At 64.3% G+C, this 56,313-nt stretch carries 50 protein-coding genes and 2 pseudogenes (2 of these 52 only partly in view); 31 read left to right on the plus strand and 21 right to left on the minus strand.

Annotated features, from left to right (window positions below):
• Window positions 1-229: the 5' end (the start) of a pca operon transcription factor PcaQ gene (pcaQ, locus tag BPNPMPFG_RS30380; protein ID WP_258592241.1), read on the minus strand. It extends 689 nt beyond the left edge of the window; the window shows 229 of its 918 coding nt (coding positions 1-229); the start codon lies at window positions 227-229; its stop codon lies off the left edge, out of view.
• Window positions 230-322: 93 nt separating this feature from the next.
• On the opposite strand from pcaQ, the gene pcaD reads away from it, so the two are divergent.
• From pcaD to pobA, 6 genes are all read left to right on the plus strand, one after another.
• Window positions 323-1,132 (plus strand): 3-oxoadipate enol-lactonase, encoded by an 810-nt coding sequence (pcaD, locus tag BPNPMPFG_RS30385; RefSeq protein WP_258592242.1) that lies wholly within the window; start codon window positions 323-325, stop codon window positions 1,130-1,132.
• A complete protein-coding gene (pcaC, locus tag BPNPMPFG_RS30390) occupies window positions 1,125-1,532 on the plus strand; it encodes a 4-carboxymuconolactone decarboxylase (RefSeq protein WP_258592243.1) in 408 nt (135 codons plus the stop codon). The genes pcaD and pcaC overlap by 8 nt, the downstream gene beginning before the upstream one ends.
• Window positions 1,522-2,277: a protocatechuate 3,4-dioxygenase subunit beta gene (gene pcaH, locus BPNPMPFG_RS30395; protein WP_258592244.1), complete on the plus strand. Its 756-nt coding sequence runs from the start codon at window positions 1,522-1,524 to the stop codon at window positions 2,275-2,277. Before pcaC ends, pcaH begins: the two co-directional genes overlap by 11 nt.
• Complete coding sequence (pcaG, locus tag BPNPMPFG_RS30400) at window positions 2,277-2,891, plus strand: protocatechuate 3,4-dioxygenase subunit alpha (RefSeq protein ID WP_258592245.1); 615 nt, start codon at window positions 2,277-2,279, stop codon at window positions 2,889-2,891. Before pcaH ends, pcaG begins: the two co-directional genes overlap by 1 nt.
• A 113-nt stretch (window positions 2,892-3,004) precedes the next feature.
• Window positions 3,005-4,057: a 3-carboxy-cis,cis-muconate cycloisomerase gene (locus tag BPNPMPFG_RS30405; protein WP_258592246.1), complete on the plus strand. Its 1,053-nt coding sequence runs from the start codon at window positions 3,005-3,007 to the stop codon at window positions 4,055-4,057.
• The gene (gene pobA / locus BPNPMPFG_RS30410) at window positions 4,057-5,229 is read left to right on the plus strand and encodes a 4-hydroxybenzoate 3-monooxygenase (RefSeq protein ID WP_258592247.1); all 1,173 of its coding nucleotides are present in this window, start codon (window positions 4,057-4,059) and stop codon (window positions 5,227-5,229) included. The genes BPNPMPFG_RS30405 and pobA overlap by 1 nt, the downstream gene beginning before the upstream one ends.
• Window positions 5,230-5,238: 9 nt before the next feature.
• Here the strand turns inward: pobA and BPNPMPFG_RS30415 are convergent.
• A pseudogene (locus tag BPNPMPFG_RS30415) lies at window positions 5,239-5,697 on the minus strand (NUDIX hydrolase); the annotation flags it as partial.
• A 192-nt stretch (window positions 5,698-5,889) separates the two neighbouring features.
• Here BPNPMPFG_RS30415 and BPNPMPFG_RS30420 point away from each other — a divergent pair.
• A complete protein-coding gene (locus BPNPMPFG_RS30420) occupies window positions 5,890-6,423 on the plus strand; it encodes a sterol desaturase family protein (RefSeq protein WP_258592248.1) in 534 nt (177 codons plus the stop codon).
• A gap of 18 nt (window positions 6,424-6,441) precedes the next feature.
• Here BPNPMPFG_RS30420 and rsgA read toward each other — a convergent pair whose 3' ends face one another.
• The 4 genes from rsgA to BPNPMPFG_RS30440 all read right to left on the minus strand — a co-directional run bounded on the left by rsgA (window position 6,442) and on the right by BPNPMPFG_RS30440 (window position 10,694).
• Window positions 6,442-7,485, minus strand: a complete 1,044-nt coding sequence (rsgA, locus tag BPNPMPFG_RS30425) for a ribosome small subunit-dependent GTPase A (RefSeq protein ID WP_258596990.1) — start codon at window positions 7,483-7,485, stop codon at window positions 6,442-6,444.
• 144 nt (window positions 7,486-7,629) lie between these two features.
• Window positions 7,630-8,505 carry a carbohydrate ABC transporter permease gene (locus tag BPNPMPFG_RS30430; protein WP_258592249.1) on the minus strand — a complete coding sequence of 292 codons (876 nt, stop codon included), beginning with the start codon at window positions 8,503-8,505 and terminating at the stop codon, window positions 7,630-7,632.
• Entirely contained in the window at window positions 8,502-9,392 is an 891-nt protein-coding gene (locus tag BPNPMPFG_RS30435; protein ID WP_258592250.1) for a carbohydrate ABC transporter permease, read from the minus strand. Before BPNPMPFG_RS30435 ends, BPNPMPFG_RS30430 begins: the two co-directional genes overlap by 4 nt.
• A 9-nt stretch (window positions 9,393-9,401) precedes the next feature.
• A complete protein-coding gene (locus BPNPMPFG_RS30440; protein ID WP_258592251.1) occupies window positions 9,402-10,694 on the minus strand; it encodes an ABC transporter substrate-binding protein in 1,293 nt (430 codons plus the stop codon).
• Between the two features lie 322 nt (window positions 10,695-11,016).
• On the opposite strand from BPNPMPFG_RS30440, the gene BPNPMPFG_RS30445 reads away from it, so the two are divergent.
• Genes BPNPMPFG_RS30445 through BPNPMPFG_RS30475 form a run of 7 tightly spaced genes read left to right on the plus strand, consistent with a single transcriptional unit; the run spans window position 11,017 to window position 17,329 of the window.
• Window positions 11,017-12,288: an extracellular solute-binding protein gene (locus BPNPMPFG_RS30445; protein ID WP_258592252.1), complete on the plus strand. Its 1,272-nt coding sequence runs from the start codon at window positions 11,017-11,019 to the stop codon at window positions 12,286-12,288.
• Window positions 12,289-12,339: 51 nt separating this feature from the next.
• Window positions 12,340-13,272, plus strand: coding sequence for a carbohydrate ABC transporter permease (locus BPNPMPFG_RS30450; protein WP_258592253.1), 933 nt, complete (start codon window positions 12,340-12,342; stop codon window positions 13,270-13,272).
• The gene (locus BPNPMPFG_RS30455; protein ID WP_258592254.1) at window positions 13,269-14,126 is read left to right on the plus strand and encodes a carbohydrate ABC transporter permease; all 858 of its coding nucleotides are present in this window, start codon (window positions 13,269-13,271) and stop codon (window positions 14,124-14,126) included. Before BPNPMPFG_RS30450 ends, BPNPMPFG_RS30455 begins: the two co-directional genes overlap by 4 nt.
• Window positions 14,123-14,863, plus strand: coding sequence for a PIG-L deacetylase family protein (locus BPNPMPFG_RS30460; protein ID WP_258592255.1), 741 nt, complete (start codon window positions 14,123-14,125; stop codon window positions 14,861-14,863). Before BPNPMPFG_RS30455 ends, BPNPMPFG_RS30460 begins: the two co-directional genes overlap by 4 nt.
• Window positions 14,860-15,735, plus strand: a complete 876-nt coding sequence (locus BPNPMPFG_RS30465) for an ROK family protein (RefSeq protein ID WP_258592256.1) — start codon at window positions 14,860-14,862, stop codon at window positions 15,733-15,735. The genes BPNPMPFG_RS30460 and BPNPMPFG_RS30465 overlap by 4 nt, the downstream gene beginning before the upstream one ends.
• Complete coding sequence (locus BPNPMPFG_RS30470; protein ID WP_258592257.1) at window positions 15,732-16,502, plus strand: GntR family transcriptional regulator; 771 nt, start codon at window positions 15,732-15,734, stop codon at window positions 16,500-16,502. Before BPNPMPFG_RS30465 ends, BPNPMPFG_RS30470 begins: the two co-directional genes overlap by 4 nt.
• Window positions 16,503-16,537: 35 nt before the next feature.
• Window positions 16,538-17,329, plus strand: coding sequence for an SIS domain-containing protein (locus tag BPNPMPFG_RS30475; protein ID WP_258592258.1), 792 nt, complete (start codon window positions 16,538-16,540; stop codon window positions 17,327-17,329).
• Between the two features lie 47 nt (window positions 17,330-17,376).
• Here BPNPMPFG_RS30475 and BPNPMPFG_RS30480 read toward each other — a convergent pair whose 3' ends face one another.
• Complete coding sequence (locus BPNPMPFG_RS30480; protein ID WP_258592259.1) at window positions 17,377-18,048, minus strand: FadR/GntR family transcriptional regulator; 672 nt, start codon at window positions 18,046-18,048, stop codon at window positions 17,377-17,379.
• 226 nt (window positions 18,049-18,274) lie between these two features.
• On the opposite strand from BPNPMPFG_RS30480, the gene BPNPMPFG_RS30485 reads away from it, so the two are divergent.
• From BPNPMPFG_RS30485 to BPNPMPFG_RS30535, 11 genes and pseudogenes are all read left to right on the plus strand, one after another.
• Window positions 18,275-19,153: a fumarylacetoacetate hydrolase family protein gene (locus BPNPMPFG_RS30485; protein WP_258592260.1), complete on the plus strand. Its 879-nt coding sequence runs from the start codon at window positions 18,275-18,277 to the stop codon at window positions 19,151-19,153.
• Window positions 19,150-19,929 carry an alpha/beta hydrolase gene (locus BPNPMPFG_RS30490; protein WP_258592261.1) on the plus strand — a complete coding sequence of 260 codons (780 nt, stop codon included), beginning with the start codon at window positions 19,150-19,152 and terminating at the stop codon, window positions 19,927-19,929. Before BPNPMPFG_RS30485 ends, BPNPMPFG_RS30490 begins: the two co-directional genes overlap by 4 nt.
• Before the next feature lie 52 nt (window positions 19,930-19,981).
• Window positions 19,982-21,322 carry a metal-dependent hydrolase family protein gene (locus BPNPMPFG_RS30495; RefSeq protein WP_258592262.1) on the plus strand — a complete coding sequence of 447 codons (1,341 nt, stop codon included), beginning with the start codon at window positions 19,982-19,984 and terminating at the stop codon, window positions 21,320-21,322.
• Window positions 21,319-22,368, plus strand: a complete 1,050-nt coding sequence (locus BPNPMPFG_RS30500; RefSeq protein ID WP_413776817.1) for a branched-chain amino acid ABC transporter permease — start codon at window positions 21,319-21,321, stop codon at window positions 22,366-22,368. Before BPNPMPFG_RS30495 ends, BPNPMPFG_RS30500 begins: the two co-directional genes overlap by 4 nt.
• The gene (locus BPNPMPFG_RS30505) at window positions 22,365-23,393 is read left to right on the plus strand and encodes a branched-chain amino acid ABC transporter permease (RefSeq protein WP_258592263.1); all 1,029 of its coding nucleotides are present in this window, start codon (window positions 22,365-22,367) and stop codon (window positions 23,391-23,393) included. Before BPNPMPFG_RS30500 ends, BPNPMPFG_RS30505 begins: the two co-directional genes overlap by 4 nt.
• A gap of 51 nt (window positions 23,394-23,444) precedes the next feature.
• The gene (locus BPNPMPFG_RS30510; RefSeq protein ID WP_413776818.1) at window positions 23,445-24,692 is read left to right on the plus strand and encodes an ABC transporter substrate-binding protein; all 1,248 of its coding nucleotides are present in this window, start codon (window positions 23,445-23,447) and stop codon (window positions 24,690-24,692) included.
• Between the two features lie 92 nt (window positions 24,693-24,784).
• Complete coding sequence (locus tag BPNPMPFG_RS30515) at window positions 24,785-25,504, plus strand: ABC transporter ATP-binding protein (protein WP_258592265.1); 720 nt, start codon at window positions 24,785-24,787, stop codon at window positions 25,502-25,504.
• Window positions 25,497-27,735: pseudogene (locus tag BPNPMPFG_RS30520) on the plus strand (ABC transporter permease). The gene BPNPMPFG_RS30515 and the pseudogene BPNPMPFG_RS30520 overlap by 8 nt, the downstream one beginning before the upstream one ends.
• A gap of 89 nt (window positions 27,736-27,824) precedes the next feature.
• A complete protein-coding gene (locus tag BPNPMPFG_RS30525; RefSeq protein ID WP_258592266.1) occupies window positions 27,825-30,011 on the plus strand; it encodes a flotillin family protein in 2,187 nt (728 codons plus the stop codon).
• Between the two features lie 216 nt (window positions 30,012-30,227).
• Window positions 30,228-30,665 carry an SRPBCC family protein gene (locus BPNPMPFG_RS30530; RefSeq protein WP_258592267.1) on the plus strand — a complete coding sequence of 146 codons (438 nt, stop codon included), beginning with the start codon at window positions 30,228-30,230 and terminating at the stop codon, window positions 30,663-30,665.
• Between the two features lie 9 nt (window positions 30,666-30,674).
• Window positions 30,675-32,201, plus strand: a complete 1,527-nt coding sequence (locus BPNPMPFG_RS30535) for a zinc-binding dehydrogenase (protein ID WP_258592268.1) — start codon at window positions 30,675-30,677, stop codon at window positions 32,199-32,201.
• Window positions 32,202-32,264: 63 nt separating this feature from the next.
• Here BPNPMPFG_RS30535 and BPNPMPFG_RS30540 read toward each other — a convergent pair whose 3' ends face one another.
• Window positions 32,265-33,593 carry a dicarboxylate/amino acid:cation symporter gene (locus BPNPMPFG_RS30540; RefSeq protein WP_258592269.1) on the minus strand — a complete coding sequence of 443 codons (1,329 nt, stop codon included), beginning with the start codon at window positions 33,591-33,593 and terminating at the stop codon, window positions 32,265-32,267.
• Window positions 33,594-33,744: 151 nt separating this feature from the next.
• On the opposite strand from BPNPMPFG_RS30540, the gene BPNPMPFG_RS30545 reads away from it, so the two are divergent.
• The 3 genes from BPNPMPFG_RS30545 to BPNPMPFG_RS30555 all read left to right on the plus strand — a co-directional run bounded on the left by BPNPMPFG_RS30545 (window position 33,745) and on the right by BPNPMPFG_RS30555 (window position 37,616).
• Complete coding sequence (locus tag BPNPMPFG_RS30545) at window positions 33,745-35,736, plus strand: sensor histidine kinase (RefSeq protein WP_258592270.1); 1,992 nt, start codon at window positions 33,745-33,747, stop codon at window positions 35,734-35,736.
• On the plus strand, window positions 35,733-37,124 hold the full coding sequence (locus tag BPNPMPFG_RS30550; RefSeq protein ID WP_258592271.1) for a sigma-54-dependent transcriptional regulator: 1,392 nt from the start codon (window positions 35,733-35,735) through the stop codon (window positions 37,122-37,124). Before BPNPMPFG_RS30545 ends, BPNPMPFG_RS30550 begins: the two co-directional genes overlap by 4 nt.
• Window positions 37,125-37,190: 66 nt before the next feature.
• Entirely contained in the window at window positions 37,191-37,616 is a 426-nt protein-coding gene (locus tag BPNPMPFG_RS30555) for a GNAT family N-acetyltransferase (protein WP_258592272.1), read from the plus strand.
• On the opposite strand, the gene BPNPMPFG_RS30560 is transcribed toward BPNPMPFG_RS30555, so the two are convergent.
• From BPNPMPFG_RS30560 to murA, 9 genes are all read right to left on the minus strand, one after another.
• Window positions 37,617-38,732, minus strand: coding sequence for an anhydro-N-acetylmuramic acid kinase (locus BPNPMPFG_RS30560; protein ID WP_258596993.1), 1,116 nt, complete (start codon window positions 38,730-38,732; stop codon window positions 37,617-37,619). It lies immediately after the preceding gene.
• 10 nt (window positions 38,733-38,742) lie between these two features.
• The gene (locus BPNPMPFG_RS30565) at window positions 38,743-39,753 is read right to left on the minus strand and encodes a serine hydrolase domain-containing protein (RefSeq protein ID WP_258592273.1); all 1,011 of its coding nucleotides are present in this window, start codon (window positions 39,751-39,753) and stop codon (window positions 38,743-38,745) included.
• 130 nt (window positions 39,754-39,883) lie between these two features.
• Window positions 39,884-41,632 (minus strand): ABC transporter ATP-binding protein, encoded by a 1,749-nt coding sequence (locus tag BPNPMPFG_RS30570; protein ID WP_258592274.1) that lies wholly within the window; start codon window positions 41,630-41,632, stop codon window positions 39,884-39,886.
• Entirely contained in the window at window positions 41,629-42,468 is an 840-nt protein-coding gene (locus BPNPMPFG_RS30575; RefSeq protein ID WP_258596995.1) for an ABC transporter permease, read from the minus strand. The genes BPNPMPFG_RS30570 and BPNPMPFG_RS30575 overlap by 4 nt, the downstream gene beginning before the upstream one ends.
• The gene (locus BPNPMPFG_RS30580) at window positions 42,468-43,427 is read right to left on the minus strand and encodes an ABC transporter permease (protein ID WP_258592275.1); all 960 of its coding nucleotides are present in this window, start codon (window positions 43,425-43,427) and stop codon (window positions 42,468-42,470) included. The genes BPNPMPFG_RS30575 and BPNPMPFG_RS30580 overlap by 1 nt, the downstream gene beginning before the upstream one ends.
• Window positions 43,428-43,461: 34 nt before the next feature.
• Window positions 43,462-44,976: an ABC transporter substrate-binding protein gene (locus BPNPMPFG_RS30585; RefSeq protein ID WP_258592276.1), complete on the minus strand. Its 1,515-nt coding sequence runs from the start codon at window positions 44,974-44,976 to the stop codon at window positions 43,462-43,464.
• A 173-nt stretch (window positions 44,977-45,149) separates the two neighbouring features.
• On the minus strand, window positions 45,150-46,076 hold the full coding sequence (gene murQ, locus BPNPMPFG_RS30590; RefSeq protein WP_258592277.1) for an N-acetylmuramic acid 6-phosphate etherase: 927 nt from the start codon (window positions 46,074-46,076) through the stop codon (window positions 45,150-45,152).
• Window positions 46,077-46,254: 178 nt separating this feature from the next.
• Window positions 46,255-47,136 carry a glucosamine kinase nucleotide-binding domain-containing protein gene (locus BPNPMPFG_RS30595; protein WP_258592278.1) on the minus strand — a complete coding sequence of 294 codons (882 nt, stop codon included), beginning with the start codon at window positions 47,134-47,136 and terminating at the stop codon, window positions 46,255-46,257.
• On the minus strand, window positions 47,133-48,389 hold the full coding sequence (murA, locus tag BPNPMPFG_RS30600; protein WP_258592279.1) for a UDP-N-acetylglucosamine 1-carboxyvinyltransferase: 1,257 nt from the start codon (window positions 48,387-48,389) through the stop codon (window positions 47,133-47,135). Before murA ends, BPNPMPFG_RS30595 begins: the two co-directional genes overlap by 4 nt.
• Before the next feature lie 141 nt (window positions 48,390-48,530).
• Here murA and BPNPMPFG_RS30605 point away from each other — a divergent pair, with 141 nt between their 5' ends.
• Entirely contained in the window at window positions 48,531-49,391 is an 861-nt protein-coding gene (locus BPNPMPFG_RS30605) for a MurR/RpiR family transcriptional regulator (RefSeq protein WP_258592280.1), read from the plus strand.
• A 51-nt stretch (window positions 49,392-49,442) separates the two neighbouring features.
• Here BPNPMPFG_RS30605 and BPNPMPFG_RS30610 read toward each other — a convergent pair whose 3' ends face one another.
• Window positions 49,443-50,798, minus strand: coding sequence for a glutamine synthetase family protein (locus BPNPMPFG_RS30610; RefSeq protein WP_258592281.1), 1,356 nt, complete (start codon window positions 50,796-50,798; stop codon window positions 49,443-49,445).
• Window positions 50,799-51,094: 296 nt separating this feature from the next.
• Between BPNPMPFG_RS30610 and BPNPMPFG_RS30615 the strand changes: the two genes are divergently transcribed.
• Window positions 51,095-51,907, plus strand: a complete 813-nt coding sequence (locus BPNPMPFG_RS30615; protein WP_258592282.1) for a class I SAM-dependent methyltransferase — start codon at window positions 51,095-51,097, stop codon at window positions 51,905-51,907.
• On the opposite strand, the gene BPNPMPFG_RS30620 is transcribed toward BPNPMPFG_RS30615, so the two are convergent.
• Window positions 51,908-52,603 carry a GntR family transcriptional regulator gene (locus BPNPMPFG_RS30620; RefSeq protein ID WP_258592283.1) on the minus strand — a complete coding sequence of 232 codons (696 nt, stop codon included), beginning with the start codon at window positions 52,601-52,603 and terminating at the stop codon, window positions 51,908-51,910.
• A gap of 175 nt (window positions 52,604-52,778) precedes the next feature.
• Window positions 52,779-53,918 carry a C45 family autoproteolytic acyltransferase/hydrolase gene (locus tag BPNPMPFG_RS30625; RefSeq protein ID WP_258592284.1) on the minus strand — a complete coding sequence of 380 codons (1,140 nt, stop codon included), beginning with the start codon at window positions 53,916-53,918 and terminating at the stop codon, window positions 52,779-52,781.
• Window positions 53,919-54,198: 280 nt separating this feature from the next.
• Between BPNPMPFG_RS30625 and ftsZ the strand changes: the two genes are divergently transcribed.
• Window positions 54,199-55,236 (plus strand): cell division protein FtsZ, encoded by a 1,038-nt coding sequence (ftsZ, locus tag BPNPMPFG_RS30630; RefSeq protein WP_258592285.1) that lies wholly within the window; start codon window positions 54,199-54,201, stop codon window positions 55,234-55,236.
• A 72-nt stretch (window positions 55,237-55,308) separates the two neighbouring features.
• Here the strand turns inward: ftsZ and fba are convergent, their stop codons facing one another.
• Window positions 55,309-56,313: the 3' portion of a class II fructose-bisphosphate aldolase gene (fba, locus tag BPNPMPFG_RS30635; protein WP_258592286.1), read on the minus strand. The gene runs 60 nt beyond the window's last position; the window shows 1,005 of its 1,065 coding nt (coding positions 61-1,065); the start codon falls outside the window, past its right edge; its stop codon occupies window positions 55,309-55,311.

Consider the following 56,313-nt stretch of genomic DNA (forward strand, 5'->3'; position numbering starts at 1 on the left):
TCGCCGTACCGGCATGGCGAAGGAAGATTTCGCCGATGCGCGTCAGCCTGATGCCGCGGCCGTCGCGTTCGACCACCACCACACCCAGCGCCTCTTCCAGTTCGCGCAATGTCTTGGTCACCGCCGGCGGGCTGACATGCAGGAAGTCGGCAGCCCGCGCCACGCTTCCCTGCCGCGCAACTTCCAGGAATGCCTGCAGGTGACGGAAGCGGATGCGGCCTTCGGACATGGATTTAATAACCCCTGAGTTAATGAAACGGCGCAAAATATCATTTTACCGAACCAAATGCCTTGTGCAATGTGGGGATGGAGGATCGAAATCGTGCCATTCGTCACCATCGGCGGCATCACGCTGCACCACCGCCACATCAAGGCGAACGGCAGTGCGCGCCCAATCGTGTTCATCAATTCGCTCGGCACCGACTTGCGCATCTGGGACCAGGTCCTATCGATCCTGGACGGGGAAATGCCCCTGCTGGTCTACGACAAGCGCGGCCACGGGCTCTCCGACATCGGCGACATCAGGTCGATCGACGATCACGTCGACGATCTCTGCGCGCTCATCGATCATTTCGGACTGGGCAAGGTTGTGTTGTGCGGCCTGTCGGTCGGTGGTCTGATCGCGCAAGGGTTTTATATCAGGTGCCCCGAAATGGTCGAAGGCCTGATCCTGTGCGACACGGCCCACAAGATCGGCACCGCCGAAAGCTGGAACACGCGCATTTCGGTCGTCGAGCGCCACGGCATCGAGGCCATCGCCAACGCTGTAATGAAAGTATGGTTCACGCCGGATTTCCACGTTGCGCGCGCTGCCGACCTTGCGGGCTGCCGCAACATGCTGATCAGGCAAGCGCAGCCTGGCTATATCAAGACCTGCATGGCGGTTCGCGACGCCGATTTCACCGATAGCGCCAAACGGATAGCTGTGCCGACGCTCTGTGTCGCCGGCGACCAGGATGGCTCGACGCCGCCCGATCTGGTCCGCTCGCTGGCCGCTCTCATCCCCGGTGCGCGCTTCGAGATCATCCGCGACGCCGGGCACATCCCGTGCATCGAACAGCCTGAAGCGCTGACCGCCCTGATCCGCGATTTTGTCGCATCGCTTGCCCCTGGAGCAGAAACCCATGGATGAAGTCCCCGGCAACGCAGCCAGATATCGCACGGGCCTCGCGGTGCGGCGATCCGTGCTCGGCGACCGCCATGTCGACCGGGCGGAAGTTGCCGCCACCGATTTCGACCAGCCTTTCCAGGAGCTGATCACCGAGGCCGCCTGGGGAACGGTGTGGGCACGGCCGGGCTTTACCAAGCGCGAGCGTTCGATCGTCACGCTGGCGCTGCTGGCCGCACTCGGCCATGATGAGGAGGTCGCCATGCATGTGCGTGCCACCGCCAACACCGGGGCTTCGCGCGACGATATCTGCGAAGCGTTCCTGCATGTCGCCATCTATGCCGGGGTGCCGGCCGCCAACCGCGCCTTCAAGATCGCCAAGGACGTGTTTTCGGAAATGGACGGAGCCAGGAATGCCCGCTGAGTCCGGATCGAACCGGAGGCCCGAGACCGCCGCCTTCTTCCAGCGCGACCGGACCTGGCATCCGCCGGCACTGACGCCGAACTACAAGACCTCCGTGCTGCGCTCGCCGCAGAAAGCGCCGCTCGCCTTCGACAACACGCTGTCGGAGATTGCAGGCCCGGTCTTCGGTCACGCCATGCTGGGCGAACTCGACGCCGACCTGATCCACAATTTCGCCAGGCCCGGCAAGAGCGCCATCGGCGAGCGCATCATCGTCTATGGGCGGGTGCTCGACGAACGCGGCGTTGGCGTGCCCGGCGCGCTGCTCGAATTCTGGCAGGCCAATGCCGGCGGCCGCTACCGCCACAAGAAGGATGGCTACCTGGCGCCGCTCGACCCGAATTTCGGCGGCTGCGGCCGCGCCGTCACTGGCGAGGATGGCGGCTACGCCGTTCGCACCGTCAAGCCCGGTCCTTATCCCTGGCCGAACGGGCCGAACGACTGGCGGCCCTCGCACATCCATTTTTCCGTCTTTGGCCATGGTTTCGCACAGCGGCTGATCACGCAGATGTATTTCGAGGGCGATCCGCTGATCTGGCACTGCCCGATCGTGCGCGGCATCCCCGACAAGGCCGCCATCGAAACGCTGATCGCCGCCCTCGACATGCAAGCGACGATCCCGTTCGACGCGCGCGCCTACAAGTTCGACATCGTGCTGCGCGGGCGCCGCTCGTCGCTGTTCGAAAACAGGCTGGAGGGCAATTGATGGCCCAGTCGCTCGACCGGCTCAGGGAAAGCCCTTCGCAGACCGCCGGACCCTACGTCCACATCGGGCTGACGCCCAATTTCTGCGGCATCGTCGGCGTCTATGCGACCGACCTTGGTGCCACCATGGTCAACGACAAGACCAAAGGCGAGCGTATCGGCCTGCGCATCCGGGTGCTCGACGGCACCGACACGCCGCTCAAGGATGCGCTGATCGAGATCTGGCAGGCGGATGCGGACGGGCTTTACAATTCGCCGGCGGAACTGCGCGGCGCCGCCGATCCGAATTTCTTCGGCTGGGGCCGCTGCCCGACCGACATGGACACCGGCCTGTGCGCGTTCGAGACGATCAAGCCTGGCCGCGTACCATCAAGGGATGGCCGCCTGATGGCGCCGCACATCACGCTCTGGATCGTCGCCCGCGGCATCAATCTTGGCCTGCACACGAGGCTCTACTTTTCCGACGAGGAAAAGGCCAATGCGCAGGATCCGATCCTGGCGCGCATCGAGCACCGCATTCGCGTGCCGACGCTGATCGCCGAGCGCACCGGCGATACCTTTGTCTTCGACGTCCATCTCCAGGGGGAGAAGGAAACGGTCTTCTTCGACAGCTAGAGCAATTCCAGGAAAAGTGTGAAACGGTTTTCCGTCCGGAATTGCGTCAAAACAAAGAGTTAGAGCAGTTCGCCGTTTCCGTGAAACGGTGAACTGCTCAGGAGAGCCGAGACATGACCGTATCGCCCTTCGACCATCCATTGCTCTCCGCTCTTCTCGGCGACGAGGAAGCGAGCCGGCATTTTTCCGTCGAGGCGGAAATCGAGGCGATGCTGGCCTTTGAGTGCGCGCTGGCGCAAGCGGAGGCCGAAAACGGGATCATTACCAAGGATGCGGCGGCGACGATCGTGGCAGTGCTTGCGACGTTCCGGCCCGACACCGCCTTGCTGCGCGCCGGCGTCGCCAGGGACGGCGTCATGGTGCCGGAACTGGTGCGCCAGATCAGGGTGGCGGTCGGCGAACCGCACGGCCAGAAAGTGCATTTCGGCGCGACCAGTCAGGATGTCATCGATACGGGCCTGATGCTTCGGCTCAAATCCGTCGCCGAACATCTCGGCCTGCTGTTGACCGAGACCGCCATGCGCCTCGCCTCGCTCGAAGAGCGCTTCGGGGGCAGGGCGCTGACCGGCATGACGCGCATGCAGAAGGCGATCCCAATCACCGTGGCGGATCGCACAATGGCGTGGCGGGCGCCGCTGCAACGGAACAAGGAGAGACTGTCGGAACAGTCGAGGCGTTTGCTGGTGGTGCAATTCGGCGGCGCCGCCGGCACGCTGGAAAGGCTTGACGACAAGGGGCCGGCGGTACGCGCGGTCCTTGCGGCAAGGCTCGGCCTTGCCGATGCGCCGCAATGGCATAGCCAGCGCGATGCGCTCGCCGATTTTGCCGGCTTTCTGTCGCTGGTGACGGGCAGTCTTGGCAAATTCGGCCAGGACATTGCGCTGATGGCGCAGGGTGGAACCGAGATCGAGCTTTCGGGCGGAGGCGGCTCGTCGGCCATGCCGCACAAGCAGAACCCGGTGAAGGCCGAGGCGCTGGTGGCGCTTGCTCGCTTCAACGCCACGCAACTTTCCGGCATGCATCAGACCCTGGTGCATGAGCAGGAACGCTCGGGCGCCGCCTGGACGCTGGAATGGCTGCTGCTGCCGCAGATGGTGGTGGCGACAGCCGCGTCGCTGCGCCTTGCCGCCGAACTGGCTGGGCAGATCGAAAGTCTCGGGCACTGATGCGCGCCCAGATCCTCATTGTCGGGTCCGGACCGTCCGGTCTGCTGCTCGGACAATTGCTGGCCGGCATCGGCATCGAGACGGTCATTCTGGAACGCGCCAGCCGCGAGCATGTGCTCGGCCGTGTGCGCGCCGGCGTGCTCGAACAAGGCACCGTCGAATTGCTGGAGGAGGCGGGTGCCGCCGCACGGCTGCACGCGGAGGGATTGCCGCACACAGGGTTCTCGCTGGCGTTCAACGATCGCCTGCACCGCATCGACCTGAAGGCGCTGACCGGCGGCAGGCATGTCACCGTCTACGGTCAGACTGAAGTGACACATGATTTGATGGACAAGCGCGCTGCGGCGGGACTGACCACGATCTATGAGGCGGCAAATGTCACGTTGCACGATTTCGACGGCGAGGCGCCTTTTGCCACCTATGACAAGGACGGCGTCACGCATCGCATCGACTGCGACTTCATTGCCGGCTGCGATGGCTACCACGGTGTCAGCCGCAAATCGGTGCCTGAGCGTGCGCTGAAGACCTTCGAGCGGCACTATCCATTCGGTTGGCTCGGCGTGCTGGCCGAAGTGCCGCCGGCCGATCGCGAACTGGTCTACGCCAACCATGAGCGAGGTTTTGCGCTGTGCTCGATGCGCTCGACGCACCGCAGCCGCTACTACGTACAGTGCCCCGAGGGCGCCCGCGTCGAGGCTTGGTCGGACGACCGCTTCTGGGACGAGTTGCGCCGCCGCTTGCCGGAGCAGACGGCGGCAAGCGTCGTCACCGGTCCGTCGTTCGAGAAGTCGATCGCGCCGCTGCGCTCCTTCGTCGCCGAGCCGCTGCGGTTCGGCCGGCTTTTCCTGGTCGGCGATGCCGCCCACATCGTGCCGCCGACCGGCGCCAAGGGTCTCAACCTCGCCGCCAGCGACGTGCGCTACCTCTTTGCCGGTCTTCGCGACGTCTATGCCGAGAAATCACACGCTGGAATCGATGCCTATTCGCAAAAGGCGCTGGCACGGGTCTGGAAGGCGGTCCGCTTTTCCTGGTGGATGACGACGATGCTGCACCGCTTTCCCGATACCGGCGACTTCGGCCAGCGCATCCAGGAGGCCGAACTCGACTATCTCGTCCAGTCGCGTGCAGCGTCGACCGCGCTCGCCGAAAACTATGTCGGCCTGCCTTACTGAGGAGGCGATTAGCTGCGTGGCGAAGTCCGACAGCATCGGGCGCTGCCCCACAAGGATTTTTACGTCGGCCTCGGGCAAGGTGAACCAGCCCGCTCGGTCGACTTCCGGGAACGCCTTCATGAATCCCGACCTTGGCGGCCATTCCATGGTGAAACTGTTGCTCCTGATGGCGGTCACATCGATGTCGATACGCGCCTCCACAGACCAGGCGATAACGATCTTTCCGCCCGGTTGCCTGTAGTCGCCGAGCCGCGCGAAGGGGCCATCGACCTTGATGCCGAGCTCTTCCTCGGTCTCGCGTTGCGCTGCCGTCAACTCGTCCTCGTTCTCGCCGACGAGACCCTTCGGTATCGACCACGCGCCATCGTCCTTCTTCGCCCAGAACGGCCCGCCTGGATGAACCAGCAGTACCCGAAGGCCGCCGTCGCCTCGACGATAGATCAGCAACCCCGCACTGCGTTTTGCCATTTTTCTATGTCCGTTTGCGAAGTCGGTTCTGAAGGCGGCAGTCTGGCGATTGTCACCGAACCATTGGATGCGTACCTTGTGCCAAGGGTTGCGACGCTATGTCAGGTGTATCTGCATTGCTCCTGACCCGCGAGTCCGGCAATCTGATACCATCGCTTGTTTGGCGGCTCGAAGGCTAGATGGGGCGTGACGATGCAACTGGGTCTTATCGGCTACTACAGCGACTTCGTGGTCTATCCGCTGGTGATCGCCGTGCTGGCGGTGGCCGGGCTGCTCGAGGCCGGCGAAGAAAACGCGCCGGGCTGGATCGTCACTGTCGTCGCTTGTCTCTTCCTCTGGACGCTGACCGAATACCTGCTGCACAGGTTCGTCCTTCATCATATTCCCTACATCAAGGACCTCCATGATCGTCACCATGTCGAGGAGCGCAGTTCGGTGGGCACGCCGACCTGGCTCAGCCTCGGTGTGCATGCGCTGGTCGCGTTTTTGCCCGTTTGGATGGTTTCAGACTTTGCAACCGCAAGCGCGGTAAGCTGCGGGCTGATGCTGGGATATCTCTGGTACATCAGCATCCACCACATGATCCATCACTGGCATCCCACCCATCCGAGCTATCTCTACACCCTCAAGCGCCGCCACGCGCTGCATCACCATGTCGACGAAATGGTCAATTTCGGCGTGACATCGGCTTTCTGGGATCGCATTTTCGGCACGGCGCGGCTCTGAGGCCAGGGGCGCAGCGGTTCAACGCCTCTTGCCACGGCCGCCGGGAGACTTGGCGCCGCGAGGTCCGCTCTGAACCGGCGTGTTGTGCTGGTTTTCGTCGGACAGTTTTCGCCAGCGGGCAAGGCGCTCCGGGTCGAGCGTTCCAGCCTTCAAGGCAGCCTGCACCGCGCAGCCCGGTTCATGCACATGCGTGCAGTCGCGGAATTTGCAAAGCGGCGCAAGCTCGGTGATTTCGGCAAACAGCGTGTCGATGCCATAGGCGACGTCGCTGACCTGCAGTGTCCGCATTCCCGGCGTATCGATCACCCAGCCGCCGCCGGAAATGGCATGCAGCGATCGCGACGTGGTGGTGTGGCGTCCCTTGGCATCGTGTTCGCGGATATCTCCGGTCTGTTGCGGCAAGTGCTGTGCCGATCCGGCAAGCGTGTTGACCAGTGTCGATTTGCCGACGCCGGAAGAGCCGATCAGCGCGACCGTCTGGCCAGCACCGCACCAGGCGGCGAGCGCGGTTGCCGCGTCCGATGTGCGGGGGTTCAGCGTCACCACGCTCAGCCCGCGCTGCAGCGCGGCCGCCTGCCTTTCATATGCTTCGGCGTCAGCCACGGTATCGGCTTTGGTCAACAGGATCACCGGCGTCGTTCCCGCCTCGTTGGCCAACGCCAGATAGCGCTCGAGGCGGGCCGGATTGAAGTCGGCATTGCACGAGGTGACGATGAACAGCGTGTCGACATTGGCCGCCGCAAGCTGCGGCACCCGGCCGCCCTGGGTGCGGCGTTCCAGCACCGTCCTGCGGGTCAGGCGGCGTTGCACGAGGTTGTCATGCGCGTCGACGAGTACCCAGTCGCCGACGGCATAGTCACCGGTGTTCGCCTGCGCCGGCAGCGTCAGATCGATTGGCCCCGCCTGGGATAGGCCGGCCAGCCGGTCGCGATGGACCGAGGCGATTCGCGCAGGCACGAGCCTGGTTTCGCCGGGCTCGATCTGGTCGCCGAAAAAATCCGTCCAGCCCAGGCTGGCGAGAGATGGCGTGGAGTTATCCGTCACGGCTTTGACCAAGGGCACGGCGTCGCAGACATCGGACAGTATCCCTGGCAGGTGGGGCGCGAACGGGGGTGGGGCGATTGCCCAGCCGTGTATGGGCGGCATGGCGGCATTTGGCAAGCCGGACCCTTGGCTATCGCCGAGCGGCAAGCGTTCGCAACGAGCCTATCCCTTGATCGCCGAGCCAACGATGGAATCGACGAAGAAGCGCTGCAGGAAGACGAACAGCAGCAGCGGCGGCAGCACGGCAAGTGTCGCGCCCGCCATCACCAGCCCGGTGTTGACGGCGCCCCTGTTATAGCTGAGCAGGCGGCTCAGGCTGATCACGATGGGATAGGCGTCGGCATTGCCTTGCAGCACGGTCAGCGGCCACAGATAGCTGTTCCAGTGATAGACGAAGGCAAACAGCGCCAGTGCCGCGATCGCCGGCGCCACGCTCGGTGCCACGATCTTGAACAGGATCAGCAGCTCCGACGCACCGTCCATGCGCGCCGCGTCGATCAAATCGTCGGGCACGCCTGATATGAACTGGCGCATCAGGAAGATGCCGAAGGCATTGGCGAGATTGGGCACGATGATGCCGGCCAGGCTGGCGTTGAGGCCGATCGAGCCGACCAGGCGGTAGAGCGGGATCAGCGTCACGATCGGCGGCAGGAACATGGTGGCGATCAGCACGGAAAACAGCAGCGACCGGGCGGGAAAGTGGTATTTGGCGAAGGCGTAACCGGCCATCATGCTGGTGATGAGAATGCCGGCGGTGGTGATCGAGGCGATGACCAGCGAGTTCCACATCGAACGGCCGACATTGACGACGCCGGAGACCTTCTCATAGGCGTCGAGGCTGGGCGTGCGCGGTATCCAGACCGGCGGCACCTGCATGCTCTCGGCCGGGGTTTTCAGGCTGGACAGCACCATCCACACCAGCGGAAAGGCAGAGGCTACGGCGACCAGCAGCATCAGCGTCGCCAGCAGCGCCTTGCGTCCCGACGGGCGCTTGCGCGGCAACCGGCTCGACGACCCCGAAAGCTCCGGTACGCTCATTCGTCGTCCTTCCGGTTGACCAGCGCGAACAGCGCACAGACCACGACGATCAGCGACAGCATCAGCATGACCGCCATCGCCGAGCCCAGCCCGCCCTGCGCGCGCTCGATGCCGACGCGGCGGATGTGGTATGTCAAGACATTGGTCGAGCCGACCGGCCCGCCCTGGGTGATGAGCGCCACCGGCTCGAACACCTGCACGGCGTTGATGATGGCGATGACGGCGCTGAACAGCAGCGTGCGCCGCATCAGCGGCAAGGTGATGAAGCGGAACTGCTCGCGCCGGTTGGCGCCGTCCAGCTTTGCCGCCTCGTAGAGGCTGCCGGGAATTTGCGTCAGCCCGGCGATCGCCAGCACGGTGAAATAGCCGACCTGTTGCCAGACATTGAGGAAGACGATCGAAATCAGCGCCGAGCGTGGCGACGACAGCCAGGGCTGCGGGCCGATGCCAATCAGGCCAAGCATCTGGTTGAGCGGTCCTTCGCTCGGCGAATAGAGTTTCGACCAGACCAGCGCCACCGCGATCATCGGCACCATGTAGGTGGCAAACAGCACTGTCCTCAGCGCCGTGCCGCCGGCGACGTCACGCTGGTAGACCATCAGTCCGAACGCCACGGACAGCGGCAGGATGAGGATCACCGACAGCGCCGTGTAGATCGCGGTGTTGGCGAGCGCGCCCTTGAAGTCGCGCCCGACCGAGGTCGGCCCGAAAATCTCGCGGAAATTGTCGAAGCCGATGAAGCTCGCATTGGAGAACGGCGTCTGCGTCGACCAGTCCTGGAAGGACAGCCAGACGGTGAGCAGCATCGGCAAAAGGACAAAGACGCCGATCAGCGTCACGGCGGGCGCCAGCATGATGCCCGCCGAGGCACGGTACCTGTTGATCATGGCTCCAGTCTACTTGGCGGCACGCTCCTGGATCGAGGCGGCGTCGGCCTGCGCCGTCGCCTGCGCATCCTTGGCCGAGACCTGGCCATACTGCAACGCCTCGAGCGTTTGCTGCAGGGATTCGCTGAACTCCTGGCCGCCCGGCACGACGGGGAAGGGCTTGGCGTCGGCCAGCACGCTGACATAGCCGGACAGGAATTCCGAGCCGAGCTTGTCCTTGTGCGCCTCGATGTCGGACAAGCGCGACGGCAGGATGCCCATCGACATCAATATGTCGGACATCGCCGAGGCGCCGTTCTTGCCGGACTTCGGGTTGTTCAGCCAGGCCAGGAATTCCCACGCAGCTTTCTGTTCGGCAGCACCCGCATTGGCGTTGACCACGGTCATCCAGGAGTAGGAGATCGAATGCGGCTTGTCGCCGTTCGGGCCGACCGGGATCGGCGCGGTGGCGATGTTGGCGAACTTGTCGCCCATGCCGCTCTTCAGCGCGCTCTCCCACCAGTTGGCCATGATGATCATGCCGGTCTTGCCGGAGACGAAATTGTCAAGGAACGGACCGGTGGTGTTGGCGTCGGCCGTCGCCATCGCCGGAACGCTGGCGCCGGACTTGATCAGGTCTTCATAGAGCTGGAAAGTTTCGGTGGCCTGCGGGCTGTCGAGCACCGGCTTGCCGTCCTTGACCAGGTCGCCGCCGTTGGAGACCAGCAGCGAGGCGAAGGGATGGACGACACCCGCCGCCCAGGAATTGATCATGCCAAAACCCTGCCGGCCGGCATCCTTGTTGGTCAGCTTCTTCGCCGCGTCCCTGAATTCGTCCCAGGTTTTCGGCGCAGCAAGGATGCCGGCCTGCTTGAACAGATCCTTGTTGTAGTTCAGCGCGTAGACGTCGATCTCGTTGGGAATGCCGTAGAGCTTGCCGCCGACCGAAGCCGCGCTGACGACGCCCGCCGGCCACGCGCCCTTGACCTCGCCGGCGACCGCGTCGGGAGCAGGCGCGACAAGCTTGTCGCGAGCGAGTTCAGGCAGCCACAGATCGTAGATGCCGCCGATCGTCGGGCCGTCCGAGCCGCCGCCCTGGGAGCGTAGCGTGGTCAGAAGATCGCCGAAGGGAACCGCGCGCACGGTGACGCTGACATCCGGATTGGTCTTCGCATAATCCTTGGCCGCCGCTTCCAGCAGCGCGACCGTCTCGGGCGACCAATGCGTCAGATAGGAGATGTTGACCGATTGCGCCCAGCCGGTGGCCGGCAGGAAGGCCAGGCTCGCGGCCAGAGCCAGTTTCGAAGTCCAGGCAACAGACATCCTCATCCTCCAATTGGGTATAGCGATCACGATGACGTTATGACAACATGAAGCGATGACGCAAGTGCCCGTTTGCGAAAAAGCGGCTGGTGAAGGGGATTTGGATTTTTGGCAGCATTCACAGATTCTATTTTATGATTGCAAAACAGTATGTTGATCTCGATATGAGCCCAGCGGCCTTGCCGGTCTCTGTTTCGGGAGCGCTGCATGCCTCTTGCGAATGATGCTATGTCGTTATAATGACTTTGTCGAGCGAGTGACTCTTTCGCGGCACCAAAACGCTGCGAGACGCCAAGATTGAAAAACAATGGGAGACTGGCAAATGAGCATGCTTTCAATTCACCGACGCGCGGCCCTTGGCCTGATCGGCGGCCTTGCCGCCGCTTGCGCCGGCGTCTTCACCACCTTGCCGGCGAGGGCCGACAGCACGGTGACGCTGTGGAGCTGGCGCACCGAGGACGAAGCCGCGATGCGCCGCATCTTCGACGCCTTCGAGGCCAAGAACCCCGGCATCAAGGTCAACATCCAGTTCACGCCGGACGCCGACTACCAGAACCGGCTGAGCACGGCGTTGCGCGGCGGCCGCGGGCCCGACATCGCCCAGCTCAAGGCCTATGGCGAATTGCAGCCCTTCGTCGACGCCGGCTATCTCGATGCGCTCGACGACAATGTGCCCGAGCTGAAGAACATGGCCGATGCTGCCCTTGGCGGCGCGCGCGGCCGCACCGACGGCAAGGTCTACGGCGTGCCCTATTCGGTGCCGATGATGGGCGTCTTCTACAATCAGGACATCTTTGCCGCCCACGGCATCGAGATCCCCAAGACCTACAAGGATTTCGTCGCCGCGTGCGAGAAGCTGAAGGCGGCGGGCATCACCCCGATCGCCACTGGCGGCGCCAACGGCTCGGCCTGGGAGCTGGAGATCGCCGTCGGGGTCGTCGGCCCGACCGTCTATGGCCCCGGCTTCTACGACGAGATGATGACCGGCAAGGCGACCTTCGAGGATCCGCGCTATGTCGCGGCGCTGAAGCGCTTTGCCGAGCTGAAACCCTATTTTCCCGATGGCTTCGCCGGCATCGACTACACCACGGCGACGCAGCAGTTCATCGGCGGCAAGGCGGCAATGTTCCTCGGCGGTTCATTCGAGAACGGCAGTTTCAAAGCGCAGAACCCGAAGCTGAAATTCTCGATCTTCCCGTTCCCCGCCGACGTTGCGGGCGCGAAGCTCTACACGTCCGCTTTCTCGGACGGTTCCTATGGCCTCGTCTCCGAAGGCACCAACAAGGAAGCCGCGACCAAGGTGCTGGACTTCATGGCATCGGCGCAGTTCGCGCAGCTGTTCGCCGACGAACTCGGCTGGCCGCCGGCCCGCACCGACGTCACGGTCAAGGATCCGGTGCTGGCGCAGATGATGGAGATGTCGAAGAATTCGACGCCCTATCTGACGCTGGTCGGCTTTCGCTGGCAGTCGCCAACGGCCTCCTCCGTCCTGCAGTCGGAGATCATCGACATGGTCGAAGGCAACATCGCGCCGGAAAAGCTGGCGGCCGACATGCAGGCCGCCGTCGCCACCTGGTTCAAGCCGAAGCAGTAAGGAGCCGGCCGGCCGCAATGCGGCCGGCCTCTCACTGGACAAAAGCAGCGCATGACCAACCTTCGCCGCAAAAGCAGCCTTCGGCGCACGCAGCAGCGCATGGCCGTGCTGTTCATCCTGCCGGCGCTGGCGGTCTACGCCCTGTTCGTCCTCTATCCCCTGGCGATGTCGCTGTGGGGCAGCTTCTTCATCTGGAAGGGGCTTCGCATGGTCGAGTTCGCAGGCCTGTCGAATTTTTCGCGCCTGTTCGTCTTCCCGAGCGGCGCGCGGCTCTACGGCGCGCTCTGGCACAACACGGCCTGGTTCTTCGGCATCATGCTGTTCCAGAACGGCATCGGCCTGCTGTTCGCCTGGCTGCTGTTCCTGCGCGACAAAGGTGCGGCCTTTTTCCAGTCGGTCTTTTTCTTTCCGGCGGTGCTGAGCCCGGTCATCGTCGGCGCGCTGTGGCGCCTGCTTCTGGCTCCGGGCGGCGTCGTCGAATGGGCACTGAACGGGCTTGGCCTGCACCAGGGCAGCCTGACCGTGCTCGGCAACAGCCACACCGCGCTCGGCATGCTGATCGCCGTCGACGCCTGGAACTGGATGGGCCTCCCCGTGCTCATCTACACCGCCGGTCTCAGGCAGATTTCCGGTCAGATATTCGAGGCCGCGAAGCTCGACGGTGCCGGTAGCGCGCGCATGCTGTTGTCGATCGCGCTGCCGCTGCTGATGCCGGCCATCGGCACGCTGACGACGCTGTCCTTCATCAACACATTCAACCAGTTCGACATCGTCTATGTCATGCAGGGCGTGCAGGGCAATCCGAGCTACGCGACCGACACGCTGGTGACCTATTTCTACCGGCTGGCCTTCGGCGCTGAGGGCGCCGTCGGCATCACCGATATCGGCCTGGCGCTGGCGCTGGGCACCATGCTGTTCCTGATCCTCAGCCTCGGCACGCTGCTGATGCTGCGCTTCTTCGACCGCCGCACGGTGCAGCTATGAGCGCGCTAGCGAACTCGCAGAGGCTGGTGATCTCGCCAAGGCTGGCGCGGCTGCCCGGCTGGACGGTGCTGGCTCTGTGGACGGCGGCCGTTCTTTTGCCGCTCTATATCCTCGTCGTCTCCTGCTTCAAGACCACGGCCGAGATCTACGACAACCGGCTCGGCCTGCCGCAAAGCTGGGCCTTCGATAATTTCGTCAACGCCTGGACACGCGCCGATCTCGGCCAGAATTTCGTCAACAGCCTGATCGTCACCGGCGGTGCGGTGGTGCTGACCATCGTCGTCTCGGCGATGGCCGCCTATCCCTTGAGCCGCTACCGGCTCGGCTGGAACGCCATCATGCTCGGCCTGTTCCTGTCCGGCATCATGCTGCCGATCCGGCTCGCCTCGGTCGAGCTGTTCACGCTGATGCGCAACCTCAACCTGCTCGATTCACTGACCGGCCTGATCCTCGTCTATGCGGCGATCCGCATTCCCTTCGCCGTCTTCATCTTCGCCAACTTCATGCGCGTGCTGCCCTCCGAGCTCGACGAGGCGGCGCGCATGGACGGTGCCGGCGAGGTCCGCATCCTGTTCCAGATCATCCTGCCGATGGTGAAGCCGGCGGTGTCGATCGTCGCCATCTTCACCGCGATTGCGGTGTGGAACGACTTCTTCTTCCCGTTGATCTTCATCTTCGACGATCGCTACAAGACCGTGCCATTGGCGATCAGCGTCTTTGTCGGCCAGTTCCGCACCGACTGGGGCCTGGTGTTCGCCTCGCTGGCGATCTCCATGGCGCCCATCCTGATCATGTATTGTCTGCTCGCCCGCCAGATTCGCGAAGGCGTCGGCGCCGGGGGAGGCATGAAATGATCGAGGACAGGATCTACGCCGCAAGCTCCATCCTGGTGGTCGGCGCGCACGCCTTCGATGCCGAGGTGATCGCCGGACCGCTGGCGGCCGCGGCCGTCCGGCGCGGTGCCGCGGTGACCTTCCTGCATCTGACCATGGGCGAGCAGGGCCATCCCTGCCTCATCCCCGCGCAGTATTGCGTGCAGAAGGAAGAGGAAGCGGGCAGGGCGGCCACGCGCCTCGGCGTCATCTCGCGCAATCTTAGCCTGCACGATGCCTTCCTGCCTGCCGACGACGAGACCGCGCTGAAAGTCTGCGACGTCATCCGCGAATTGAAGCCCGAGATCGTCATCACACACTGGCACGGCAGCTGGCACAAGGACCATCGCGCCGCCGCCCAGCTGACACAGACCGGCATCTTCTTCGCCGCCCTGCCGACTGTTGCGCGCGACCATGCGGCGCACACGCCGCAACTGCTGCTGTTCGGCGAGAACTGGGAAGACGATGACGGTTTTCGCCCCGAGCATCTCGTCGATGTCAGCGACGGTTTTGAGGCCTGGAGCGAGGCGGTCAAGGAATACGAATTGGCGCGCGGCCTGAGCAGCTTTCCCTATGTCGACTATTACAGCGCGCTCTACCGGCTGCGCGGCTGCCTGCGCGGCACGCGCCATGCGCAGGCTTTCGCGGCCGCGTCGCATTCGTGGAATGCCGGCAGCGGCCTGTTCGCGCCGCCGGCCAACGGAGGCCGCGGCCGATGACGCGGGTTCTGGCCATCGATCTCGGCGGCACCAATCTGCGGGCCGCCGTCCATACCGGCGATGTGCGCATGCTGGAGGTGCTGAGCCGCGAGCCGGCGCCGGCAAACCTCGACGCCCTTGTCGCCCGGGTCCGCGCGCTGTGCGCCGAGGCGGGTGCGGTAGAATCGCTGGGCATTGCCGTGCCTGGCTTGGTCGAAGGCTCGGTCTGCCGCTGGATTCCGAACCTGCCCTATCTCGACGGCGTCGATGTCGCGAGACTGTTTCCGGGCCTGCGCATCGCGCTTGGCAATGACGCGCAGATCGCCATGCTCGCCGAAGCCGTCGAAGGCAGTGCGAAGGGCATGTCCGACGCGATTCTGTTGGCGATCGGTACCGGCATCGGCTCCGCCGTGCTGGCCAACAGCCGCATCGTCGCCGGGGCGCGTGGCGGCGCCTGTTCGTTCGGCTGGGCCTGCGCCGACGTCGAGGATACCGGCGAGGAGCGTAGCGGCTGGCTGGAACGCGTCGCCTCCGGCCGCGCACTCGACACCCTGGCACAAGAGATCGGGTTGGCAGATGGCGGCAGGCTGATCGAAGCCGCCCGGGCCGGCGAGAAGGCCGCGCTTGCCGCGCTGGAGGCGCCGGCGCGTCGGCTCGGTACCGCGCTCGCCGGCGCCGTGGCACTTCTCGATCCGCAGGCGGTGCTGATCTCCGGCGGGTTGGCCGACGCACTCGACGTGATCCGGCCGTCGCTGCTTGCCGCGATGCAGCGGCAACTGCCGCCGCATCTGCGCGATATCGTGCTGCGATCCGGACAGTTCGGTTCCCGGGCCGGTCTCGTCGGGGCGGCACTGGCCGGGCTCGCGGGAAAAGAGTGGAGGCAGGTGCGATGAGCGAAGCAAGCTTTCAGCAGCCGGATCGCCGAAGGCCGGAGCCGCTCTGGTATCAGGTCGAGGAAGCAATCCGCGCCATCGTCAAGAGCGGCGAATGGGCAACGGGCGACCAGATCCCGGCCGAGGACAGGCTGTGCGCTTTGTTCGGCGTGAGCCGCATCACCCTGCGCCACGCCTTGCGCAATCTTGAGGAGCACGGCCTGCTGCGGCGCGAGCATGGCCGTGGCACGTTCGTGCGCTCCACCACGCTTGTTGCCGGCACCCGTGAGCTGACCAGCTTCACCCAGGAAATGGGCAATATGGGCGTGGTCGCCGGCTCGCGCCTGCTTGACTGCAGCCTGACCACGGCCAATGCCGCCGCTGCCGGCGCGCTGGAGATCGAGGAGGGCGATCCGGTCGTGCGCATCCGGCGCCTGCGGCTCGGCAACAACGAGCCGATCGGAATCCAGACGGCGCAGCTTGCGGCCGTGCGCGTGCCGGGTTTCCTCGATGCCGGCCTGCTGCAAGGCTCGCTCTATGAGGCGCTGGAGCGCCACTACGGCATCGTGCCGGTGGCGGCGCGTGAAAACTACCGCGTCGGCGCGGTCGGTGCGGCGGATGCCGAATTGCTCGATCTGCCGGTTGGCAGCCCGGCTTTCGTGGTCGAGCGCATCACCACGGACGAGCGCGGTCCGTTCGAATTCACCGTCTCCATCATGCGGGGCGACCGCTACGAAATCCGCTCGACGCTGCGCGCCGGACGGGTCCCGTCAACCACAAGAAGCTGATCCATCCCAAGCCGACACATAACAGGAGTACCCTCGTGTCCGATCTCTACATCCACCGTCTCGCCGCCCTCATCGACCAGGCAGCGAAAACCAATGAAGAAGCCTTCGGCCAGGCCGCCAGCCGCTTCGCCGACACGCTTGAGGGCGGCGGGCTGGTCCATCTCTACGGTTCGGGCCATTCGGTGCTGCCGGTGCAGGAAGTGTTCCCGCGCTACGGAAGCTATGTCGGCTTCAACCCGCTGACCGACCCGCGCGTCATGTGGCACAACGTGCTCGGCGCCGGCGGCGTGCGCGAGCTGCTGTGGCTGGAGCGGACCGAGAAATACGCCGAGAAATTCCTCGACCACCAGCCGCTCAACAAGGGCGACTCGATCATCATCTTCGGCCATAGCGGCCGCAATTCCTCGGGCATCGACACCGCGCTCTACGCCAAGAAGCGCGGCATCTTCGTCGTCGCGGTGACCAGCAAGAACAATCTCGACAAGCCGGCGACGCACTCGTCGGGCAAGCGGCTGGCCGATGCGGCGGACCTGGTCATCGACACCTGTTCGCCGATCGAGGATGCGATCGTGCCGGTCGAAGGCTGGAGCCGGCCGGTCTCCGGCTCATCGACGGTGCTGGCCATGATCCTGGCGCACGAGCTGATCGCCCGCACTGCCGAGCAGCTTTCGAAGCGCGGCATCGAGCTGCCGGTCTTCGCCTCGCCGACGATCGCTGGCGTGACCCTGCACGACACCGACGTCATCTACGGCGTCTACCGTGAGCGCATGCTGGAGGCGCAGAAGAAGCACCTGCCGACCTTCCAGGCGACAATGCGCGGAGAGTGACGGAATAGATCGGGGAGGCGCCGAATGCGCCTCCCCGATCCTGGCTGCTACCGCCCGAGCAGATTGCGCTCGACGGTTCTCAGATGCGCCAGCATCGCCTGGCTGGCGCTCTCGGGATCGCGCCGCAGCAGCGCATCGAGAACCGTCTGGTGCTCGCTGCAATAGATGCTGCGGCGTTCTTCCGAAAACGACCGCTTCTTCATTTCGAACCATGGTGCCTGGTTGCGCAGGATGCGCATCAGATTGTGGATCTCTTTGAGGAAGTCGTTGCGCGAGCAAGCGAAGATGCGGTGGTGAAACTCGGCGTCCCAATGCTCGAAGGTCGGCATGTCCTGCGACTCCGAGGCGATCTTGTGCGCCTCGCGCACCGCATTGAGTTCCGTGGCGCTGGCGTTGGTGGCGGCGAAGGACGCCGCCGCCGGCTCCAGCAACTGCCGGATCTCCATCATGTCGGCCGGGCTGGTGCCTTCCATGCGGCCGACGGTGGCCGCCATCGAGCCCGGATTGGTGGCGGTCAGGAACGTTCCGCGCCCGACATGCCGCACCACCGTGCCGTCATCCTCGAGGAAGGAGACAGCGCGCCGCACCGTGTTGCGCGCCACGCCGAATTCGCTCGCCAGATCGCGCTCCGGCGGCATGCGGCCATTCTCGATCCATTCGCCTGAAGAGATGCGTTTCTTCAGCGCGGTGGCGATATCGTTGGCGACGAGCTTTGGCATATCTGGCAGCTTTTATCTGATCCGGTATTGAACCATAGATATCAGCTTCCGAAGCCGTCGTCCATTCCGCCAGATTGCCGGCATCCCCCGCAGAAGCCCATTGGCGCGAGCGACAAACGTTTTTGGTCGGACCAAATCAGATTCCGCTTGCGGCCTAAACCAATCGGCGATAGCGTGTAACGAAAGAGCGAAAAATTGGCTCAGTATTGGTTCAGGGAGGATGTGGATGCGGGTCGCGACCTTTTCGATCGCCGGCGAACGTCGCGTGGGGCTTGTCGACCTCGATAAGCAGACGATCGCGCCTTTCGATTTTGCCGTCGACCAGGCCAGATCCGGCATCCTGGCGCTGATCGAGCGCAACGGCACTGGTGTGCCGCGCACCCTGTCGCCGATCCCGCTGGCGCAGGTCGAAATCGAGGCGCCGATCCCGCAGCCGCGCCGCAACATCTTCTGCGTCGGCAAGAACTATCACGAGCACGCGCATGAGTTCGCCCGCAGCGGCTTCGATTCCAGCGCCGGCGCCGGTGCGATCCCGAAGCATCCGATCATCTTTTCCAAGGTGCCTGAATCGGTCGTCGCCAACCATGCCAGCGTGCTGATCGATTCCTCCGTCTCGACGGCCATCGACTATGAGGCCGAACTCGCCGTCATCATCGGCAAGGGCGGGCGCGGCATTTCAAAAGAGAACGCGCTCGATCACGTCTGGGGCTATACGATCGTCAACGACGTCACCGCCCGCGACCTGCAAGGCAAATACAGCCAGTGGCTGATCGGCAAATCGCAGGACACCTTCTGTCCGATGGGCCCCTGGGCCGTGACCAGGGATGAACTCGATCTGGCGACCGCCGGCATCCGCTGTTTCGTCAATGAGGACCTGCGCCAGGACTCCAAGATCTCGCTGCTCATCTTCGACATCCCGACCATCATCGCCACGCTGTCGCAAGGCATCACGCTAAAACCCGGCGACATCATCGCCACCGGCACGCCGGTCGGCGTCGGCATCGGCTTTGATCCGCCGAAATATTTGAAGGCCGGCGACGTCGTGCGCATCGAGATCGACGGCATCGGCACGCTGGAAAACCGCTTCGCGGAGCATGCGCGATGACCACCGTGACAGTTGGCCAGGTCGTTGCGGAAGTTGTCGGCGAGGGCACGGCCGTGGTGATGATCCATGGCCTCGGCGGCACGTCGAACATGTTCCAGCCGCAGATGGCAGCACTTTCGGCCTACCGCGTCATCCGGCTCGATCTGCCGGGCTCCGGCCGTTCGCCACGCCCGATCGAACCGCTGACCATCGAATTGATGAGCGATGCCGTCATCCGCGCCATGGCCGGCATGGGAGTCACATCTGCGCATTTCGTCGGCCATTCGATGGGCACCATCGTTTGCCAGCAGATTGCCGCAACGCAGCCCTCGCTGGTCGCCTCGCTGGCGCTGTTCGGCGCCTTGGCGGAACCGGCTGAAGCGACCAGGCAAGGGCTTGCCAACCGCGCCAGGCTGGCGCGCTCAGGCGGCATTGCCGATATCGCCGACCAGATTGTCGCCAATGCGATCTCGGCGCACACCAGGGAAACCTCGCCTGCCGCCGTCGCCTTCGTGCGGGAATCGATCACGCGCCAGGATCCGGAATCCTACGCCCGCACCTGCGAGGCGCTGGCCAAGGCGACCGCTGTCGATGCGCGGAGAATCTCGGCGCCGACGCTGCTCGTCACCGGCGATGCCGACACGGTCAATCCGCAGGGCGTCGGGCAGGCGCTTGCCGACAAGATCAAGGGCGCGGTATTCTCGTCATTGGATCGGTGCGGGCACTGGGCCACGGTGGAAAGCCCGCGCGAAAGCAGCCAGAAGCTCGCCGATTTTTTGAGACGGGTTGATAGGTAAGAATTTCTGATCGGGCGTAGAACTACGCGCTCGACAAGTTGGGAGGCTTGTGATGGCAGACGACAGCTGGAACGGCAACGGCTCGAGCAGCACGCTGTTCACCAATGTGCGCGTGCTCGACGCCACCGGTGAATATCCCTATACCGGCGAAGTGCTGGTGCAGGGCAACCGCATCAAGCAGATCACCAAGGGCTCGTCGCGCTTCGGCTCGTCCTCCTCATCTCCCTACAGCGGTGGTGCGCCAGGGGGTGTCACGACCATCGACGGCATGGGCGCGACGCTGATGCCGGGCATGATCGACGCGCATCTGCATCTGTCCTGGAACAACGCGCCGGGCATCGACCCCATCCAGATGATGGAAATCGAAGAGCATATGCTGGTCACCATGGAGATGGCCAAGCTGGTGCTCGATGCCGGCTTCACCGCTGGCCGGGGTGCGGCCGCCGCCAAGCCGCGTCTCGATGTCGTCGCGAAAAAATTCATCAACCAGGGCCGGTTCCCAGGACCGCGCTATCTCGCGGCCGGTCCGGAGATCACCACGGTGGGCGGTCTCGGCGACTCCTCGCCCTCGCACATTCCGCATGAGGGCCTCAATCTCGGCATCGTCATTTCCGGTCCCGAGGAAATCCGCCGCACCGTGCGCCAGCTGATCAAATACGGCGTCGATTCCATCAAGCTCAATTTGTCCGGCGAGAGCATCACCGGCATGGGCGCCGAGGAGACGCCGATGTCGGAAGAGGAGGTCGCCATGGCTGCCTCCGAGGCGCGCTGCCGCAACAAGGTTCTGTCGGCGCATGCGCGCTCGTCCGGATCGGTCAAGCAGTGCGTCCGCCACGGCATCCAGAACATCTACCATGCCTCCTTCGCCGACGAGGAAGCGCTCGACATGCTCGAGGCGGTCAAGGACAAGCATTTCGTCGCGCCCGGCATCGCCTGGCTGATCAACACCGCGCGTCATGCCGAACAATGGGGCATCAAGCCGGGTTCGCCGCTCTCGCTCGAATATGAGCGCGAACTCGAAATGTGCATCGAGACGATGAAGAAGATGCACCGGCGCGGCATCCGCGTCTGCATCGGCGGCGACTACGGCTTTGCCTGGACGCCGCAAGGCACCAACGCCAAGGACATCCAGACCTTCGTCGAGATGCTTGGCTTCTCGCCGATGGAAGCCATCCAGGCCGGCACCAAATATGGCGGCCAGATCATGAACATGGGTGACGAGCTTGGCCTGATCAAGGAAGGCTACCTCGCCGACATGCTGCTGGTCGACGGCGATCCGATCTCCGACGTGCGCATCCTGCAGGACAAGAACCGCATCCTCGCCATCATGAAGGACGGCAAGTTCCACAAGGCGCCGCGCATGAACGAGCAGCGCCGGCGGCTGACTGCATGAGCCTGCTCGACCAGCCATCCTCGTCGTCGCTCTCGGGCGGCGGCATGACACGCCGGCAGGCCTGGGGCCTCGTCGGCCTGCTTGCCGCCGCCGTCATGGCATGGCTGGTCTTTGCCGCCTGGCCGGATTGGCTGAATGCGATCCTGATCTCGAAGAAGGCTTTCGTCAGCGCCATCCTCAACGGCATCACACTGGCCGGCCTGTATTTCCTCGTCGCCAGCGGCTTCACCCTGATCTTCGGCCTGATGCGCAACGTCAATCTGGCGCATGGCTCGCTCTATCTGCTCGGCGCCTATATCGGCTACGAGGTCACCAACCGCACCGGCTACTGGCTGCTCGGCGTCGCCGCCGGCTTCGCCGTGCTGGCCATCGTCGGCGTCGTCATGCAGGTGTTTGTGTTCCGCCGCCTGGAGGGTGACGATCTGCGCCAGACCTTGGTCAGCATCGGCATCTCGATCGTCGCCGCCGACCTGATGCTGGCGGTGTGGGCTGGCGGCACCTACCAGATCGCCACGCCGGAATGGCTCGACGGCGCCCTGACCTTGCCCATCATCACCGCTGTGCGCTCCAACGGCGCTTCAGTCTTCCTCACCTATCCGCTGTACCGCGTCGTCGTGCTGGGGGCGGCGATCGTTATCGGCGTCGGCCTCTGGCTGATGCTGCACCGGACCCGCGTCGGCATGATGATCCGCGCCGGCGTCGACGACCGCGCCATGCTGCAGGCTTCCGGCGTTAATGTGCATGCGGTGTTCGCTATCGTCTTTGCCGTCGGCGCCGGTCTTGCCGGCTTTGCCGGCGTCGTCGGCGGTTCGGCGCTTTCGGTCGCGCCCGGCGAGGACGTCCGTTATCTCCTGGCCTCGCTGGTCGTCGTCATCGTCGGCGGCATGGGCTCGATCACGGGTGCCGCCATCGGCGCGCTGCTGATCGGCCTCGCCGAACAGATCGGCCTCGTCTATTTCCCGACCTATGGCATCGTGCTGACCTTCGTCATCATGGTGGTAACGCTGGCAGTCAGGCCGCAAGGCATCATGGGGAAGGCGCGATGAGCCTGGCTATCGCCACCAGCAGCGTGACGCCGCAGCAGAACTGGCTGGAGAAGCTCGGCGCCGGCCACATCATCCTTGCCACAGCACTGGTGCTCTATCCTCTGGTGGCGTCGGATTTCTTCCTGACGCAGATCGGCGGTTATTCCCTGGTCTTCGGCATGCTGGGCCTGTCGCTGATGCTGCTCGCCGGCTATGGCGGCATGGTCAGCCTGGCGCAGATCACGGTAGCTGGCATCGCCGCCTACGCCATCGCCATCCTCGGCAACAACAATTCCAGCATTTTGGGCTTCGGCTGGCCGTGGTGGCTCGCGGTTCCCTTCGCGGTTCTTGCGGCGGCACTGGCGTCGGCGCTGATAGGCTGGATCTCGGTGCGCACCGAGGGCATCTACACCATCATGATCACGCTGGCGATCGCCACCGCGACCTACTATTTCGCCCAGCAGAACTACGCCATCTTCAATGGCCATTCCGGCTATGCCGGCATCCGCGCCCCGGTCTTTTGGGGCGTCAACTGGCGTGACCCAAAGCCCTTCTACTATCTCTGCCTCGGTCTGGCGGTGCTGTCCTATGCGGCCGTGCTCTACGGCTCGCGCTCGACCTTCGGCATGACCTTGCAGGCGATCCGCGACAACCCGCGCCGCATGCGCGCGCTTGGTTATCACGTCACCGCGCACAAGGTCTTCGCCTGGCTGCTGGCCGGCATCATCGCCGGACTGGCGGGCGTGCTGCTGGTCTGGTTCAACGGCCGCGTCTCGCCCGGCACCATCGGCGTCGATGCCGCGATCGACGTGCTGATCATTGCCGTGATCGGCGGCCTTCGCCATCCGATCGGGCCGTTTCTCGGCGCGGTCGTCGTCGTCCTGATGCAGACCTTCGCCATCGACATCGTCGGCGCCGAGCGGTTCAACACGCTGATCGGCATGGTGTTCCTGGTGATCGTCTTCGTCTCACCGGATGGAATTCTTGGGTTGTGGGGGAGGATCAAGCCACATCTCGCCCAGGAGTCCTTGCGTCCCGGCTCGTAGCGGCCGGGATGGAATGAACCACTGCAAAACGAAATCAACGGGAGGAAAATCATGAGGATGCATAGACGTACAGTGCTGGCCCTGGCGGTGTTCACCGGGCTGACCGCGCCTTCGATGGCGCTGGCTGCCGACGACACCATCAAGATCGGCCTGCTCGCCACCTTCGAGGGGCCGTTCACGGTGCTCGGCGAGGACGGCGAGCGCGGTGCCATGACGGCGGTTGCCGAGATGAACGGCACCGTCGCCGGCAAGAAGATCGAGATCGTCAAGGGGTCGTCCGATGCCTCGCCCGACAGCGCCGTGCGCGCGGCGCGCAAGCTGGTCGAGCAGGACGGCGTCAAGGTGCTGGTCGGCCCGCTTTCGGGCGACGAAGGCATTGCCGTCAAGGATTACGCCAAGACCCAGCCGAACGTGACCTTCATCAACGGCACCTCGGCCGCGCAGGACACCACGCTGCGCGATCCGGCTGACAATTTCTTCCGCTTCTCGACCGATGGCGCCCAGTGGATGGCCGGCCTCGGCACCTATGCCTTCAAGGACAAGGGCTACAAGAAGGTCGCCACCGTCGCCGAGGATTATTCTTTCCCCTACACGCAGGTGTTCGGCTTCATGGCCGAGTTCTGCAAGGCCGGCGGCCATGTGCCGTCGAAGTCCTGGGTGCCGATCGGCAACAAGGATTTCTCCTCGGTCATCGCCGCCATTCCTGAAGGCGTCGATGCGATCTATGTCGCGCTTGGCGGCGCCGATGCCGTCAACTTCCTGACCCAGTACCAGCAAAGCGGTGGCTCAGCCCCGCTGATCGGCGGCTCGATCACCGTCGACCAGACAGTGTTGACCTCGAAAGGCAAATTGCGCGACGTGCTGAAGGGCACGCCCTCGGCCGGGCCGACCGCCGACACCAATGACGCGCCGGCATGGAAGGCTTTCGTCGAGGCCTACAAGAAGCAGCCGGGCGCCTTTCCGTCGCCCTCGCTCTTCGCCCACGGCTACTATGTCGACATGAAGGCGACGCTGCTGGGTCTCGACCAGGTCGGCGGCGATGTCTCCGACGGCGGCAAGAAACTGCGCGCCGCGCTGTCGAAACTGTCCTTCGACACACCGACCGGCAAGGTGTCGCTCGACAAGAACCGCAACGCGATTGCCGACATCTTCCTGACCGAGGTCACCGAGGGTGCCGACGGCAATCTGATGAACAAGCTGGTCAAGGTCGTGCCGCAGGTCAACCAGACGCTCGGCATTCCCGAAGACGAATTCATGAAGCTCGGCGCGGTCAATCGCGACAATCCGAGCTGCCCGTAACATTAGACGCCGAGTGTAGCCGCCAGTGACCGAAAGCTTCGCAGCAAACCGTCTCCAGAGCTACCAGTGCCTATGCGCTGGAACTCGATGGCGTGGCGCGGCATTTCGGGGCGCTGGTGGCGCTCTCGGGCATCAATATGAGGATCGCGGCCGGCGAACGGCGCGCGGTCCTCGGCTCCAACGGCGCCGGCAAGACGACCCTGTTCAATGCCGTGACCGGCGATTTCCTGCCGACGGCAGGGCGCATCCGCTTCTTCGGCGAGGACATCACCGACCTGCCGCCGCATGAGCGCATCCGCCGCGGCTTGCGGCGCACCTATCAGATTTCGCAATTGTTCAAGGGACTGTCGGTTCTCGATTCCATCTTTCTGGCATGTCGTGGCGTCTCGCGCCGGCGGTTTTCGCTGCTGCGTCCGGCCGTCACCGACGTCAGCATGGTGCAGGCGGAATCGATCCTCAACGCCGTGCATCTCGAAGCCTATCGCGATGTGCTTGTGGCGACGCTGAGCCATGGCCAGCAGCGCCAGCTGGAGATCGCGCTGGCGCTCGCCGGCGCGCCGCGCTTCATCCTGTTCGACGAGCCTGCCGCCGGTCTTTCGCCCGCCGAGCGCCGCGACCTCGTCGCCATCCTCAACGCGCTGCCGAAGCATATCGGCTACATCATCATCGAGCACGATCTCGATGTCGCGTTGCGCGTGTCGGAATATGTCTCGATGATGCACAATGGCCGCCTGTTCAAGGAAGGCACGCCGCAGGAGATCGAGGCCGACCCCGAGGTGCAGGAGATCTATCTCGGGGGCAAGCATGGCTGAGCGTCCGACCACTTCCCGCGAAACTTCCGGCAAGGCCGCAAGGGCGGTCCTCAGGATAGACGACCTGCAAGTCTTCTACGGTGAGAGCCATGCTCTGCAGGGCGTTTCGCTGACGCTGGAAAGCGGGGTGCTTTCCGTGGTCGGCCGCAACGGCATGGGCAAGTCGACGCTCTGCAACGCCATCGTCGGCCTGAAGCGCGCGAAGTCCGGTTCGATCCGTTTCGATGGCCGCGAGATCACGTCGCTCGAGCCGCATGAGATCCACCGCCTCGGCGTCGGCTATGTTCCGCAAGGCCGCCGCGTCTGGCCTAGCCTGACGGTCGACGAGCATCTGCGGCTTGCCGCCGGCAACCGGCGCGATGCCAGCTGGACGGTCGAGCGCGTCTACCAGACCTTTCCGCGCCTCGCCGAGCGCCGCGGCAATGGCGGCTCGCAATTGTCGGGCGGCGAGCAGCAGATGCTGGCGATTTCGCGCGCGCTGCTCAGCGACCCGAAGCTGCTGGTCATGGACGAGCCGACCGAGGGGCTGGCGCCGATCATCGTCGATCAGGTCGAACGGATGCTGGTCGACCTCGCCGCCGAAGGCGATATGGCGGTGCTGGTCATCGAGCAGAACATCGGCGTGGCGACCGCGGTGTCGAACCAGGTCGCCATCATGGTCAACGGCCGCATCAACCGGCTGATGGACGCCAAGGCACTCGCCGCCGACCGCGAATTGCAGCAGCGGCTGCTTGGTGTCGGCCGCCATGCCGGAGGAAGCACCCGTCACGCCGGCCGAAGCCGCGCAGGCAAAGGAACAACTGGCGGAAGTCTATCGCGTCGATCGCACTGGCGCCGGCGCGGCCGAACCGATGCCGCAGAACGGCGTCTATCGCCCGGTCACCGAATTGCCCAACCGCTGGAACGTGCCGGTCACCGAATTGCGCCAGGCAGCGGTCGACAAGACCACGCCGCAGGACGACCTGAAAAAGGTCTTCGCCATCCCCTTTGCCGAGCGCATCGGCCGCACAGTGCTGGTCGTCGGCACCTTCGATACCAAGGGCAAGGAACTGCGCTTCGTCGCCGACCGGCTGAAGTCGCTCGGCATTCCGGTCCGCACCGTCGATCTGTCGACATCGGGAAAACCGACCAGCGCCGACGTACCGGCCATGCAGGTGGCCGGCATGCACGCACGCGGATCATCGGCCGTCTTCACCAATGATCGCGGCGGTTCGGTCAGCGCCATGGCTGACGCCTTCGCGCGCTGGATCGAGCGCGAGCCGCGCATCGGCGGCGTCATCTCGGCCGGCGGCTCCGGCGGCACCACGCTGGCGACATCAGGCATGCGGGTGCTGCCGGTCGGCATTCCCAAGCTGATGGTCTCGACGGTGGCGGCCGGCGATGTCGCCAAATATGTCGGCGGCGCCGACATCATGATGTTCCATTCGGTCGCCGATGTGCAGGGCCTGAACTCGATCACCGAACAGGTGCTGTCCAACGCCGCGCATGCGATGGCCGGCATGGTCGCCCAATTGCCCAACGCCGAGGCGTGGGAAGCAAAACGCAAGCTGGCGCGGCCGGCCGTCGGCATCACCATGTTCGGCGTCACCACGCCGGCGGTGCAGGCGGTGACCAAACGGCTTGAGGCGGACTATGACTGCCTCGTCTTCCATGCCACCGGCATTGGTGGCCGCGCCATGGAGAACCTCGGCGATTCGAGGCTGCTGTCGGCCTTCCTCGATATCACCACAACGGAAGTGGCCGACATGATTGTCGGCGGCGTGTTCCCGGCGACCGAAGATCGCTTCGGCGCGGCGATCCGCACGGGACTGCCCTATGTCGGCTCGACCGGTGCGCTCGACATGGTCAATTTCGGTCCGCGCGACAGCGTGCCGGAGAAATTCCGCAACCGCAAATTCGTCATCCACAATCCGAACGTCACGCTGATGCGCACCACGCGCGACGAGAACCGCGCCTTCGGCGAATGGATCGGCGGGCGGCTCAACGCCATGAACGGCCCGGTGCGGTTCCTGCTGCCGGAGGGCGGCGTCTCGATGCTCGATGCGCCGGGTCAGCCCTTTCACGATCCGGAAGCCGACAACGCTCTGTTCGAGGCTGTCGAGAAAACGGTTCGCCGCACACCTTTGCGCCATGTCGAACGGGTGCGGGGCAACATCAACGATACGCCTTTCGTTGACGCGGTGATCTCTGCGTTCCACGCGATCACGCCGAAGCTGCAGAGGCGGGCATGAAGAATTGGACTTCGCCACCGTGCGGGTGGATGTTTGAAAATGCTGCCGGTCGCCTCGTGCCGACCGTCTTGGCTTGGGGAGGATAGATCATGGACGCGCAGACCTTTGGCGCTTTCCTGTTGTGGCTGATCGTTGCCGCGGTCGTCGTGGTGATCGCCGTCTACATCTTGCGCTGGCTCTATCGCCGCTCGACCAAGGAGACGGCGTTCGTGCGCACCGGCTTCATGGGCGAGAAGGTGGTGGTGAATGGCGGCGCCTTCGTCATTCCGGTGCTGCACGAGATCACGCCGGTCAACATGAATGTGCTGCGCATCGAAGTGCGCCGCGAGGATGGCTTTGCGCTGATCACCAAGAACCGCATGCGCGTCGACCTGATCGCCGAGTTCTTCGTCCGTGTCGGTGCCGGCCGCGAGCTGGTCGCCGCCGCCGCGCAGACGCTTGGTCGTCGCACGCTGCAGCCCGACAGCCTGCGCGAATTGCTGGAAGGCAAGTTCGCCGGCGCCCTGCGCACTGTTGCCGCCCAGATGACGCTGGAAGAGATGCACGAACTGCGCGGCGACTATGCCGCCAAGGTGCGCAGCCTCGCCTCGGAATCGCTCGCGGCCAACGGGCTTGAGCTGGAGAGTGTCGCCATCGTCGATCTCGACCAGACCAGCCTCGAATATTTCGATCCGTCCAACGCTTTCGACGCCGAAGGCCTGACGCAGCTGACGGAATCGATCGAGACCCGGCGCCGCATGCGCAACGAGATCGAGCAGCGCACGCTGGTCGACATCCGCAACCAGAATCTCGACACCCAGCGCAAGGTGTTGGAGATCGATCGCGACAGCGAATATGCGCGCCTCGAACAGGAGCGCGAAGTCGAGATCCGCCGCGCCGCGCAGCGTTCCGAGCTCGCTATCGATCGCGCGCTGCGCGACCAGGAATCCGAGCAGGCGCAGCTTTCGTCGCGCGAAGCCGTCGAGAAGTCGCGCCTCAACCAGGAGCGCAACATCACCGAGGAGCGCATCAGGAGCGAGGAGGACACGCAGCGCCGCGAGATCGCGCGCCGCCGTTCGCTCGACGAGACCGAGATGAAGATGCGCGAGTTGACCGAGCGCGAGCAGATCGCACTCGAACTGTCACTGGAGAGGGCGCGCATCGAGCGCCAGGGCACGCAGAGCCAGCTCGAGATCGAGCGCAGGCAGCTGCTCGAGGTCGCCGAGCTGGAGCGCCAGATCGCACTGGCCGAAAAGGCGCTTGAGGTGACCAGGGCCGAGGCGGAAAAAAGGCGCGCCGAGATATCCGAGAACCAGGCGACCGAAACGGCGCGGATCGCACAAGACCGCGCCATCGACGAGGTCAGGATCGCACGGGAGCGTCATCTCGAAGCGCTGCAGATCGCCAAGCGCCAGGCCTTCGAGGAAGCCGAGATTTCGGCCGGCGAGGAGGTCGAGCGCGCCCGCATCACCACCGAACGCGGCATCGAGGAAGCGCGCCTGATCAAGGATCGCGACATCAGGCAGCTTGGCGTCGACCGTGACCAGAAGATCGAGATCGCCGAGATCCAGAAGGCCATCGACATCGCCAAGAAGACGCAGGAGCGCTCTTCCGCCATCGCGGCTTCCGAAGCGGTTCGCGCCAAGGCGATCCAGGCCGAGGAACAGGCTTTCACCGCCCGCGAGCGCGAGATTGCCGAGCGCCGCAAGCTGACCGACCTGATCGGCGCGCAGCGTGAAGCTGAGCGTGACGCCTTGCGCATCGTCTCGGCCGCGGATGCCGAGATGAAGGCGGCAAAAAGCCTTGCCGAAGCGCAGAAGATCGCCGCAGTGGCCTCGGCCGAGTCGGAGAAGATTCATGCCCTTGCCGCGGCCCAGCGCTACGAGGTCGACGCCGCCGGCCATCGCCAGCTCAACGAAGCGGAGAACATTCTTTCCGAGGGCGCGCGGGCAGGGCGCCTGCGCGGCAAGCTGCTCGACCACATGGAAGGCATCATCCGCGAAAGCGTCAAGCCGATGGAGAAGATCGAAGGCATCAAGATCCTGCATGTCGACGGCATCAACGGCGGCACTGGCGGCAACCGCAACGTCACCGACGAAGTCATCGACTCGGCGCTGCGTTACCGCGTGCAAGCGCCGATGATCGACAATCTGATGAAGGAGATCGGCATCGAAGGCGGCTCGCTCGGCCGCATGACCGACGTGCTGCGCGACGCCAAGGACATTGCGAGCCTGACCCGCGACAAGAAGGGCAAAGGCAAGGCCGCCAAGGACGACGATGACGACCGCGATCATTGACGAGAGGATTGTGTTCCGTCGCGCCCCCCTCTGTCCTGCCGGACATCTCCCCCTCAAGGGGGGAGATCGATCATCATCGGCCTTTTCGCCATCCTCGAACTTTGGAATGTTGGAACTGACGGCAAACCTGGCAATCTCCCCCGTTGAGGGGGAGATGTCCGGCAGGACAGAGGGGGGCATCGAAGGGCGCGGACGTTCCAGCCTTGGCTCGCAAGCATGACCAAGGTCTACGTCTCCTCGGTCATCCCAGCACCAGCGGCGGAGGTCTGGAAGCTCGTGCGCGACTTCAATGGCTTGCCGGGCTGGGTGCCGTTCGTTGCCGAAAGCCGCATCGAGCAGAATGCGCAAGCCGACCAGATAGGCTGCATCAGAAGTTTCACACTGAACGATGGCGGGCGGATTCGCGAAAGGCTGCTGGCGCTGTCGGACTACGATCTGTCCTGCAGCTACGCGATCCTGGAAAGCCCGATGGCGGTGGAGAATTATGTCGCCACCCTGTCGCTGACGCCGATCACCGATGGCAACCTGACACTGGCCGAATGGCAAGCGGAGTTCGACTGCGCCGCCGATCGTGAGGCTGCCCTTATGCATCAGATCGGCGCCGGCGTGTTCCAGACCGCCTTGATCGCGTTGAAGCATCGGTTCGGGCGCTGACGCCGGCCAATGGTTAGGGTTTGCCAGAGCACGATCATCGATGCGCCGATCGAAGAGGTCTGGGCGATCCTGCGCGATTTCAACGGCCATGACCGCTGGCACCCGGCAATAGCCTTCAGCGAGATCGAGGGTGGCGAGCCGGTCGATGCGGTCGGCTCGGTGCGCCATTTCCGGCTGGCCGACGGCGGCGAACTGCGCGAGCAACTGCTGGCGCTGTCCGACAAGGACCGAAGGCTGAGCTATTGCCTGCTCGAAGCGCCGCTGCCGCTGATGGGCTATGTCGCCTCGGTGCGGCTGAAGCCGGTGACCGACGGCAACGCCACCTTCTGGGAATGGCGCTCCGAGTTCAACCCGCCCGCGCATCGCCGCGACGAACTGGTCAGACTGGTCACCGAAGGCATCTATCAGGCCGGCTTCGCGGCCGTGCGCACGCTTCTGCGACGCCGAAGCGCGGGCGCACCGGTCGACGCAAGACAGCCCTTGGCGGTTGCCGCCTCGGTGCTACCCCCAAACATGCCGCGTTTCGTGCCAACCCTTTCATCAGGCCAGGCCGCGACAACCAGGGCGATTGTCGTCGAGCGCTATGGCGGCCCGGAGGAGTTGCAGGTCAGAGAGATCGGATTGTTGCCGCCGACGCCGAACGAGGTGCGGATCCGCCATACGGTGATCGGCGTCAATTTCATCGACGTCTACTGCCGCACCGGTTTCTTCGATCTCTTGCAGCCGCCTGGCGTGCCGGGGATGGAGGCGGCAGGTATCATCGAGGCCATTGGCTCGGCGGTGTCGGGCTTCGCGGTTGGCGATCGTGTCGCCTATGCCTGTCCGCCGGTCGGCGCCTACAGCGAGCGGCGTAACATGGCGCCCGAATTGCTTGTCCATCTCTCCGACGACATCAGCGACGAGATTGCCGCGGCCGGTCTGCTCAAGGGGGTTTCCGCCAGTTTTCTGCTGCACGACGTCCACGCCGTGAAGCGAGGCGACATCGTCCTCATTCATGCGGCGGCTGGCGGCATCGGCCAGTTGCTGGTGCAATGGGCCCGCCATCTCGGCGCGACGGTGATCGCAACGGTGTCGAGCGATGACAAGGCGCGTGTCGTCGAGCGCCTCGGCGCGCACCACGTTATCGTGTACTCCCGCGAGAATTTCGCCGAGGCGGTCACGCGGCTGACCAATGGCGCGGGCGCCGATGTCGTCTACGATGCGGTCGGCAACGACACCTTCGCCGGTTCGCTCGCGGCCCTTGCCGTGCGCGGCCATCTCGTCAGCTTCGGCCAGGCCTCGGGGCCAGTCGGCAATTGGGACATCGGCAGCTTCGCCTCCAAGTCGCTCACCATTTCCCGGCCCAACTATGCCCACTACACCGACACGCCGGAAAAGCTCGCGCCGCACGTCACCAGGTTTTTCCAGGCACTTCGGCAAGGCGTCCTCAGGGTGGAAGCGCCGACCCGTTACGATCTTGCCGATGCCGCCGAAGCACATCGCGATCTGGAATCCCGCCGCACGACGGGGGCCTTGGTCCTGCTGCCAAGGTCGTAGTCAGCGGGTCAACGGCCGGAGGCTGCAGGCCTCCGGCCGTTGATTGGTATTGAAGCGCGCGGATTACTCGGCGGGAACGACGTCCGCCGGCAGACTGTCGTCGGCCGTGCCGGCGAGCGCCCTGGCGAGCTTCGCTTCGTCGAGTTCGCCTTCCCAGCGCGCCACTACCAGCGTGGCGACGGCATTGCCGACGAAGTTGGTCAGCGCCCGGCACTCCGACATGAAGCGGTCGACGCCGAGGATCAGCGCCATACCGGCCACCGGCACGGACGGCACGACCGACAACGTCGCGGCGAGGGTGATGAACCCGGCCCCGGTGATGCCGGCGGCCCCCTTCGAGGACAGCATCGCAACCAGCAGCAGCAGGATCTGGTCGCCAATCGACAGGTGGATGTTGGTCGCCTGTGCGATGAACAGCGCCGCCAGCGTCATGTAGATGTTGGTGCCGTCGAGATTGAAGGAATAGCCGGTCGGGATGACCAGCCCGACCACCGAGCGCTTGGCGCCGGCCTTCTCCATCTTTTCCATCAGCGACGGCAGGGCGGCTTCCGACGAGGAGGTCCCCAGCACCAGCAGCAGCTCTTCCTTGATGTAGCGGATCAGCGCCAGGATCGAGAACCCGTTGTAGCGGCAGACGGCACCCAGCACGACGAACACGAACAGCAGCGACGTCACGTAGAAGGTGCCGACCAGCATGGCGAGGTTGATGACCGAGCCGATGCCGTATTTGCCGATGGTGAACGCCATGGCGCCAAAAGCGCCGATAGGGGCTGCCTTCATCAGCACGCTGACCAGCTTGAACATCGGCGCCATCAGCGCCTGCAGGAAGTTGAGCACCGGCGCGCCCCTGTCGCCGACCAGCGCCAGAGCGATGCCGAACAGCACCGAGAAGAACAGCACCTGCAGGATGTCGCCATCGGCGAAGGCGCCGACGATCGTGCCCGGGATGATGTTCATCAGGAAGCCGGTGACCGACTGGTCATGCGCCTTGGCGGCGTAGGTGTTGACGGTCGAGGCGTCGAGCGTTGCCGGGTCGATGTTGAAGCCGGCACCCGGCTGCACGACATTGGCCACGACAAGGCCGATGATGAGCGCCAGCGTCGAGAAGGTGAGAAAGTAGAGCATCGCCTTGCCGGCGACACGTCCGACCTTCTGCAGATCGCTCATGCCGGCGATCCCGGTCGCCACGGTCAGGAAGATGACTGGGGCGATGATCATCTTGACCAGCTTGATGAAGGCGTCGCCGAGCGGCTTCATGCTCTCGCCGATCGACGGATAGAAATGACCGAGCAGGATGCCGACGGTGATCGCGACGAGCACCTGCACGTAGAGTTGGGCATAGAAAGGCTTGCGTTCCGCGGCAAGCGCGCCTGATTGGTCTGCGATGTGCATCGAACTCTCCCTGCCGGATGGGGCGGATCCGCCCTGCGTGACTTCTCCCATCGCGGCGCTCCGGTCGCACGCCGCTGCAAGAACTTTTGCAAGCGTCGTGCCAGATCGCTGAAAGGCCGGAATCCCGGCATTTCGGCCTTTATCAGAGCCCATGCGGCCAATGCTTGTGCGGATTTCCGCACAGGCAGCATTTGCCTGGGCGGAATTTCGCATTACACTGGCCGCGCGGCCGCGAAGAAAAAGGGGCCGCGAGGAAAAAGGGAGAGGGCAGACGCCGCAAGCAGGCACCGATAGCGAATCGCCAGGGTTTGCCGGCCGTGACTTGCTGCGCGAGGCGGTCGCCCGGCTGCGCGACGGCCGCTGGCTTGTCGCCGTTATCGCCCTGGCGGTTCTGGCGGGCGCGATTGCCATCGCCGGGCGCATCGCCTCCGGCCAGGCGGCCGACAATCTGCGCGACACAGCACTTGCCGCCTTGCCTCTGGCGGCGGGAACCCTGACCGGCGAAATCGAAAAGCAGCGCCTGGTCCCCTTGGTCCTGGCACGCGACGATGCGGTGCGGGAGGCGCTGCGCCGGGCGGGAAAATCGCAAGAGGCGGCCCTTGACGACAAGCTCAAGGCGATTGCCGGCGATGCATCGGCGTCCGCCATCTATGTCATCGACACGTCAGGCATCGCGATATCGGCCAGCAATGCCGGCGAGCCGGCGAGCTTTGTCGGCATCGACTATAATTTTCGCCACTATTTCCAGGAAGCGATGGCCGACGGCGCTGCCAGCCAATATGGCCTCGGCACGATCAGCGGCCGGCCGGGCCTCTACCTTGCCAGCCGCGTCGACGATGGCGGCAAGCCGCTTGGCGTTGCGGTGCTGAAGGTCGAACTCGACGGTGTCGAAGCCAATTGGCGCTCCAGCGGCTTTCTTGTTTTCGTCACCGACGAACGCGGCGTTGTGTTGGCCACCAGCCAGCCCGAATGGCGGTTCCATGCCCTGGCGCCGCTCTCAGCGCAGGACGCCGCCATTGCCCGCGGACAACTTCAGCTGGCCGATGCCGACTTCGAACCGCTGCCGCTGCGGCGCGGTGCCGGTGACGGTCTGGCGACGATCGACAGCTCCGGAAAGCAGCGTCAGTTCGTCGAGGTGGTGCAGGATCTGCCCGGCGCGGTGCCCGGCTGGCGTCTCTGGTTGCTCACCCCCGCCGACGCTGCCCTGTCGTCCGCCGCCAACACGGCGCGCCTGACCACGCTGCTCGGGTTGCTGCTGATGGGCCTGCTTGCCTTCGTGCTCACCCGGCGCCGTCGCGCGCGCCGGCTGCGGCAGGAAGCGCTGGCGCGCATGAATGCCGAACTGGAGAGCCGGGTCAGCACGCGGACGGCCGAGCTGACGCGCTCCAACACGGCCCTTGCCGGGGAAATCACCGAGCGCGAGAACGCGGAAGCCAAGGTCCGCCGGCTGCGCGACGATCTCGCCCAGGCCAACCGGCTCTCCATCCTCGGACAGATCGCCGCCGGCGTGGCGCACGAGATCAACCAGCCGGTCGCCGCGATCCGCACCTATGCCGAGAATGCCGGCCGCTTTCTCGTCGATGGCAGAACAGAACCGGTCAGCGGCAATCTGACATCGATCGTGTCGATGACCGAACGCATCGGCGCGATCACCAACACCCTGCGCACCTTCGCCCGCCGGCCGGGCGTCGCCGCCTCGCCATTGCCGGTGCGCGAGGCGATCGACGGCGCGCTGTCGTTGCTGTCGGGCCGCATCCGGGATTCCGGCGTGGCCATCGTCAAGCCGCGCGGCAATGCCTCGCCGGTGGTCATGGCCAGCCGCATCCGGCTGGAGCAGATCCTGGTCAACCTGTTGCAGAACGCGCTGGACGCGATGAAGGATCAGCCCGATGCCCGCATCGAGATCGATATCGCCGAGCGTGACGACAGGGTGCTGATTTCGGTACGCGACAACGGCCCCGGCCTCGGTCCGGAAGCGGCCGGCAATCTGTTCATGCCGTTCCAGACCACCAAGGAGAAGGGGCTTGGTCTCGGGCTGGTGATCTCGCAGGAGATCGCCCAGGAGCTGGGCGGCACGTTGCGGCTCGATCCAGGCAGCGCCAGCGGCGCGTCCTTCACCATCGATCTGAGGCGAATTGAATGACCGAGGGATCAGGGCTGGTGGCGCTCGTCGACGACGACGCGGACCTGCTGCACGCCACCACGCAATTGCTCGAACTTGCCGGCTTCACCGTGGTCGCGCTCGACACTGCCGAGGCAGCGCTTGCCGTTGTCGACGGGAATTTCGAGGGCGTGGTTGTCAGCGATATCCGCATGCCCGGCATGAACGGGCTGCAACTGTTCGATCGTATCAAGGCGATCGACCCCGACATACCGGTGATCCTGGTCACCGGGCATGGCGATGTCGATCTCGCGGTGGCCGCGCTCAAGGACGGCGTCTACGATTTCATCCCGAAACCCTATGCCGGCGATCGGCTTGTCGAGGCACTGAAACGGGCGACGGAAAAGAGGCGACTGGTGATGGAGAACCGGCGGCTGCGCGAAGCCGCCGCACTGGCCGCCGACGGAATGCCGCTGATCGGCGAGGCGCCAGCCATTCGGCGGTTGCGAGAGACCTTGCGGCAGATCGCCGACATGGATGTCGACGTGCTGGTGGAGGGAGAGACCGGAACCGGCAAGGAAGTGGTGGCGGACCTGCTGCACAGATGGGGCCGGCGGCGCGCAAAACCGTTCGTGGCGCTGAATTGCGGCGCCCTGCCGGAAACCGTCATAGAAAGCGAGCTGTTCGGCCACGAGGCGGGCGCGTTTACCGGCGCGCAGCGGCGACGGATCGGCCGCATCGAGCATTCCAGCGGCGGCACGCTGTTCCTCGACGAGATCGAATCCATGCCGCCGGCCCTTCAGGTCAAGCTGCTGCGCGTGCTCGAAACGCGCAGCGTCACCCCGCTTGGCTCGAACGAGACCAGGCGTGTCGACCTCAGGGTTGTCGCGGCAACCAAGGTCGATCTCGGCCGGCAGGACCAGCGCGGCGATTTTCGCGAGGATCTCTATTTCCGCCTCAACGTGGTGACGCTGCGCATCCCGCCATTGCGCGAGCGGCCCGGCGACATCCCGATGCTGTTCGGGCATTTTCTCGGCAAGGCCTCGGAACGGTTTGGCCGGCCTCTCGCCAGGGTGAACGCCGCGGTCAGCGATCATCTCCAGTCGCATGCCTGGCCGGGCAATGTCCGCGAACTCGCCCATTTCGCCGACCGTGTCGCCCTCGGTCTCGGCCCGGACGGCGAGACGAAGGCGGTTCCGGCGCAATTGCCAGAGCTTGCGGCAACGCTGCCCGAACGGGTCGGCCACTACGAGGCGCAACTCATCCGTGACGCGCTGCGCGATCACGGTGGCGATGTGCGCAGCGCCATCGACGCGCTCGGCGTGCCGCGCAAGACCTTCTACGACAAGCTCAAGCGCTACGGCATTGTCGCGTCCGAATTTCGCAATGGCGGCGATGCGGATCCGCACCTTGTTCATGGCCAGACATAAATTGCACGAGCGCCGTGCCCCTCGTAACGCTGCGTTCCCAGTCATCTGCGCATCTCGGAAAGAGCCATGAACACGACACTTGAAACGACAGCAAATCCCCTGCCGGAAGACCTCGCCTTTCTCAGCGAACGGCTGACGGCGTTCAACGACGGTGATGTCGGTGCTTCCGAAAGAAAGGCCCTGGCGGTGTTCATGCGCGACGAGGATGGCGCGGTCGTCGCCGGCATCTCTGGCTATACCGCCTGGGGCTGGCTTTACGTGCAGTGGCTGTGGGTCGACGAAAGGCTGCGCGGCCAGCATATGGCCGGCAAGATGCTGGATGCGGCCGAACAGGAAGCCATGGCGCGCGGCTGCCGGAATGCCTGGATCGATACCTTCAATCCGAACGCCGCCAAGGTCTATGAGCGCCAAGGTTATCGGCCTTTTGGCGCGCTTGCCGACTTCCCTGTCGGCCGCAGCCGTATTTTTCTCCAGAAGAAACTGGCTGCGTGATCAACCGGCGAGCTTTCCACCGCGCATCGGCTGCGGCGCGCCGGTCGTGCTCGGGAAGCTGATCGGCAGGCCCCTCAGCACGCGAACCGCGAGAAAGGCAAAGCATTCGGCCTCCACGGCGTCGCCGCTCCAGCCGAGGCTTTCCGCCTGCACCACCTCGACGCCGGCGCGGCTGGCGAGCATTGCCATCATCGTCGGGTTGTGGCGGCCACCACCGCTGACCACGAGTTTCTTGGGCCGGCGCGGCAGAAGGTCGAGCGCCTTGCCGACGGCAGCAGTGGTGAAGGCGGTCAACAGCGCCGCACCGTCCTCGGCGTTCAGGCCGTCCGCCATCGCGGCGCCGAAGTCGAAACGGTCCAGCGATTTCGGATAGGGTTTTGTGAGATAAGGATGTTGCAACAGCTTGGCGAGCCGTGCCTCGTCGACCGTTCCCGCGCGGCCGAGCGCGCCGTCGCGGTCCATTTCTCCCAGCCCCTTCGACTTGATGAAGTCGTTCAGCGGCGCGTTCGCCGGCCCTGTGTCGAAGGCGACGAAATTGTCGGCGCCATCCCACCAGGTGATGTTGGCGACGCCACCGAGATTGAGCACCGCCATGTCGCCGTTGGCGCCTGCGTTGCGCATCAGCGCGGCGTGGTAGGCGGCCGACAGCGGCGCGCCTTGCCCGCCGGCGCGCATGTCGGCCGAGCGGAAATCGTAGGCGACCTTGGTGCCCAATAGGGCGTGCATCAGTTCGCCGTCGCCGAGCTGCCTTGTCTGGCCGAGCCGACCGATTTGCGGCGCGCGATGCAGAACGGTCTGGCCGTGAAAGCCGACGACGCCGATGTTGGCCATCGTCATGCCATGGCCTTCGACCAGCTCCTTCACCGCCGCCGACTGGGCACGCGTCAGGGCTTCCTCGGCCTTGCGAAAGATCGCCGGCTCCGGCCCGGTGAAATTCCAGGCTCTTGCCTCTTTCAGTGTCTCTTCCAGCAGGGAGCGGATCGACTGCGGATAGGGCATCAGCCGATAGGTGCCGAAATCGTCGATGCGCTCGCCATCGGTCTTGATCAGCGCGACGTCGATATTGCCGTCAAGCACGGTGCCGGTCATCAGGCCGACGGCCCAGATTGGTTCCATCATCTAGCTCCTAGAGTCCATTGACGAGATCGCCGACTTCCTGCCGAAGCGAAACGATGCCGCTGTCGAAATGACGTGTCGGATGGATCCGGTTGGTGAGCAAGGTCCAGGCCTTGCCTCTGTCGAAATCGATCCACAGCCCGGTGCCGGTAAAGCCGGTGTGGCCAATGGTTCCCGGGCTGCACAATCTTCCGCCGGACCAGCCTTCATAGGGGCGCTCCCAGCCGTGGGTGCGTGTCGCGGACAGGGGCGTGCGCATCAGCGCGATCGAACGCTCGGAAGCGCCGGTGCCATCCAACAGCCCTTGAGCGAAATCGAGGACGGAAGCTGCTGTTCCGAACAGACCGGCATGCCCCGATCCTTGCAACGCCGAGCAATTGTCGTCGTGGACTTCGCCGGACAGCACGCGATGGCGCCAGGTGCAGTCCTCGGTCGCCGCTGCCGCATCCGGCTCGGCGGAGAAAGCGAAGCCGGGGCCGGGATCCATGTCTCTGATCGTCTTTCCCGACAGTCGCTCCAGCGCAAAGCCGAGCAGGATGAAGTTGATGTCGGAATAGACAGGCTCGCAGGCCCGCCATTCGCGCTGCAGGATGAAAGCGCGCAGCAGCTCGGGGTCGCGCCCATAGGTGTAGATCGGCTCGACGGCCGGAAACGCTGTCTGGTGGCCGAGACACTGGCGGAAGGTCACCTTCCGTTCCCAAGCCTCTGCATCATACTGGCGAAGGTCCGGCAGGGCGGAGATCAGGGGCGCATCGAGATCGATGACACCGTCTTCCGCCAGCGCCAGGATGCGCGGTGTCGTGAAGATGACCTTGGTCAATGACGCCAGGTCGAACCAGGTCTGGTCCCGCATGGCGCGCGGCTTTGGCACGAGTTGCGCGGAGCCGACCGCCCTGACGGTGCGTTCGCCATGTCTGTCGACAATGCCGAGCATGCCGCCGGGGATGCGCTTGGCGGCGACCGCCGCCGCGAGCGGTTGGAACGCGCGATCGAAGACCTGGGCGAGGTCGCTCAATGCCATCCTCCGCTCGAAAGTTGGCGATCCTTCGCGCCCCCCTCTGTCCTGCCGGACATCTCCACCTCAAGGGGGGAGATTGGCAGCGTCGGCTTCGACGCCTTCTTCTCCAAGCCAGAGGGGGGTGCTACCGCGCTCACCCTTCCGCCCTCGCCATATGATCCCGCCCAAACTGCTCCCAACTCGCCGGAGCCGGTTCAAACCCCTGCGGGCGGACCAGCGAGGGAACCTGGCGCGTGTCGAGCTCGAAATGTTCGTGGCGCCGGTCGATGGTCGGAACGGCGGCGATGAGCTTCTTCGTATAGGAATGTTTTGGCTTCGACAGCACCGAGGTCGCGTCGCCGATCTCGACGATCTGGCCGGCATAGATGACGGCGATCCGGTGCGCGATCCGCTCGACGACCGCCATGTCGTGCGAGATGAACAGGTAGGCCAGCCCGAACTCGCGCTGCAGGTCGACCAGCAGCTCCAGCACCTTGGCCTGCACCGAGACGTCAAGCGCCGAAACCGCTTCATCCAGAACGACGACGGACGGGTTGAGCATCAGCGCGCGCGCAATGCACAGCCTTTGCCGCTGGCCGCCGGAGAACTCGTGCGGATAGCGCTCCAGGCTGTTCTTTGGCAGGCCGACGCGTTCCAGCAGGCTTGCCATCCTGGCCCGCGTTTCAGCATTCACCCGGCCGCCGGTAGCGATCACCGGCTCGGCCAGAATGCTCTCGATGCTGAGCCTTGGGTTGAGCGACGCATAGGGGTTCTGGAACACCATCTGCACGGGCAGGGCGCTCTGCGCGGCCGAAGCCTTTCGGGCGCCGACCGAGAAGCTGCCGCGCGTCGAGCGCACCAGCCCCAGGACGGCGCGCGCGGTCGTGGATTTGCCCGAACCGCTCTCGCCGACGATGGCAAGTGTTTCGCCTGGCATCAGGTCGAAATCGACGCCATCGACGGCATGCACCGCGCCGGTGGCGCGGCTGAAGAAACTGCTTTTCAGGGGAAACCGCACCACAAGGTCGTCGACCTTCAAGGCTGGTTCCGTACTTCCATCCTTGTCGCGCTGGCCGTCCACGCGCGTCGCGCGGCCGTTGGCGAAATGCGGCACGGCGTGCAGCAGGTGCTGCGTGTAGGGATGTTGCGGACGGTCGAGGATCTGGCTCAGCTCACCTTGCTCGACGGCCTGCCCGTTCTGCATCACCATCACTTTGTCGGCGATGCCGGCAACCAGGCCGATGTCGTGGGTGATGAAGATCATCGACATGCCGGTTTCCCGCTTCAGTTCCGCCAGCAGCGCCATGATCTGCGCCTGCACCGTGACGTCGAGCGCCGTCGTCGGCTCATCGGCGATCAGCAGGCGCGGATTGCAGGCAAGCGCAATGGCGATCATCACCCGTTGCAGCATGCCGCCAGACAATTGGTTCGGCGTGTATTTCAGCCGCCGTGCCGCATCGGGAATGCGCACCCGGTCAAGCGCATCCTTGGCCGCCGCCGTGGCTTGCCTGCCAGTTAGGCCCCGGTGCAGCCGAAACGATTCCTCGATCTGCGTGCCGATGGTCAGCACCGGGTTGAGCGAGGTCATCGGTTCCTGGAAGATCATGCCGATTTCGGCGCCGCGAATGCCGGTCAGTTGCGGTTCGGTCGCGGCCATCAGGTCGAAGAGGCTGCCGTCGGCCCGCTTCAGCGCAATAGTGCCGCCGGTGATGCGGCCGCCGCCGAAATCGATGAGTCGGTTGATCGACAACGCGGTGACGGATTTTCCGGAGCCGCTTTCGCCGACGATGGCCAGCGTTTCCCCATCGGCGAGGTCGAAGCTGACACCGCGCACCACCTCATTGGCTTGCGGGTTGCGGCCGAAGCCGACGCGCAGATCACGCACGGACAGCAGCGGGGTCATGCCGGCGCTCTCCGCATCCTGGGGTCGAGGATGTCGCGCAAGGCGTCGCCGAGCAGGTTGAAGCCGAGAATGCTGATCATGATCGCCAACCCGGGGAAGATCATCAGCCAGGGCGCTGTCTCCATCAGATTGCGACTGTCGCTCAGCATCAGGCCGAGCGATGCGGCGGGCGGCTGCGTACCGAGCCCCAGGAAACTCAGGCCCGCTTCCGTCAGCAGTGCCCAGGCCAGGGCCAGCGTCACCTGGACGGTCAACGGCGCCACCAGATTGAGCAGCAAATGCCGCGTCACGATGTAGCTCGAACTGCTGCCGAAGGTGCGCGCGGCATCGACGAACTCGCGTGTCTTGAGCGACAGAGCGGGGCCGCGCACCACGCGGGTGAAGATCGGCGTGTAGACGATGCCGATGGCAACGACGCTGGTCCATGTACCCGGCCCGGCGACGGTGACGATGAGCAGCGCCAACAGGATTGCCGGGAAGGCCAGCAGCACATCCATGATCCGCATCACGATGCCGTCCCAGCGGCGTCCGAGCCAGGCGGCGGCTAGCCCTAGAACCGTGCCGGCAAGCGTCGCGAAGGCGACCGAAAAGAAGGCAACCGTGAAAGACTGCCCAACGCCCGCCATCAGCCGGCTGGCCACGTCGCGGCCGAACAGGTCGGTGCCCATCCAGTAGGCGCCGTTGGGCGCGTGCAGCCGGTCGACCCGGTACTGCGTGATGGGATTGTGCGGCGTCAGCCCCAGCATGCCGAGGATGGCGATCAGCAGATAGACGCCGACGATGATGCCGCCGATGCGGCCACTGCCGTGTCCGAAGATGGCGCGCAGGATGCGCATCATTGCTCGCCCAGCCGGATGCGCGGGTCGAGCGCGACATAAGCGAGGTCGACCAGGAGATTGATGATCATGAAGTTGAAGGCGATGAACAGCACGCTGCCTTGCACCAGCGCGTAGTCGCGCTGCAGGATCGCGTCGAGCACCATGCGCCCGAGGCCGGGCAGGGCATAGATCTGCTCGACGATGACAGCGCCGCCCAAGAGATAGCCGAATTCGATGCCGCTCAAGGTGACGACGGGGATCAGCGCATTGGGCAAAGCGTGCCGCCAGATGACGCTGCGCGCCGAGGCGCCCTTGCTGCGCGCGGTCCGGACATAGTCGTCGCTCAGCACGTCGAGCATCGCCGAGCGCGATATGCGGGTGACCGAGGCGGCGAAGGCGAAGCCGAGCGTGATGGCTGGCAGGATCAGCTGGCTGAGATTGCGCAAGGGATCCTGCCAGAGCGGCGCGAATTCGCCCATCGCCGGCAACACGCCAAAGCCGGCCGACAGCGTGTAGATGATCAGCAGGCCAAGCACGAAACTCGGCGTCGACTGGCCGATCATGGCGGCGATGCGCACACCGAGATCCGATAGTTTCTCATTGTGTGTGGCGGCAAAGATCCCTGCCGGCATGCCGACCGCGAGCGCGATGATCATCGACAGCACAGCCAGCTCGAGCGTCAGCGGGAAGCGTTCGAGGATGACGTCGAGCACCGGCCTGCCATAGGTGACCGAGATGCCGAGATTGCCGTGCAGCATGCCGCCTATCCAGCGCCAGTACTGGATGAACCAGGGCTGGTCGATGCCGAAATAGGCGGCGAGCGAGTCGCGTTGCGCCGGGGTCAGCAGACCGGCTTCGGTCCCCAGCATCGCCGTGATCGAATCGCCCGGCACCATCCGGATCGCCACGAAGACCAGGATGGACACGCCAAGCAGGACGAGAGGAAACGTCGCCAGTCGTCGCATCAGATAGTTCACGCGAAGAAGTCCTCTCGTCCAATGCCGGCGGCGGTTACTGCTGGATGGTAACCTTGCTCAGGCTGAACAGCGTTCCCGTCGGCGTCGGCACGAACCCGGCTATGTTCTTCTGCTGGGCCGTATAGCTGTACGAGGTGTAGAGCCAGATCCACGGCGACATTTCGGCGAGGTGCTTCTCGAACTCGGCGAAGATCACCTTGCGTTTCGCCGGGTCGGTCTCGGCGCGGCCCTTCTGCATCAGGCTGTCGAGCGTATCGTCGATATAGTTCGCCACCTTCTGCAAATTGCCTGCCTTGGTCCAGTAGCGGTTGTACGTGGTGTAGGGGTCGGCTCGGCCGCCGTTGAGCGCGATCGCCATGTCGAAATCGCCTTTCAGCCAGGCGTCGACATAGACGTTGAGCTCCATCATCTTGATGTCGAGCTTGACGCCGATTTCGGCCAGCTGCGACTGGATGACCTGGGCTTCCGCCGCCGCCGTCGGCGGCTCGCCGGTGGCGCCGATCACGGTCGCCGAAAAACCTTCGGCATAGCCGGCCTCGGTCATCAGCTTCTTGGCCTTTTCGACGTCACGCTTGTAGCAGAACAGCTGGCTCGGATCGGTCGCCAGGGCCGGAATGGTCAGCGGTCCGGTGACCTTGCCTTCGCCGAGCGCGGCGGTGTCCAGCACCTCCTGCCGGTCGATGGCGCAGGAGATGGCCTGGCGCACCTTGAGCTCCGTCATCGGCTTGCGCGACGGATTGAGCTGCAGCACGTTATAGGCGAGCACCGGCACCCGGTTGAGTTGCAGGCTGGCTTCCTTTGGCACGAGCGTGGCGACAAGCGGATCGTTGAGCAGCGCGAAATCGATCTGCTTGGTGCGCATGGCGGCCAGGATCGCCGCTTCGTCGGGAAGCACGCTGATCTCGATGCCGTCGACGCCGGTCGGGCCGCCGGCCCAGTCCTTGTTGGTTACAAGCACCTCCTTGGCGTTGGGATCCCATTTGTCGAGCTTGAACGGGCCGGAGCCGACCGCCTTGGTGCCGATCGAGCCGGCCTTTATTTCGCTCGCCGGAACGATGGCCGCGTTGACGTCGCTCATCGCCGTCAGGATCGGCGCGTCCGGCTGCGACAGATGAAATACGACGGTGGCCGCATCCGGCGTGTCGATGCTGGCGATCGACAGGAAATTGGCGCGGGCGGCCGCCCCCGTCTTCTCGTCGAGGATGCGCTCGAACGAGGCCTTGACGTCGGCCGAGGTCACAGCGGTGCCGTCCTGGAATTTCGCCTTGGGATCGAGCTTGAAGGTCAGTTCCTTGCCGTCCTTGGAGAATTCCCAGGACGTGGCGATGGCAGGGATGATCTGCAGGCTGGCGTCGACCCGCACCAGCGGCTCATAGATCAGCTCCAGCAGCCGCAGCGACGAAAAGGCCGTCTGTTTGTGCGGGTCGAGCCCGGTGGCGTCCTGCGCCCAGGCCATGTGCAGCGTTGCCGCCTGCGTCGAGACCGTCGTCAGGCCGAGTATCGCGGCCAGCGTGATGCCTGACAGCAGCTTTCTTATGAGGTGAACCATTCTCGTCTCCCATTGTGATTGAACTTGATGCCTTGCAGTTTCTGCGGACCGCTTCCAAGACACACATGCTTTGGAGTATCGGCCCAGTCTATGCGGCTTCACACCGTCTTGTCCCATGCGGCTTTGCCGTCTTGTCCCATGCGGCGTCCTTCACGCCGTCATGTCATGCGGCTTCATGCTGCCGTCCTGTCGCTGATCGCCTTTCGCAGGAAGCCTCCGGCCTTGCCGAGAGCCGTGCGCGCCTCCTCGACGCCCATGCCGGTGATCGTCATCAGGATCGCCAGCTTCACGTCGTTGCCGGTCTGGGCGAGAACCTGTTTGGCCTGTTGCGCCGCGCAGCCGGTGGTCTGCATGACGATCCTGGTCGCCCTGGCGACAAGCTTCTTGTTGGAGGGGTTGAGGTCGACCATCAGGTTCTGGTAGCTCTTGCCGATGCGGATCATGCTGGCGGTGGTCAGCATGTTGAGCACCAGCTTCTGCGCGGTTCCCGACTTCAGCCGGGTCGAGCCGGTGAGCACCTCGGGCCCCACAACCGGCGAGATGGCAATGTCGGCGATGCCAGCGATGGTCGATGAAGGATTGCAGGACAGTGCGACCGTCGTTGCGCCCACCTGCCTGGCATAGTTCAACCCGCCGATGACATAGGGTGTGCGCCCGCTGACCGCGATGCCGACCACCACATCGTCCGATGTAAGCCCGATCTCCTGCAATGCCTTGGCACCCATTTTCGGATCATCCTCGGCGCCTTCCGTCGACCGCACCAGGGCGTCGGAACCGCCGGCGATCAGGCCGACGACCATGCCTTCGGGCACGCCGAAAGTCGGCGGACACTCCGAAGCGTCGAGAACCCCGAGCCGGCCGCTGGTGCCGGCGCCGATATAGATCAGCCGCGCGCCTTTCTGGAAGGCAAGCACGATACGGTCCACCGCGGCGGCGATTTCCGGGACGACCTTTTCGACCGCCACTGGAACAGCTTTGTCTTCGTCGTTGATCTTGCGCAAGACGTCGATGGTCGGCAGCAGGTCGATGTCCATCGTCCTCGGGTTTCGGCCTTCGGAAACCAGCCGGTCCAGCTCAGACATCAACCCTTGTTCGGTCATCTCTTGCTTTCAAATCGTGCCGCACGGCCGGCGTCGAGCATGGCTCCCCGGCCGGCGCCGGCGCACACGGACCATGAGGCCGTTGTCGTTACCCCTGTTTTCTTTTGTTAACTTTTTAGAATTTTATATTCGCACCGTCAACCGGAATATGGAATATATTATTCCCTCAGGCAGGGCGCTATCGCCCGCCAAAAAACCTTTTGGCCAGGATGATCGCACCTGAGACGGCGTCGCTGTCAGCGGGTTTCAGCCGACGCCGGACGTCGGGAGCAAGCCAAGGCTCGAGCGGGCTGGACAGGCCGCCCAGCAAGGTCACGCGCGGCGCGCCTTGTTCAAACAGCACCCGCACCAGCGTATCGATCTGCTCGGCCGCACTTTGCACGATGCGCCGTCCGACCGGATCGCCCTGGTCGGCATGGCGCATCACCATCGGCGCCAGCGCCGCATAGTCCGTGGCGCTGGCGCGGTCCATCCAGGCGACCGCTTCCATCGGATCGCCTTCGAAGCGCTGCATCACCTCCGCCAGCAGTGCTGTCCGCTCATGCCGGCCGTCATGCGCGCGCAACGCCAGCTGCACGGCCTTCAGTCCAAGGTCGGCACCGCTGCCCTCATCGGAGATCGGAAAGCCGTAACCGCCGACGCGCAGGTCGCGACCCTCGACGAAGCCAAGGCCGATCGAACCGGTGCCGGCGATGACGATGGCGCCGTCCTGGCCGGAATGGGCGCCAAGGCAGGCGCCGACCCCGTCGCTGACGAAATCGATGCTGGCAAACGGATGCGCGATCGCCCGTAGCGCCTCCAGCGCACCCTTGCGGCCGATGCCGGCAAGGCCGATGCCGGCACTAATCCGGGCAGTCTCGGCCGGTCCGAAACCTGCCTCCTCGATCGCCGCGCCAAAAGCTTTCGCAATGGAAGCCCAGGCCGCGTCGATGCCAAGCCGCGTTGTCGCGGGGCCTGACAGACCCTGTCCCAGCACGGTTCCGTCCGCATCCTCGATGCGGGCCCGGCAACCGGTGCCGCCGCCATCGACACCGAGAAAATAATCAGCGCCACTGTTCATGCGCTCAGCCGCTCGATGTCGGCGCCGCACAGGCGCAGCTTGCGGTCCAGCTGCTCATAGCCTCGGTCGAGGTGATAGACTCGGTTGATGATCGTCTCGCCCTCGCACACCAGCGCCGCCAGCACCAACGACACCGAGGCGCGCAGGTCGGTGGCCATTACTGGCGCGCCATGCAATGTCTCGCCGCCACGCACCAGCGCCGTGGTGCCCTGCAGCTTGATGTTGGCGCCGAGCCGCATCAATTCGGGAACATGCATGAAGCGGTTCTCGAAGATGGTTTCACGCAGCAGCGATGCGCCCTCCGCACAACACATCAGCGCCATGAACTGTGCCTGAAGATCGGTCGGAAACCCCGGATAGGGTTCCGTCGTGAGGTCGACAGCCTTGAGCGGCCGGTCGCGCGACACGATGAGCCCGCGATCGCCCGGCCAGACGCTGACGCCGGTGGCTTCCAGCAGTTGCACCACCGAGGCCATGTGTTCGAGCCGGGCATGCGTCAGCTCAAGCTGGCCGCCAGTGATAGCGGCGGCGATGGCATAGGTGCCGGCCTCGATCCGGTCCGGGATGATGTCGTGCCTGGCCGCATGCCAGCCCGTGTCGCCGGCGATCAGGATGCGGTGCGTGCCGGCGCCCTCGATGCGCGCGCCCATGGCGATGAGACAGGCTGCAAGGTCCGCCACTTCGGGCTCGCGCGCCGCGTTGAGGATTTCGGTTTCGCCCTTGGCCGTGGTCGCCGCCATCATGGCGGTCTCCGTTGCTCCGACCGATGGCGAACTCAAGACGATGCGCGTGCCGGTCAGCCCGTTCGGCACTGATGCGACGATCGAGCCGTTTTCGATGACGATCCGGGCGCCCAGTGCCGCGAGTGCCGCGACATGCATGTCGACCGGCCGCGCGCCGATCGCGCAGCCGCCCGGCAGCGAAACCCGCGCATGACCGAAGCGGGCGAGCAGCGGCGCCAGGACGAGCACCGTTGCCCGCATCTTTCTCACCGTGTCGTAGGACGTCTCCTTGGAAACGGCGGCGCTGGTGTCGATCGTCGCGGCATGGGCCGATCGCGTCACCTCGGCGCCATGAAGCCGCATCACGCCGAGCATGTTTTCGACATCGGTCACATCAGGCAGGTTGGTCAGTTCGAGCGGGAAGGGGCTGAGCAGGGCGGCCGCGATCTGCGGCAAAGCGGCGTTCTTGGCGCCGGATATGGTGACCGCGCCTTCCAATCTGTGTCCGCCGACGATCCGCAATCTGTCCATGCGCTGAAACCTTGTGTGATGAGGTTCGAGAATTAATTGTGCGTTCTTGGCTGTCAATCAGAATTGGAATAATTTATTCCTCAGCAGCGACCAGCCAGTTGGCTGTGCGGCTTGCGGGCCTGAAAAGCGCGAGGGAATCCCGTGTCCGTTCTGAACAGGATCAATGCGAAGCTCGACGGCATGGCGCCTGGCGATCGGGAGATCGGCCAGTACATCGTCGACAATCCCGACCAGATGCTGCGCCTGTCGACCGCGGCTCTCGCGGCCGAGATCGGCCGCAGCCAGTCGAGCGTCGTCAAGTTCAGCCAGAAACTCGGCTATGCCAGCTACCAGGAGCTGAAGCTCGCCGTCAGCGAGGCCAAGGCGCAGGAATGGCAAGTACCGGCCGGCGTGATCCACGGTTCGATCGAGGTCGGCGACAGCTACCAGGTCATTTTGAAGAAGCTGATAGGCAGCAAGCTTCTGTCGGTGCAGCAGACGGTTGCCGCCAACAGCGAGCGGATCATCTCCAGGGCGCTGGAACTGCTCGATGGCGCGCGCCGCATCCATCTGGTCGGCGTCGGCGCCTCCTCGCTGGTGGCGCGCGATTTCTCCTACAAGCTGATGAAGCTCGGCCGCAATGTCCTGCATGACAGCGACAGCCACATCCAGATGGCCAATGTCTCGACGCTCGGGCCTGGCGACGTGCTGTTCGCGCTCTCTTATTCCGGCGCCAGCATCGAAACCTTGCGCATCGCCGAGCTTGCCCGCAAGCGCGGCACGACCGTGATCGCCGTCACCGGCCTGCACGACAATCCGCTGAGCCGCGTCGCCGACATCCGCCTCTACACCATCGCCGACGAGGAGCGCGCGCGCTCGTCATCGATCACCGCGCGCGACGCGCAACTGGCGCTGACCGACCTTTTGTTCATCCTGCTGGTGCAGAAGCAGCCGGATGCCAACGAGTATGTCCACAACAGCGAAATGGCGGTTTCGGTGCTGAAGGCCGAGCGGTCCCCGTAGCCGATCTTGCTTCGAGGGTATGCTGGCGGCCCTCGACTTTCCGATCGTGCCTCAAACGCTTTCGAGATAGGTCTCGATCTCGAAGTCGCTGACATTGAGGGCGAACGTGTTCAACTCCTGGCGTTTGCAGGCGATGAAAGAGTCGCGCAAGATTGCCGGAAAGATCTCCGCCACATGTGTCCCGCTTTCAAAGGCGGCGATCGCGGACGCCCAGTCCGGCGGCAGCTTGGCCGGCACAAGCCCTTGCCCGTCGCTCCCGGTCGGATCGCCGGGCGGCAACTGTCTTTCAATGCCGATCAGCGCCGCGCCCAATATGGCGGCAAGCACCAGATAGGGGTTGGCATCCGCTCCCGAAACGCGGTGCTCGATGCGGCGCGCGCCGGTCGGGCCGCCGGGAATGCGGATCGCGACCATGCGGTTCTCGTAGCCCCAGGCGACAGCGGTCGGCGCGTAGGACCTCGGACGCAGCCTGCGGTATGAATTGAAATGCGGTGCGAACACCAGCGTGCTTTCGGCCATCGCCGCGAGAAGGCCGCCAACCGCATGGCGCATGATTTCCGAGCCCTGATCCGTGCCGTCGTCGAACACGTTGCGCCCCTCGGCGTCGGTCAGGCTGAAATGGACGTGAAAGCCATTGCCGGCGCGGTCGCCATACGGCTTGGCCATGAAACAGGCGGCGAAGCCGTGCTTGCGGGCGATGCCCTTCACCGTGCGCTTGAACAACACGGCATCGTCGGCGGCGCGCAGGGCGTCCGCGACATGGTTCAAATTGATCTCGAACTGGCCAACGCCATTTTCGGCGATGGCTGTGTCGACGGGAATGCCTTGTGTCCTGCAGGCCTCGTAGACATCGTGGATGAAGGATTCGAAGTCGTCGATCTCGTCGATCGACAACGCGGCATCGGAATCGAGCCGCCGCCCGGTGACCGGTGAGACCGGTCCGACCGGCCGCTGCGACTGCGGATCGACCAGATAGAATTCGAGTTCCGTCGCCGCGACCGGGGTCAAACCCAGGGCCTTGTAGCGATCGAGAATGCGGGCCAGCGCCCGCCGTGGATCGCCAAGATAGGGCGCGCCGGTTTCATCGGCGAGCCAGAGCGGGACAAGCGCCGTCGGATGCGCCGTCCAGGCCACCGGAAGAATGCCGCGCCCCGTCCATTGGCAAAGTCCGTCGGCGTCGCCCGTCGAGAAAACCAGCGTGTTGCCTTCGATGTCTTCGCCCCAGATGTCGAGGCCGATCAGGGAGTAAGGCATGCGCAGCTTGCCTTCCAGCGCCTTGCGCGCCTGCTCGACCGGGATGCGCTTGCCGCGCATGACACCGTTGAGGTCGCACACCGCTGCCCTCAGGCTCTGGATGTCGTTTCTGCTTTCAAGCCAGTTCAAAACGTCCGCAATTGCATCGCTCAATTTCTAACCTCTGGTTTTTGAAAGTGCCGCAGCCTGACCGGCTACACTGTCCTGGTAAAGATAGCTTGTGAGTTTTCGAAAACCGAACCCCGACTATCGCCGGAGGTTTTCTTTATTTTTTCAAGTCACTAGCTGGGATGTCGGGAGGCATTTCAAAACCAATTTCGCGATCTGCGATCGCAACATAGAGGCAAGACGATGGAAAGCCAAGTGGCATTTGGACTGCCGTGGCCCAGCGCACTCGTGCGGTTTTGTGCTAGTCTCGCGAACTATCAAACGGACGGCGGGTGGTGGCAATGTTGGAAACGGACCAGGTGTTCACGGGCTCGATTCCGGAAAACTACGACCGCTATATGGTGCCGTTGATTTTCGAACCGTTCGCGGCGGATCTTGCGCAACGGGCGGCGTCCCTGTCGCCAGGTGCCGTCTTGGAAATCGCCGCGGGCACCGGTGTCGTCACGCGCGCACTGGCGCCAAAACTGTCGCCCGGTGCAAGCTATATCGTAACCGATCTCAACCAGCCGATGCTCGACCACGCGGCTTCGCGACAAGCTCCTGACAGTCGCATCAAATGGCGCCAGGCGGACGCTTTGGCGCTGCCGTTTGAAAATGCGGCCTTCGATCTCGTTTGTTGTCAGTTCGGCGCGATGTTCTTTCCTAACCGCCTATCTGCCTACCGCGAAGCAAAGCGGGTCCTGAAGCCCGGAGGACATTTCTTATTCAACGTATGGGATCGCATCGAGGAGAATGTATTTGCCAATGATGTGACGAATGCTCTCGCAAGGATTTTTCCGAACGATCCGCCGCGCTTTTTGGCACGCACGCCACACGGCTACCACGATACGGCACTGATCCGTAGCGAGTTGGAGGACGCAGGCTTCTCCCGCGTCGTGATCGAGACGAGAGCCGAGCAAAGTCGCGCATCTTCGCCGCGCCTTCCGGCCGTTGCCTATTGTCAGGGAACGGTTCTTCGCAACGAAATCGAGGCCAGAGGCGCGGGAGGACTGGAAGCTGCAACCGACTACGCCGCATCCGCGATTGCAGACAGACATGGCCGTGGCGAGGTTGCCGCCAAAATTCAGGCCCACGTAATCATGGCTGCGGTCTAACTAGCTTCTCGTTTCCGGAAACCGGGCCTGCTGAAGGATATGCGTCGCGCCTTCGTCGATGTCACGGACGATGGCCGCGCGCGCGCGCTCCCCGTCCTGGGCCTCGATCGCAGCCACGACTTCCTCGTGATAGTCGATGTCGAGAATGGAGGCGAGATCGTCCTCGAAGCCCATGGCCAGGTTCCGCAGAAATGGGCCGACCTGCATCCACACGGTCTCGATCAGGAAGATCATCTGCTCATTGCCGCAATGGCGATAGATCGAGAATTTGAAGTCGTAGTTCTTCCTGAGATAGTCGTCGATATCGCCCTTGCGGGCCGCCAAGGTCAGGTCGGTGCAGTGGCGCCGGATCGTGCGCAGATTGTTGCCGTTGATGAGCTTTGTCGCCAGTTCGGTCGCCGAGCCTTCGAGGATCGTCCGCACGGCGGTCAGCTGCGAAAACCGTTCGGCCGAAATGACCGGCACTTCCACGCTGCCGTTCGGCATCGGGCTGAGCGCCCGCAGCGCTTGCAGCCGCATGAAGGCGCTGCGCACCGGCATGTCGCTTGTGCCGAGTTCCTTGGCAAGTTTTCGCGAGGTCAGCTTCTGGCCAGGCAAGAACTGGCCGGACATCAGGGCTCTGACGAGCTCCAGATAGACTTTCTCATGCAAGGGGACGGTGTCGACGGCTGTCAACCCGAATTGTGTTCTGTCCATTGGCGGCGCGCTACTTCATTCGTTCTGAAATCTACGCAGCTGGCCAAATCCGCCGCTAGTCATTGTTTGCTCACTGAACGCGGTGTGGCCGTTGTCAGCGATTTCTTGGCCAGCATGATAGACGCATCGATCGCAACGCCGCAAGCCGTGTTGGCAATACGGCCTTTGCCGCTGGCTACCGCTTTTTCGCCTTTTCCAGAACCGTTTCGTCCATTGTCAGCGCGTAGCGCGTGAAGTCGCGGTTCTCGGCCGGCAGCGGTGCGATTTCCATGACCCCGCTGGCCGGCTCGAAGATGATCATCGCCACCGTTGCCGAGAGGTTGCCGCCTTCCTTGCGGAGTGCCGGCCGGCAGACGCTGAGCGGCGCGGCGAAATCGTCGAACAGCGCCTGCTTGAGGTCATCGACGGTGATGTCGCCATGCCGCGCGGTGAGATGCCGGCGCACCCGATAGTCGCGATAAAGGCTGTCCGGCACGTCGCTCAGGCCAGTCTCGCGCAGCTTCGACAGGGCGACCGGGCTCTGCCAGTGATTGGCGTGCACGATCAGATCGTTGTCGGGATAGATCGGGAAGGCTTCGTCCGGCGCGCATTCGAAGTCGACCGCGAACCCCTCGGCCGTGCTCAGGATCATGTTGTTGGAGCCGGATTTTTGCGTCGTCGCCACCACCTTAATGGCATGGGCGAAATGCCGCGCCTCCAGCGCGCGGCGACGGATGAAGGGCAGGGGAATGCCGATCTCGCGGTAGTCGCGATCCGATTCCAGATAGTTGGCGGTGATGCCGATACCGGCCGAGTTGAAGCCGCTGCGCGCCAGTCCGCCGGCCTCGGTGAAGGTGAGGAGGTCAGGCCCATCGCTGCGCCGCACACGCAGGACAATCGAGGTCTCGGCGCATTCGGCGCGCCAGTCCCAGTTCTGGCCATGGATCAGCCGGCCGGCCTTCGTCGCCTCCGGCAGGATCACGGCACCCGTGCAGCCATCCGGCTCGTCGTCGGAAATGCCCTTCTCGCGCTTGGCCAGTTGCAGGATTTCGGTGCGGGCGTTGACCAGCAGGATCGAGGAGAGGCCGACATTGGCGCCGGCGGCGATCCCTTCCATTTCCTCGACAAGGTCGGGCGCCCATTGCCGAAGGCGGGGCAGGAATATGCCGCTGAAGCGCTCGACATCGCTCTCGCCGAAGCCGAATTTGTCAAGCTGCGCGGCATACAAAGCCACGGAGGCATGGATGCGCCCGCGCGCCTGTTCGCCGTACGCCTTGCCGCGCTCAGAAGGTGTTCCGCTCACATCGACAAGCGGAAATGGCATAACTGCGATCATGGAAGGGGCCCTCGAATTTGCTGCTGAGATCGATCGTAGTGCATTCTATGGGCCGAGGCGCTGCTTCGCCAGCACCTGCGCCGAGCGTCTATGCCACGTTGTGCAAAACCATCATCACAAATCTTGACCTCGCGCGCACTTGCACCTCTGGCCGCTCTCTGGCTTTTTGAGCTACCCATCGCAACGGACTGATTCGCGTCATGCCGCTCGATTGCAATGTCCCAAAGGCAATCTGCGGGTGGGTCGTGAAGCGCGCGCAATTGGCGAAGGAGAAGCAGGCATGGCCGAGTTCAAGAAGCCCGAAATCTCCGAGATGAGGCCCAAGATCACCGTTATCGGCGTCGGCGGCGGCGGCGGCAACGCCGTCAACAACATGATCGTGGAGCAGCTTCAGGGGACCGAGTTCATCGCCGCCAACACCGACGCGCAGGCGCTGACCATGTCGAAGGCAACGCGGCTGATCCAGCTTGGCGCTCACGTCACCGAAGGATTGGGCGCCGGATCGCTTCCCGAGATCGGCCGCGCCGCGGCCGAGGAATCGCTCGACGAGATCATGGATCATCTGGCCGGCACGCATATGTGCTTCGTTACCGCCGGAATGGGCGGCGGCACGGGAACCGGCGCTGCGCCGATCATCGCGCAAGCGGCGCGCAAGGCCGGCATCCTGACGGTGGGTGTCGTCACCAAGCCTTTCGCCTTCGAGGGCCGGCGCCGCATGCAGATGGCCGAAGAGGGCATCGAGCGGCTGCGCGAGAGCGCCGACACGGTGATCGTCATCCCCAACCAGAACCTGTTCAGGATCGCCGATGCCAAGACCACCTTCGCCGATGCGTTCGTCATCGCCGACCGGGTGCTTTATTCCGGTGTCAGCTGCATCACCGACCTCATCGTCAAGGAGGGCCTGATCAATCTCGACTTCGCCGACGTCAAATCGGTGATGCGCGACATGGGCCGCGCCATGATGGGAACCGGCGAGGCGTCCGGCGAGGGCAGGGCGATGAAGGCGGCGGAAGCCGCGATCGCCAATCCGCTGCTCGACGAGGTGTCGATGAAGGGCGCCAAGGGCGTCCTGGTCTCGATCTCGGGCGGCAGGGACATGACCTTGTTCGAGGTCGACGAGGCCGCGACCCGTATCCGCGAGGAAGTCTACGAGGACGCCGACATCATCGTCGGCGCGATCTTCGACAAGAGCATGGAAGGCCGATTCAGGGTCTCGGTGGTGGCGACGGGGCTCGACCGTTCGTTTGGGGCAGAGGATGCCGATGCCGGCATTGCGCGCGACCATGTCGGCCAACCGCCAGCGCGGACGCTTCAGTAGCGCGTATTCGATCCGGCCAGCGCCTCTTTCCCTCCTCCCACCAGGGGAGAAGGAAAAATTGCGTCAGACAGCTCAGCCGAACTTCGGATCGAGACTGCCCGACTTGTAGCGCTTGGCCATTTCGGCGACCGGCAGCGGCTTGATCTTCTGCGCGTTGCCGGCGGTGCCGAACTGCTCGAAGCGCTCCTTGCACAGCTTGCGCATCGCGGCCATCGCCGGCGTTAGATATTTGCGCGGGTCGAATTCGCTCGGGTTCTCGGTCAGCACCTTGCGGATCGCGCCGGTCAGCGCCATGCGGTTGTCGGTGTCGATGTTGATCTTCCGCACGCCATGCTTGATGCCGCGCTGGATCTCCTCGACCGGCACGCCCCAGGTCGGCTTCATCTGGCCGCCATATTTGTTGATGATCTCCTGCAGATCCTCCGGCACCGAGGACGAGCCGTGCATGACCAGATGCATGTTCGGCAGCCGGCGGTGGATCTCCTCGATGACGTTCATGGCCAGCACCGCGCCGTCGGGCTTGCGCGAGAATTTGTAGGCGCCGTGGCTGGTGCCCATGGCAACCGCCAGCGCGTCGACATGGGTGTCCTTGACGAACTCAACCGCCTGCACCGGGTCGGTCAAGAGCTGGTCGTGGCTGATCGCGCCTTCGACGCCGTGGCCGTCTTCCTGCTCGCCCCCGCCGCTCTCCAGCGAGCCGAGCACGCCGATCTCGCCTTCCACCGAAACGCCGCCCCAATGCGCCATGTCAACGACGCGCCGCGTGATGCCGGAATTGTAGGTGTAGTCGGCTGGTGTCTTGCCGTCTTCCTTCAGCGATCCGTCCATCATCACCGACGTGAAGCCATACTGGATCGCGGTGACGCAGGTGGCTTCGTTGTTGCCATGGTCGAGATGCATGCAGACCGGGATGTCGGGGTGGATTTCGACCAGCGCGTCGATCAGCTTGGCCAGCACCACGTCATTGGCATAGGCGCGAGCCCCACGGCTCGCCTGCAGAATGACCGGTGATTTGGTCTCTTCGGCGGCCTCCATGATGGCGAGGCCCTGTTCCATGTTGTTCATGTTGAAAGCGGG

The sequence above is a fragment of the Mesorhizobium sp. AR07 genome, assembly GCF_024746815.1.
In the GTDB taxonomy this organism is placed as follows: Bacteria; Pseudomonadota; Alphaproteobacteria; order Rhizobiales; family Rhizobiaceae; genus Mesorhizobium.

Bases quoted from the DNA above. Each gene is read 5' to 3' on its own strand.
- pcaH (WP_258592244.1), top strand. From the start codon at position 1,522: ATGCCCGCTGAGTCCGGATCGAACCGGAGGCCCGAGACCGCCGCCTTC.
- BPNPMPFG_RS30565 (WP_258592273.1), bottom strand. From the start codon at position 39,753: ATGGCATTGAGCGACCTCGCCCAGGTCTTCGATCGCGCGTTCCAACCG.
- ftsZ (WP_258592285.1), top strand. From the start codon at position 54,199: ATGGCCGAGTTCAAGAAGCCCGAAATCTCCGAGATGAGGCCCAAGATC.
- BPNPMPFG_RS30430 (WP_258592249.1), bottom strand. From the start codon at position 8,505: ATGAGCGTACCGGAGCTTTCGGGGTCGTCGAGCCGGTTGCCGCGCAAG.
- BPNPMPFG_RS30525 (WP_258592266.1), top strand. From the start codon at position 27,825: ATGGACGCGCAGACCTTTGGCGCTTTCCTGTTGTGGCTGATCGTTGCC.
- BPNPMPFG_RS30510 (WP_413776818.1), top strand. From the start codon at position 23,445: ATGAGGATGCATAGACGTACAGTGCTGGCCCTGGCGGTGTTCACCGGG.
- BPNPMPFG_RS30435 (WP_258592250.1), bottom strand. From the start codon at position 9,392: ATGATCAACAGGTACCGTGCCTCGGCGGGCATCATGCTGGCGCCCGCC.
- murQ (WP_258592277.1), bottom strand. From the start codon at position 46,076: ATGACCGAACAAGGGTTGATGTCTGAGCTGGACCGGCTGGTTTCCGAA.
- BPNPMPFG_RS30460 (WP_258592255.1), top strand. From the start codon at position 14,123: ATGATCGAGGACAGGATCTACGCCGCAAGCTCCATCCTGGTGGTCGGC.
- pobA (WP_258592247.1), top strand. From the start codon at position 4,057: ATGCGCGCCCAGATCCTCATTGTCGGGTCCGGACCGTCCGGTCTGCTG.
- BPNPMPFG_RS30445 (WP_258592252.1), top strand. From the start codon at position 11,017: ATGAGCATGCTTTCAATTCACCGACGCGCGGCCCTTGGCCTGATCGGC.
- BPNPMPFG_RS30440 (WP_258592251.1), bottom strand. From the start codon at position 10,694: ATGTCTGTTGCCTGGACTTCGAAACTGGCTCTGGCCGCGAGCCTGGCC.
- BPNPMPFG_RS30535 (WP_258592268.1), top strand. From the start codon at position 30,675: ATGGTTAGGGTTTGCCAGAGCACGATCATCGATGCGCCGATCGAAGAG.
- BPNPMPFG_RS30450 (WP_258592253.1), top strand. From the start codon at position 12,340: ATGACCAACCTTCGCCGCAAAAGCAGCCTTCGGCGCACGCAGCAGCGC.
- BPNPMPFG_RS30625 (WP_258592284.1), bottom strand. From the start codon at position 53,918: ATGATCGCAGTTATGCCATTTCCGCTTGTCGATGTGAGCGGAACACCT.
- BPNPMPFG_RS30505 (WP_258592263.1), top strand. From the start codon at position 22,365: ATGAGCCTGGCTATCGCCACCAGCAGCGTGACGCCGCAGCAGAACTGG.
- BPNPMPFG_RS30455 (WP_258592254.1), top strand. From the start codon at position 13,269: ATGAGCGCGCTAGCGAACTCGCAGAGGCTGGTGATCTCGCCAAGGCTG.
- BPNPMPFG_RS30575 (WP_258596995.1), bottom strand. From the start codon at position 42,468: ATGCGCATCCTGCGCGCCATCTTCGGACACGGCAGTGGCCGCATCGGC.
- BPNPMPFG_RS30485 (WP_258592260.1), top strand. From the start codon at position 18,275: ATGCGGGTCGCGACCTTTTCGATCGCCGGCGAACGTCGCGTGGGGCTT.
- BPNPMPFG_RS30555 (WP_258592272.1), top strand. From the start codon at position 37,191: ATGAACACGACACTTGAAACGACAGCAAATCCCCTGCCGGAAGACCTC.
- BPNPMPFG_RS30470 (WP_258592257.1), top strand. From the start codon at position 15,732: ATGAGCGAAGCAAGCTTTCAGCAGCCGGATCGCCGAAGGCCGGAGCCG.
- BPNPMPFG_RS30595 (WP_258592278.1), bottom strand. From the start codon at position 47,136: ATGAACAGTGGCGCTGATTATTTTCTCGGTGTCGATGGCGGCGGCACC.
- BPNPMPFG_RS30420 (WP_258592248.1), top strand. From the start codon at position 5,890: ATGCAACTGGGTCTTATCGGCTACTACAGCGACTTCGTGGTCTATCCG.
- BPNPMPFG_RS30500 (WP_413776817.1), top strand. From the start codon at position 21,319: ATGAGCCTGCTCGACCAGCCATCCTCGTCGTCGCTCTCGGGCGGCGGC.
- BPNPMPFG_RS30545 (WP_258592270.1), top strand. From the start codon at position 33,745: ATGCGGCCAATGCTTGTGCGGATTTCCGCACAGGCAGCATTTGCCTGG.
- BPNPMPFG_RS30585 (WP_258592276.1), bottom strand. From the start codon at position 44,976: ATGGTTCACCTCATAAGAAAGCTGCTGTCAGGCATCACGCTGGCCGCG.
- BPNPMPFG_RS30490 (WP_258592261.1), top strand. From the start codon at position 19,150: ATGACCACCGTGACAGTTGGCCAGGTCGTTGCGGAAGTTGTCGGCGAG.
- pcaC (WP_258592243.1), top strand. From the start codon at position 1,125: ATGGATGAAGTCCCCGGCAACGCAGCCAGATATCGCACGGGCCTCGCG.
- BPNPMPFG_RS30530 (WP_258592267.1), top strand. From the start codon at position 30,228: ATGACCAAGGTCTACGTCTCCTCGGTCATCCCAGCACCAGCGGCGGAG.
- BPNPMPFG_RS30570 (WP_258592274.1), bottom strand. From the start codon at position 41,632: ATGACCCCGCTGCTGTCCGTGCGTGATCTGCGCGTCGGCTTCGGCCGC.
- BPNPMPFG_RS30615 (WP_258592282.1), top strand. From the start codon at position 51,095: ATGTTGGAAACGGACCAGGTGTTCACGGGCTCGATTCCGGAAAACTAC.
- pcaG (WP_258592245.1), top strand. From the start codon at position 2,277: ATGGCCCAGTCGCTCGACCGGCTCAGGGAAAGCCCTTCGCAGACCGCC.
- BPNPMPFG_RS30560 (WP_258596993.1), bottom strand. From the start codon at position 38,732: ATGGAACCAATCTGGGCCGTCGGCCTGATGACCGGCACCGTGCTTGAC.
- BPNPMPFG_RS30540 (WP_258592269.1), bottom strand. From the start codon at position 33,593: ATGCACATCGCAGACCAATCAGGCGCGCTTGCCGCGGAACGCAAGCCT.
- BPNPMPFG_RS30620 (WP_258592283.1), bottom strand. From the start codon at position 52,603: ATGGACAGAACACAATTCGGGTTGACAGCCGTCGACACCGTCCCCTTG.
- murA (WP_258592279.1), bottom strand. From the start codon at position 48,389: ATGGACAGATTGCGGATCGTCGGCGGACACAGATTGGAAGGCGCGGTC.
- BPNPMPFG_RS30465 (WP_258592256.1), top strand. From the start codon at position 14,860: ATGACGCGGGTTCTGGCCATCGATCTCGGCGGCACCAATCTGCGGGCC.
- BPNPMPFG_RS30550 (WP_258592271.1), top strand. From the start codon at position 35,733: ATGACCGAGGGATCAGGGCTGGTGGCGCTCGTCGACGACGACGCGGAC.
- BPNPMPFG_RS30495 (WP_258592262.1), top strand. From the start codon at position 19,982: ATGGCAGACGACAGCTGGAACGGCAACGGCTCGAGCAGCACGCTGTTC.
- BPNPMPFG_RS30480 (WP_258592259.1), bottom strand. From the start codon at position 18,048: ATGCCAAAGCTCGTCGCCAACGATATCGCCACCGCGCTGAAGAAACGC.
- BPNPMPFG_RS30405 (WP_258592246.1), top strand. From the start codon at position 3,005: ATGACCGTATCGCCCTTCGACCATCCATTGCTCTCCGCTCTTCTCGGC.